The 57,671-nt window shown below is 74.8% G+C and carries 42 protein-coding genes and 1 other RNA gene (2 of these 43 only partly in view); 17 read left to right on the forward strand and 26 right to left on the reverse strand.

The features are described 5' to 3' along the window. A protein-coding gene (locus tag C892_RS0118885) for an MmpA family trehalose lipid delivery protein (protein WP_017558448.1) crosses the window boundary here: on the reverse strand, window positions 1-637 show its 5' portion. 1,250 nt of this gene lie to the left of the window's left edge; only the first 637 of its 1,887 coding nucleotides appear in the window; the start codon lies at window positions 635-637; its stop codon lies off the left edge, out of view. A 155-nt stretch (window positions 638-792) separates the two neighbouring features. Between C892_RS0118885 and C892_RS0118890 the strand changes: the two genes are divergently transcribed. The 3 genes from C892_RS0118890 to C892_RS0118900 all read left to right on the forward strand — a co-directional run bounded on the left by C892_RS0118890 (window position 793) and on the right by C892_RS0118900 (window position 2,609). Continuing rightward, window positions 793-1,401 carry a Uma2 family endonuclease gene (locus tag C892_RS0118890; RefSeq protein ID WP_051060569.1) on the forward strand — a complete coding sequence of 203 codons (609 nt, stop codon included), beginning with the start codon at window positions 793-795 and terminating at the stop codon, window positions 1,399-1,401. 45 nt (window positions 1,402-1,446) lie between these two features. After that, on the forward strand, window positions 1,447-1,902 hold the full coding sequence (locus C892_RS0118895; RefSeq protein WP_017558450.1) for a hypothetical protein: 456 nt from the start codon (window positions 1,447-1,449) through the stop codon (window positions 1,900-1,902). Window positions 1,903-1,967: 65 nt separating this feature from the next. Further along, window positions 1,968-2,609, forward strand: a complete 642-nt coding sequence (locus C892_RS0118900) for a DUF1275 family protein (protein ID WP_017558451.1) — start codon at window positions 1,968-1,970, stop codon at window positions 2,607-2,609. Between the two features lie 284 nt (window positions 2,610-2,893). On the opposite strand, the gene C892_RS0118905 is transcribed toward C892_RS0118900, so the two are convergent. The 9 genes from C892_RS0118905 to C892_RS0118935 all read right to left on the reverse strand — a co-directional run bounded on the left by C892_RS0118905 (window position 2,894) and on the right by C892_RS0118935 (window position 10,219). Continuing rightward, complete coding sequence (locus C892_RS0118905; protein ID WP_017558452.1) at window positions 2,894-4,396, reverse strand: tyrosine-type recombinase/integrase; 1,503 nt, start codon at window positions 4,394-4,396, stop codon at window positions 2,894-2,896. Continuing rightward, entirely contained in the window at window positions 4,393-4,587 is a 195-nt protein-coding gene (locus tag C892_RS32810; protein ID WP_083934416.1) for a helix-turn-helix domain-containing protein, read from the reverse strand. The genes C892_RS0118905 and C892_RS32810 overlap by 4 nt, the downstream gene beginning before the upstream one ends. A 331-nt stretch (window positions 4,588-4,918) precedes the next feature. Then, entirely contained in the window at window positions 4,919-6,337 is a 1,419-nt protein-coding gene (locus C892_RS0118910) for a replication initiator (RefSeq protein WP_239647438.1), read from the reverse strand. A gap of 220 nt (window positions 6,338-6,557) precedes the next feature. After that, complete coding sequence (locus tag C892_RS29200) at window positions 6,558-6,824, reverse strand: hypothetical protein (RefSeq protein WP_152513426.1); 267 nt, start codon at window positions 6,822-6,824, stop codon at window positions 6,558-6,560. 18 nt (window positions 6,825-6,842) lie between these two features. After that, complete coding sequence (locus C892_RS0118920) at window positions 6,843-7,691, reverse strand: CPBP family intramembrane glutamic endopeptidase (RefSeq protein ID WP_239647439.1); 849 nt, start codon at window positions 7,689-7,691, stop codon at window positions 6,843-6,845. A 154-nt stretch (window positions 7,692-7,845) separates the two neighbouring features. After that, a complete protein-coding gene (locus tag C892_RS0118925) occupies window positions 7,846-8,223 on the reverse strand; it encodes a hypothetical protein (protein WP_040685504.1) in 378 nt (125 codons plus the stop codon). Next, complete coding sequence (locus tag C892_RS0118930; protein WP_017558457.1) at window positions 8,223-8,606, reverse strand: hypothetical protein; 384 nt, start codon at window positions 8,604-8,606, stop codon at window positions 8,223-8,225. The genes C892_RS0118925 and C892_RS0118930 overlap by 1 nt, the downstream gene beginning before the upstream one ends. A 68-nt stretch (window positions 8,607-8,674) precedes the next feature. Beyond that, window positions 8,675-8,884 carry a hypothetical protein gene (locus tag C892_RS31415; protein WP_152513427.1) on the reverse strand — a complete coding sequence of 70 codons (210 nt, stop codon included), beginning with the start codon at window positions 8,882-8,884 and terminating at the stop codon, window positions 8,675-8,677. 117 nt (window positions 8,885-9,001) lie between these two features. Next, window positions 9,002-10,219: a type II toxin-antitoxin system RelB family anti-toxin gene (locus tag C892_RS0118935; RefSeq protein WP_017558458.1), complete on the reverse strand. Its 1,218-nt coding sequence runs from the start codon at window positions 10,217-10,219 to the stop codon at window positions 9,002-9,004. An 869-nt stretch (window positions 10,220-11,088) separates the two neighbouring features. On the opposite strand from C892_RS0118935, the gene C892_RS0118940 reads away from it, so the two are divergent. Continuing rightward, the gene (locus C892_RS0118940) at window positions 11,089-11,487 is read left to right on the forward strand and encodes a hypothetical protein (protein WP_017558459.1); all 399 of its coding nucleotides are present in this window, start codon (window positions 11,089-11,091) and stop codon (window positions 11,485-11,487) included. Between the two features lie 391 nt (window positions 11,488-11,878). On the opposite strand, the gene C892_RS0118945 is transcribed toward C892_RS0118940, so the two are convergent. From C892_RS0118945 to C892_RS0118955, 3 genes are all read right to left on the reverse strand, one after another. Continuing rightward, entirely contained in the window at window positions 11,879-12,892 is a 1,014-nt protein-coding gene (locus C892_RS0118945; protein WP_017558460.1) for a GNAT family N-acetyltransferase, read from the reverse strand. A gap of 317 nt (window positions 12,893-13,209) precedes the next feature. Further along, window positions 13,210-14,853 carry a GDSL-type esterase/lipase family protein gene (locus tag C892_RS0118950; protein ID WP_017558461.1) on the reverse strand — a complete coding sequence of 548 codons (1,644 nt, stop codon included), beginning with the start codon at window positions 14,851-14,853 and terminating at the stop codon, window positions 13,210-13,212. A gap of 6 nt (window positions 14,854-14,859) precedes the next feature. Then, window positions 14,860-17,109, reverse strand: coding sequence for an acyl-CoA dehydrogenase family protein (locus tag C892_RS0118955; RefSeq protein WP_017558462.1), 2,250 nt, complete (start codon window positions 17,107-17,109; stop codon window positions 14,860-14,862). Between the two features lie 141 nt (window positions 17,110-17,250). Between C892_RS0118955 and C892_RS0118960 the strand changes: the two genes are divergently transcribed. Then, a complete protein-coding gene (locus tag C892_RS0118960) occupies window positions 17,251-18,153 on the forward strand; it encodes a hypothetical protein (RefSeq protein ID WP_017558463.1) in 903 nt (300 codons plus the stop codon). A 49-nt stretch (window positions 18,154-18,202) separates the two neighbouring features. Here the strand turns inward: C892_RS0118960 and C892_RS0118965 are convergent, their stop codons facing one another. Further along, window positions 18,203-18,721 carry an NADPH-dependent FMN reductase gene (locus C892_RS0118965; protein ID WP_017538462.1) on the reverse strand — a complete coding sequence of 173 codons (519 nt, stop codon included), beginning with the start codon at window positions 18,719-18,721 and terminating at the stop codon, window positions 18,203-18,205. A 288-nt stretch (window positions 18,722-19,009) separates the two neighbouring features. Next, the gene (locus tag C892_RS29205; RefSeq protein WP_239647440.1) at window positions 19,010-19,123 is read right to left on the reverse strand and encodes an ADP-ribose pyrophosphatase; all 114 of its coding nucleotides are present in this window, start codon (window positions 19,121-19,123) and stop codon (window positions 19,010-19,012) included. 73 nt (window positions 19,124-19,196) lie between these two features. On the opposite strand from C892_RS29205, the gene nagA reads away from it, so the two are divergent. The 6 genes from nagA (at window position 19,197) to C892_RS29210 (ending at window position 29,256) form a co-directional block, all read left to right on the forward strand. After that, window positions 19,197-20,345 carry an N-acetylglucosamine-6-phosphate deacetylase gene (nagA, locus tag C892_RS0118975; RefSeq protein ID WP_017558464.1) on the forward strand — a complete coding sequence of 383 codons (1,149 nt, stop codon included), beginning with the start codon at window positions 19,197-19,199 and terminating at the stop codon, window positions 20,343-20,345. A gap of 836 nt (window positions 20,346-21,181) precedes the next feature. Further along, window positions 21,182-22,981 (forward strand): stealth family protein, encoded by a 1,800-nt coding sequence (locus tag C892_RS0118980; RefSeq protein WP_239647441.1) that lies wholly within the window; start codon window positions 21,182-21,184, stop codon window positions 22,979-22,981. Beyond that, complete coding sequence (locus C892_RS0118985) at window positions 22,978-23,868, forward strand: hypothetical protein (protein ID WP_239647442.1); 891 nt, start codon at window positions 22,978-22,980, stop codon at window positions 23,866-23,868. The genes C892_RS0118980 and C892_RS0118985 overlap by 4 nt, the downstream gene beginning before the upstream one ends. Then, window positions 23,865-26,684: a stealth family protein gene (locus tag C892_RS0118990; protein ID WP_017558467.1), complete on the forward strand. Its 2,820-nt coding sequence runs from the start codon at window positions 23,865-23,867 to the stop codon at window positions 26,682-26,684. Before C892_RS0118985 ends, C892_RS0118990 begins: the two co-directional genes overlap by 4 nt. Window positions 26,685-26,739: 55 nt before the next feature. Further along, window positions 26,740-26,904: a hypothetical protein gene (locus C892_RS32330; protein ID WP_017558468.1), complete on the forward strand. Its 165-nt coding sequence runs from the start codon at window positions 26,740-26,742 to the stop codon at window positions 26,902-26,904. Continuing rightward, on the forward strand, window positions 26,905-29,256 hold the full coding sequence (locus tag C892_RS29210) for a glycosyltransferase (RefSeq protein WP_017558469.1): 2,352 nt from the start codon (window positions 26,905-26,907) through the stop codon (window positions 29,254-29,256). A 1,262-nt stretch (window positions 29,257-30,518) separates the two neighbouring features. Here C892_RS29210 and C892_RS0119000 read toward each other — a convergent pair. Next, the gene (locus C892_RS0119000; protein WP_017558470.1) at window positions 30,519-34,205 is read right to left on the reverse strand and encodes a bifunctional glycosyltransferase/CDP-glycerol:glycerophosphate glycerophosphotransferase; all 3,687 of its coding nucleotides are present in this window, start codon (window positions 34,203-34,205) and stop codon (window positions 30,519-30,521) included. 196 nt (window positions 34,206-34,401) lie between these two features. Further along, the gene (locus C892_RS0119005; RefSeq protein ID WP_017558471.1) at window positions 34,402-36,393 is read right to left on the reverse strand and encodes a glycosyltransferase; all 1,992 of its coding nucleotides are present in this window, start codon (window positions 36,391-36,393) and stop codon (window positions 34,402-34,404) included. Window positions 36,394-36,552: 159 nt separating this feature from the next. Between C892_RS0119005 and C892_RS0119010 the strand changes: the two genes are divergently transcribed. The 4 genes from C892_RS0119010 to C892_RS0119025 all read left to right on the forward strand — a co-directional run bounded on the left by C892_RS0119010 (window position 36,553) and on the right by C892_RS0119025 (window position 40,389). Then, entirely contained in the window at window positions 36,553-36,864 is a 312-nt protein-coding gene (locus C892_RS0119010; RefSeq protein ID WP_017538470.1) for a hypothetical protein, read from the forward strand. A gap of 106 nt (window positions 36,865-36,970) precedes the next feature. Beyond that, window positions 36,971-37,960 (forward strand): metallophosphoesterase family protein, encoded by a 990-nt coding sequence (locus C892_RS0119015; RefSeq protein WP_017558472.1) that lies wholly within the window; start codon window positions 36,971-36,973, stop codon window positions 37,958-37,960. A 70-nt stretch (window positions 37,961-38,030) separates the two neighbouring features. Continuing rightward, on the forward strand, window positions 38,031-38,333 hold the full coding sequence (locus C892_RS0119020) for a hypothetical protein (protein ID WP_026124483.1): 303 nt from the start codon (window positions 38,031-38,033) through the stop codon (window positions 38,331-38,333). A 583-nt stretch (window positions 38,334-38,916) separates the two neighbouring features. Continuing rightward, entirely contained in the window at window positions 38,917-40,389 is a 1,473-nt protein-coding gene (locus tag C892_RS0119025; RefSeq protein WP_017558474.1) for an SDR family oxidoreductase, read from the forward strand. A 17-nt stretch (window positions 40,390-40,406) separates the two neighbouring features. On the opposite strand, the gene C892_RS0119030 is transcribed toward C892_RS0119025, so the two are convergent. Next, complete coding sequence (locus C892_RS0119030; protein WP_017558475.1) at window positions 40,407-40,940, reverse strand: MarR family winged helix-turn-helix transcriptional regulator; 534 nt, start codon at window positions 40,938-40,940, stop codon at window positions 40,407-40,409. 198 nt (window positions 40,941-41,138) lie between these two features. On the opposite strand from C892_RS0119030, the gene C892_RS29215 reads away from it, so the two are divergent. After that, window positions 41,139-43,394 (forward strand): MMPL family transporter, encoded by a 2,256-nt coding sequence (locus C892_RS29215; RefSeq protein ID WP_017558476.1) that lies wholly within the window; start codon window positions 41,139-41,141, stop codon window positions 43,392-43,394. A gap of 158 nt (window positions 43,395-43,552) precedes the next feature. Here the strand turns inward: C892_RS29215 and ssrA are convergent. From ssrA to C892_RS0119070, 8 genes are all read right to left on the reverse strand, one after another. Next, window positions 43,553-43,925, reverse strand: a transfer-messenger RNA (tmRNA) gene (gene ssrA, locus C892_RS30740). A gap of 400 nt (window positions 43,926-44,325) precedes the next feature. Then, window positions 44,326-46,440 carry a penicillin-binding transpeptidase domain-containing protein gene (locus C892_RS0119040; RefSeq protein ID WP_017558477.1) on the reverse strand — a complete coding sequence of 705 codons (2,115 nt, stop codon included), beginning with the start codon at window positions 46,438-46,440 and terminating at the stop codon, window positions 44,326-44,328. A 23-nt stretch (window positions 46,441-46,463) separates the two neighbouring features. Beyond that, window positions 46,464-46,928: an SsrA-binding protein SmpB gene (gene smpB, locus C892_RS0119045; RefSeq protein ID WP_017538477.1), complete on the reverse strand. Its 465-nt coding sequence runs from the start codon at window positions 46,926-46,928 to the stop codon at window positions 46,464-46,466. A 45-nt stretch (window positions 46,929-46,973) separates the two neighbouring features. After that, window positions 46,974-47,882, reverse strand: coding sequence for a permease-like cell division protein FtsX (ftsX, locus tag C892_RS0119050; protein ID WP_193374791.1), 909 nt, complete (start codon window positions 47,880-47,882; stop codon window positions 46,974-46,976). Between the two features lie 63 nt (window positions 47,883-47,945). Further along, the gene (gene ftsE, locus C892_RS0119055; protein ID WP_017538479.1) at window positions 47,946-48,635 is read right to left on the reverse strand and encodes a cell division ATP-binding protein FtsE; all 690 of its coding nucleotides are present in this window, start codon (window positions 48,633-48,635) and stop codon (window positions 47,946-47,948) included. Between the two features lie 330 nt (window positions 48,636-48,965). Beyond that, window positions 48,966-50,084 carry a peptide chain release factor 2 gene (gene prfB / locus C892_RS0119060; protein ID WP_026124484.1) on the reverse strand — a complete coding sequence of 373 codons (1,119 nt, stop codon included), beginning with the start codon at window positions 50,082-50,084 and terminating at the stop codon, window positions 48,966-48,968. A 113-nt stretch (window positions 50,085-50,197) separates the two neighbouring features. After that, complete coding sequence (locus C892_RS0119065) at window positions 50,198-55,063, reverse strand: NAD-glutamate dehydrogenase (RefSeq protein WP_017558480.1); 4,866 nt, start codon at window positions 55,061-55,063, stop codon at window positions 50,198-50,200. Window positions 55,064-55,507: 444 nt separating this feature from the next. Beyond that, the gene (locus C892_RS0119070) at window positions 55,508-56,278 is read right to left on the reverse strand and encodes an HAD family hydrolase (protein WP_017558481.1); all 771 of its coding nucleotides are present in this window, start codon (window positions 56,276-56,278) and stop codon (window positions 55,508-55,510) included. A 137-nt stretch (window positions 56,279-56,415) separates the two neighbouring features. Here C892_RS0119070 and C892_RS0119075 point away from each other — a divergent pair, with 137 nt between their 5' ends. Further along, window positions 56,416-57,671: the 5' portion of an amino acid adenylation domain-containing protein gene (locus tag C892_RS0119075; protein WP_017558482.1), read on the forward strand. The gene runs 370 nt beyond the window's last position; the window shows 1,256 of its 1,626 coding nt (coding positions 1-1,256); the start codon lies at window positions 56,416-56,418; its stop codon lies off the right edge, out of view.

The following is a 57,671-nucleotide window of genomic DNA, read 5'->3' on the forward strand; positions in this document are numbered from 1 at the left end:
CCGCCGCGACGGCGGCGGCCGCGAGCAGCGCCGAGCGCAGGCGGGCCGCGGCCGGACCGGGGCGCGCGGCGGCCGCCGGGACCGCCACCAGCGCGGAGAGCACGGCCGAGGAGAACCCGCCGACCGCCGCCGGGAGGAGCGCGGTGACCAGCCGGGGCAGGTCCCTCGGCGCGGCCAGGCGCACCGCCGCCGACAGCACCCAGGGCAGGCCGGCGTAGCCGAGGAGCAGCGCCCACTGCCCGAGGAGGAGGCGTTCGGCGATGTAGGGGGTCCAGGCGTAGAAGACCCCGGCGGCGAGCCGGGCGACGAGCGGGCCCGGGACGAGCCGCGCCGCCCCGGCACAGGAGAGGACGAAGACCGCGAGGAGCAGGCCCGCCTGCACGAGGTCGGCGGGGAGCGCCTTGGCCAGGAGGGCGGCCGCCGCGTCGCTCGGCACCGCGCGGGGGAACCCCTCCCCCGCACCGAGCTGCACCGGGCCCAGCGGCGGGTCCGGGACGAAGACCATGTCGTAGCGCAGGACGAACCCGCGCCCCAGGCCGGGCCCGACGGCGAGCACCCCCAGCAGCAGGCCGACGCCCCAAGGGGCGGCCCCTCTGAGGAGCCCCTTCCAACGGCGGGTCGCCTCGTCGCCAGTCATGGTCAGGCGAATCTAGCAATGCGGTTCGCCGCAACGGAGCGCGCCCTTCGGGGAAGAGCAGATGATGGTGGGAGAATCCAAGAAACACCCGTCAAGGGAGGATGGCGATGGCCAGCGTTGGCGACGACCGCGATCCGACCCCCGGAGGCGACGACATGAGTGCCCTTCCCGTGGAAGAGGAACCGATCGAGACCGCGCCTTCCTCCCGTGTGTGGCCGGTTCCTCCGCCCGACGGCTGGACCGCCGAAGACCTCGACCGGATCCCGGATCTCCCCCCGCACACCGAGCTCATCGACGGGAGCCTGGTCTTCGTGGGCCCTCAGCTCGAACTCCATGAACTGCTCATGTCCGTCCTGCAAGCGGGACTGCGCGTCCGTTGTCCGAGCGATCTCCGGGTCCGGCGGGAAATGGGCATCACGATCGGCGAGAAGAACCGGCCGGAGCCCGACGTCGTCGTGGTCGACGCCGGGGTGGTCGGTGAGGAGAAGTCGTCCTACCCGCATGACGCGGTGCGCCTGGCGGTCGAGGTCGTCTCGGCGGAATCCAGGGAACGCGATCGCAAGCGCAAACCGCTCCTGTACGCGGAGGCGGGCATCCCGCATTTCTGGAGGGTCGAAAAGGCCGACGGGGAACCGGTGGTCTACGTCTACGAGCTCGATCCTGCCACGGAGCAGTACGCGTTGACCGGGATCCACCGTGAGCGTTTGAAGCTCGCCGTCCCCTACGACATCGACATCGACCTCACCGAAGTCCACCGCATGTGACCCTGCGTGCGGCCAGGTCACCGGCGGTATGGCACCATACGTCCCATGACCGAACGCTGGCCGACCAAGGACGACCTCGCCTCCGCCCGCAAGCGCTTCGAGGCGGCGATCCCGGGCTGGGAGGCCCCGGCCGCGTTCGGGGTCGGGCTGCCCGGCACGTCCGACACGGCCGACGCGGACAGCACGTCCTTCCCCGTGGTCAACCGGCGGTCGGGGTACCTGTCGGCGGTCGTCCTGGCCACCGTGTGCGGCCACGCGTCCGGGACACGGACCTACCGCTTGTCGGCCGACGAGCTGGCCGAGGCCGTCCGGCTCATGTCCCCCGCCGAGGCCTGCACGGACGTGAGCCACCCCAACATGACCGCTTGGCGCGGCATCCTCGCCGAGATCGAGGGCACCGGCCGCCGGGCCGTGGCGGTGTTCGTCGGCGACCCCGGCGACCCCGCGGCCGACGCCCACGACGCCCGGTTCCGCCGCCTGCTGGACGGGCAGGGCGCCTGAGGCCGATGCACGGATTCGGGGCGGGCGCGGGGCGGCCGCGGCGTCCGGGCGGGCGCGGCGGACGGATGACCGCGGCCGTCACCACGGTCTCGGCGCACCGCATGGGCGCGTCCCTGCTCGCGCTCGCCTTCGTCACCGGGGTCGTCGACACGCTGAGCTTCCTGGGCTTCGGCGACGTGTTCACCTCGAACATGACCGGCAACGTCGTCCTGCTCGGCGTGTCCTTCGCCGAGGGCACCGGGCCGACGACGCTGCGCTCGCTGCTGGCCTTCGCCGCCTTCCTCGCCGGGCTCGCGGCGGGGTTCGCCCTCGCCGACCACGTGTTCCGGCGCCGCCGCCGGTGGATCCTGCTGATCGAGTCGGTGCTGATCGCGGCGCTGTCCGTCGCGTGGATGCTGGGCGCCCCCGTCGACGCGATGACGGCGGTCGCCGCCGTGGCGATGGGCATGCAGAGCGCCGTCGTGGAGCGCTCGGGGGCGGGCGTCTCGGTGAACTATGTGACCAGCGTGCTGGCGGGGATGCTGGGCCACCTGACCCTGCTGAACCGCCCGGACGCGGCGCTCGCGCTGAAGGCGGGCATCATCCTGTCCCTGGCGGCCGGCGCGGCGTGCACGACGGCCGTGCTCCAGGCCGCCCCCATGTGGGCCGCGGACCTGGCGTTCCCCGCGATCCTCCTGGCCCTCATCGTCTTCCCGAACGCCGAGTGAGACGGCCCCGAGCGCAGCCGGCACCTGGGCCCTCCCCCACCGCGGAAGCGCACCGGGACGGCGGGGCGGCCTGCATGGAGATCGGCGTGGATGCGAGGCGGCTCCGGTGGCGGGGCCGGCCCGGTGCCCCGCCCTCCCGGGCGGCAGCGGTGGAACGGCCGCGGACGCACGCCGCCGTACCCGCACGGGAACCGGTGCGGGGACCCCCGCAAGGCCGTCGACTCAGCAGCGCGAATCGATAGTGGGGTTGTGGCCTGTTGAGGCCCGCACCCCGCCCACCTGGGCTAACGGTCGGATTGCCCGTCGTGGGGGCCACTCTGGCCCGTGAAGGGCCCGGCCTCTTCAAGCGCGGCCGCTACCAGCGCGTTCGCCGAGTGCACCCCGCCGTTGAACCAGTGCGCGTACGTCCGCATCAGCACGTCCAGCGTGTGGCCCAGGCGCTGGGCCACCTCCAGCGCGGGCACCCCCGCGTACAGCAGCCACGAGGCGTTGCCGTGCCGCAGATCGTAGGGCCGCACCGCCACCCCCAGCGACAGCTCCGAGGTCGTAAGCGCCGACGTGCGCGCCCGTGTCCAGGCCGCCCGGTACACCTTGCCCGGAAGCACGTCGTGTTCGCCGTGGTGCGAGCGGTGCCACCACAGCCGCCCGTCCGGGGCGGTGCCGTGCCGGGCCAGGTGGCGCCGCAGCAGCGCCACGGCCGCAGGGTTCAGCGGAACCGGCCGCACGTCGTCGGCCGCACGGTGCTTCAGCTCGCGGTCTTCGCCGTGGGTGCCCGTGTCGGTGAAGCGCGCGGCCACCTCCGTGCGCGACCCGCTGACCATCAGCACCCCGAACCCCGGCACCGCATCGGGGTCGGTGACCTGTTCGGGCCAGACGATGTCCTGTACGCGCACCCCGCGCGTCTCGCCCGGGCGCGTGCCCGCCAGGTAGGCCAGGCCGAAGAAGCCCGCCAAGAAGGCATCCCGCTCGCGCCCGGTGGCCATCAGGGCCGCCACCAGCCGGGAGGCCTGTTCGTAGCTGGGCACGGTACGGGGGTTGACCGCATCAGCCGAGCGCGACCGGGCCAGCCGGGTCCCCGCGATCGGGTTGGAGGCGATCAGCCCCCGCACCACCGCGTAGTCCAGGGCCAGACTCCACACCCCGCGGCGGCGCCGCAGCGAGGCCGCCGCCATCGGGCCCCTGCCATCGGCGCGCATGGAGCAGCGCTCCAGCACAGAGCGCGCCGCCAACTCGCCCCCCACCTCGCAGACCGGGAGGGAGACCTTCTCCAGCCAGGCCAGGCACGCCCGGTCCAGCTCCGAGAACGCGCCCTCATCCGGAGGCAGCACCCGGTCCTCAGGCCGCGAGGCGCCCGGGCGGACACGGAAGGTCAGCGCCGAGTTCACGGCCTTGCGCACCCGCTCCGGAGGGGCCGGGGCCCGGTGGCGCCGGACGCGCGCATCGTCGGTGGCGGCCAAGGCCAGGTGGGCGGCGTTGTTGGAAATGGTGGCCCGGGAGTTGCCCGAGGAGGTCTGTGCCCAGGCACGGCGCACATAGCAGCGCAGCAGCGACCACACCGACTCCCGGGAGGCGGCCCAGGACTCCGGCTCACCGGTCACCGTCGAGAACCGCTCACCGCCGCGCGCCGCCCGGTGCAGCGCCGTCTTGTGGTTGTTCGCCAGCTCCTTCGTCAAGAACGAACGCGACTTCTCCGTAGCGTCGATACGCCACCGCAGCTCCCACGGCTTTTTCCGGTTGGCCCGCTTGCGGATCTCCCAGAACTGAATGTCCTGCGCAGCGCCGCTCATTCACTTCCCCTTTCGTTGAGCCGGTTCGACTGTGCCCATTCTATGAAATCCGTGCGCCTTATGCGGATGCGCCCACCAGGGGAGATGAACGTTCGCGGCCCCTTTCCCGCAGACATCCACCGGTACACCGTCCGGCGGCTGAAACCCAGCTCACGCGCCATGTCCGCCACCGTCAGAACCCCATCACGCATCGAAGGAACACCTCCACAGGATTCGTCTCAACGCCGTATGCCACGGGCCACCCACGGGCCAGGAAAAGCGACCGCAAACGGCCAAAGGAATACCCGGAATTCCGTTCCGAAAGGTTGACGGCCGCGCGGCGGGCGGCCCGCTGACCGGACCCCCGACCACCCGCCCCAACGCCCGGCGGGCGCCGAGGCGCAAAGGACGCGCTGCGCGCGGCAGTGTCCTTTGCTCTGTGGCCCGGGGCCGCCGGGCGGGCGCGGGGCCGCGCGGGTGGGGGTTGGACGCGCTTCGCGCGCAGCCCCCTTTGCCCAAGCGCCGCCGGGGTCCGGGTGGTGCTCACAGCTCACCGGCCGCAAGGGCCCGTTCTGCCGATAGTCGCCGCAGTTCCTCGCGGGCGTGCGCCGCGTCGTCGGTGATGCCCGCCGCCAGGTCCGCATCCGCGACGCCGGTGAACCCCGAGCCCGCGTAAGCCCACTCGCCGAGGAGGAAGGCCCCGCCGGTCGCGGCGTGCGCCCACGGGTCCGCCGACCCGTCGGCCGCCCTCTGCCGGGCGCGCCAGGTCCGCCGCACCGCCCGAAGCGCGCCCATCGTGGTCGAGAACCGGCGGGACTTGGTGGCCAGGTGGCCCCGGTAGCCCAGCGTGTGAGCCCACCGCCGCAACCGCAGGTGCGCCAGCTCCCGGCGCGAGCCCAGCTCCCAGGCGGTGGCCGCCATCCGCGCCAGGTGCGGCCCCACCTTGGCCACCAGCCCCGCAAGGTCCAGGCGGCGCAGCCGGTGCGCGAGCGCCACCGGGGCGCTGTCGCTGGCGGTCTTGGTCGCGTACTTGGCCAGGTAGGCCGCCAGCCGCGCCGGGTCCTGCTCACCCGAGGCGGTCACGTCCCGGATGTCCATCTGGGGGCCCCAGGAGGCGGTGCGCATCCGCCCGTCCGGCGAGGGAAGAGCCAACGACACCGAGCCCACCGCCGCGCGGATCGCACCGGCCAGCAGCTCCGGGGTGGCCCAGGCCGGGGGCGCCACCACCGCGCCCCTGTCGTCGGCATCGACCCCGTCCAGGCGCACCAGGGCGTGCAGGTGCACCAGCCCCCGCCGCTGGTACTCAGCGACCTTCACATAGGAAACCCGCACCAGGCGCTCCACTTCGCGGACCCCGACGCGGCGGCCCAGCGCGGCCGAGGCGGCCGGGGCCAGCGCCCGCCCGATCGCGATCCGGGTCCTCCTCCAGAGTTCACCGGCGTGGGCGTTCCACAGCACCGCCCCGGTGTAGTCCCAGCACCCCGGACAGATCGGGGTGCCTATCGCCTGGTGAGAGGCCTCGTGGACCAGGTCGCAGCCCGCCGGCCGACCGTGGGGACACCTGCGTTCCCCACGGCGCGGACGGCAGGCCGCTCCCCGTGCGCTGTGCACCGGACCGAACGAGGGAGCCGTCAGCGTGACGAACAAGCGCGGGTGGTGCCCGACCGTGCCGGGGACCGAGTCGTCACCGGTGGCCCCCTCGCGGCCGCGCATGCCCGAGGCCACCAGGTGCCACAGGTCCCGGCGGTAGCGCTCCGAGCAGGCCGGGCACACCGAGGCCCGCCGGTCCCCGCAGGCCACCAGCACCACACCGTCCGGCGCCCGAGCAGAGCTGAAGGAGGCCAGCACCTCACCCGAAGCGCTGTCGGCCGCAGCCGCCCCGCCCGCAATGCGCACCGGCCGCACACACCCGCCCACCCGCTCGACCTGGGATCGCCAGGCCGGGTAGTCATCGCGCAGCATCCGCCGCGCCACCGCATCCACCCACCGGGCCTTGTTTCCGCCGCCAGAAGACACAGCACCCCCGCACAGAAATCCGCGTTCCCCGCCTTGCTTCAATCCTCAGGCGAAACCGGCCCGACAGCTCGGGAGATTGCGTCCATGCAGGCAGGAGCCGCCGCAAAAGGCGAGGGCCCCCTTCCCCGAGCAACAAGGGAAGGGGGCCGCGAAGCCGGGGCCGGGGTCAGCAGAGCAGACGGGGACCGGCCAGCAGAGCGCGCGCCGAGGCCGACTGTGTCGAGACCGCCCGCCACCACGCCCCCGGGCGGGACCGCTCACCCACCCGCACCGCTTCAGAGGCTCCGGCCCGCACCAGGGCATCGAGCACCGGGACCGCATCCAGCGACGGGGGAAGCACCAGCGCGGCCCCCGACCGGTCCAGCCGCAGAGCCAAACCGCCCCCCGGTCTGGTCACCGCCCGCACCGACCCGGCATCCAGACGAGACAGCATCACAGACAAGACGACTCCTCACAGGGCCGAAGGGGCCAGCGCGGCCAGGGCCAGCACGTACACGCTGTTCAACAGGTTGTAGGCGGCGTGTGCGGCGATCAGCGGCCACAGGCGGCCCGTGCGCGCGTACAGCCACACCATGACCAGCGCCGCCGGGGCCAGCGCCAGCACCGGCCACCCGAAGTAGGCGTGGTAGGCCAGCTTGGCCACCACGGCCACGGCGCCGACCTCCCAGGCGGGGCGGCGGGCCGCGCCCAGCAGCACCACCAGGCACCCCACCGCCACCGTCTCCTCCACGAAACCGGTGGTGACCTGGGCCGGGCCCAGCATGACCACCATGCGCACCGCCTCAGCCCCGCTTTCCATGGAGAACCCGCCCGGCGAGCCGGTGGCCGTGCGCAGCAGGGACGAGGCCTGAGCACACACCGTGTAGGCGACCAGCGCCACGGCGAAGGCCCGCCACCACTGGCCCCGAACCCGCCCGGAGGCCTCCGGGGCGAACACCTCGCGAACCCGGACCCCGGCCGCCCTAGAGCACAGCAGCACCGCCAGCAGCGCCAACAGGACCAGCGCCCCGCCCTGTGCCCAGGAGGCCAGCGCCACCGGCCACAACTCACCAGCCGAAGGCGGGGCCATCTCCAGCTCAGCCCCGCTCAGCACCACCACCGCCTGCCCGTAGACGGAGTAGCCGAACGCCAGCACGTAGGCCACCGCCAGCATCCCGTAGGCCGAAGCGGCCGACAGGCGCCGCGCCTCAGGGCGCCCCGAAACGGTCGGCGGCACGCGCACCAGCCGCCGCAGCGCCCCCGCCAGCCCGGAGCGCCGGGAGCAGGCAGGCGGGTCCGAAGGGGAAAGGGAAGTCGACAACAGCAGTCCTCACCAAGGGGGAAGAGGGATACAGGAATGAGGGCCCGGCGGTCCGCTCCCCCAGACACGGCGCAACCGCCGGGCCCCGATTTGGGCCCGCCCGCCTGCCGGGAGCCAGCTCGAACCGACAGGCGGGGGGAACAAGGGACGGGGGCTACTGCCCGTCGTCCGCAGCCACCCGGGGCAGCAACGCGGCCCCGCTCATGTGGTCAAGGACGGCTTGCCCCTGCCGGGCCACGGCCGCCCACCACGTCCGGGTGTCCTCATCCACCGCGCTGCGCGCGCCCGAGCAGGCCGCAGCCAGCAGGGTCTGCAACACGGCCTCGTGCTCCTCAGCACGCGGGCGCAGCCGCAGCACCCCGCGCGCATCATCGGTCAGCGTGAGCACCAGGTCCCCCGACACCCCGTCGAGGTAGGCCCACACCGCGCCCGCATCGGGCACCGGCTCCACCTCTGCGCACTCCCCGCCGCCGTCGTCGTCGGGACCCTCGCGGGGAAAGAGCCGCCGGGATGCGGCATCGCCGGAGGCCATCACGCCACCTCCCCGCCCACCGGGCCCGCCGCGCCGGGGCCCCAGGGCTGGCCGCCCACTGGGCGCGCCTTCCCGGCCAGGTAGGGCGACTGCCGCTCGACTTCACAGGCCACCACGTCCGAGAGCGCGTCCAGGTCGGGGGCGTACACCGTGGCCCGGTGCCCGCGCGCCCGCTCGAAGGGGTCCAGGCGCCGGATGCGGTCGGCCACCCACTGCCACTCCACCGGGGCCGAGGGCAGGAAGGTCGCTACCCACCCCGGGTGCCGGGCGTTCCACGACCGCGCGGCCGAGGCGATATCGGCCGGAACTTTGGGAGGGCCGTCGCCCCCGAGGCCGGGGCCGGGGTCGGGTGCGGTCGGGGGGTTCTTCGGGATATCGTTCATCTCGTCTCACCTCTCATCCAGGTGGGGCCACGCCCCGGGGCCGTTGCGACCGGCCGCCGGGGTCTAGGTCATTTCTGTTCTTCGGCCGCTTCCAGCAGCGCGCGAAGCTCCGGAACAGTGGGGGCAGACAGAACACAGTCGCCGCGTACCGCACGCCACTCGCCGGGGTCGTCAGCAAGGTCGCGGCTGATCTCCCAGTCCGGGAAGTCTGCGGCCAGTACTTCCGCGTCAGTCGGCCAGCCGTGAAGGTTCTCGCGCTCCCACGCCCGTGCCCTCATCGGTCCTCCAGCGATCGGGGATGAGGACGAAGCTACGGAGCACACGAGTTCAGAAACAGAAATGGGGCGCAGCCTTTCGACTACGCCCCAAGAGCAAAGGGATACGGTACGTATCCCCTAGAGAGGTACACCCAGGAAGTCAGCTATCTCGCGCTGCTCAGCGCTGGGCATACGCTTCGGCGCCGCAAGGATGTCTTCCGCGATTTCGCGGGCTGCCCGCTGGTACCGCAACCACTCAGGTGCATCCTGTCGAAGCCCTTGCAGTACTTCCAGGGCGGCACCAGGGTCACCGGTCTGAAGGTGGGCCTTGGCCTGATCGATGCGGTGCCGGTTCACGCCTGTCTTCAGCCGGTCACCCACGTCATTGGGAACATGCTCTGACTGTTCCAACACGCGGTCGGGGTGTCCGGTGACAAGCTCCGATTCGATCGTCTTCAGCTGCACTGTGGTCCTGCCGAACATCAGGTGCTCAGCAGTGTCCACCTCCTCATGGAGCCGGGCAGCGGCCGACGCCGCCATCGAGTGGAGTTCCCGGGACTCCTCCGCGCGGTTGTTGCGGGCCGCTGCGGCCCCCGCGCGCAGTAGCAGCCAGCCCCACGCGCTCAGCTGATCGGGGGTGGCGCGGGACATCCGGGGTTCGATCTCGTCAGCGGTGCGCACACACAGTGCCTCCACCTCCGAGAATCGGGCCTGTCGCATTAGCGCCCACGCCTGGGACGAGATCGCCGCAGCAGCGAGCGCCTGGTGACCGATCTCCAGCGCGTCACGGAGGCTGTCACGAAGTGCGGTCAGGGCAAGATCGTGTTGCCGGACCTGGATCAGGTAGCGGCCCGCAACGCCCAGGATGTCTGCCCGCAGCTGGCGGGCTTGGTCTTTGTCCCGGCCGTCGAGGTCGCGGACGTGGAGATGAGCGGAGCGGATCACGGCGGGGGCCAGCCGGGCGACATCGTCGTAGCGGTCGGCGTAGTAGGCCAACGACACGGATTTCGTTGCACGGCCGAGCATGGCGAGGTCGGGGTCGTCGCTGCCGAGGTCCAGTAGTGGATCCCCTGTGATCCCGGTCGGGGGGTTGATGGCAGCGCGGATTGCCGCCAAGGAAGCGTCCGGGGACTCATCGCCGGGCGTCGGAGCGGTCGGAGTGGCGAAGGCAAGTGTGGTCTTGCCGAGGGCGCGTGCGATGGCGTGGAAGCTCTCCATCCTCGCGCTGCCGCCTTGTTCGATCTTCTTGATCGTGGGGAGGGCCAGGTTGGCGGCTTCGGCGAGGCGTTCCTGAGTCATGCCACGGCGACGGCGCAGCTCTCGGATGCGATCGCCCGGGTTGATATCGTGGCTCATATTCAGGTCCCGTCCTCGTGGGGGTTCGCAGTCCCAGGGTAGGACGGGACCTTTTCGGTGTCTTCAGCGTCGGGCGTTCAGGCTCCTGCCGAGTCGGGTGCTCCGTCATGCAGGGCGTGCTTGTCGGCAGACGACGTCGTAGGCGTGTGAGGAGTTTCCCTACAGGATCAAGGCCCGCCCGCGCTACGCGCGGGCGGGCTTCGCTGCGTTCGCGGTAGGTCGGCCGCAGGTCGGGGACGCTCACCCGGGCACGGCCGCTGCGCGCGCTCCTCCGTCGCGTGCTCGCGTCCGACCCGGCCCGCGCCCCTCCCCGGCCTCCCGCCGCTCCCAGCGCCCACCGCCCGCGCACCACTTCGGGGGCGCGCCCGCCCGCGCAGGGAAGAAGAAGCCAGCGCACCACCTTCCACCAGCGCTCCGCAGGGAACCGCCGCAGCCGCCGCACCAGGACCGGTCGGCCGGATCCGTCCACGCTCCCGCGTCGGGGCGGGCCCCCAAGGCCGGGCGGCCCCGGACGGGACAGGCCGGTGGAGCCCTCCGGGCCCGACCGCGCGCCGAGCTTACGGCCGCCCGGCCCCCGCCCCAACGCTCCCGCCGCGACCGGATCCGTCCGCCCTCAGGCACACGGCCGGGAACACGGTGAATCCGGGGCGCGGCCACGCCGTGGCGGGGGCATCGAACCCCCGCCCCGCCGTCCGCCCAACGCCCCAGGCCACCAGGCCGCACCCGGGCGCAGCCGGGCCGGACGGGCCCGCCGGCTTTTCCCAGCACACACCCCTCACCCGCCCTGTTCCGGGGACGGCAGGCCCGCCCGCCCCTCCCGCAGCGCCGGGCCCGGGACCGCGCGGCACCGGGCCCGGTAGCGTCGGTGCATGGACGAGCCAGCCCCCGTCATCCGCATCGACGCCGCCCCCACCGCCCGCCGCGCCCAGGCCCAACAGCAGGCGCGGGAAGCCGAGCAGAGGGCCGAGCGCACCGCCTACGCCCACCGCATCGCCGAGGCCTTGAAGCGCACCGGAGCCGTGGTCATCGACTGCCAGGACGACGCCCAGCGCCAGGAGGCCCGCGCCGCCGGGCGACTCGCCGGACGCATCCGGGGCGTACGCGTGCGCACCCTTGTGGTCGAGGGGCGGGTCGCGGTGTTCGAGCCCGACCGCGCCCAGAACCCCCTACAGGCCCGCCTCGACCGACGCCGGGGGATGAGGGCTGAGGCGCAGGCGCTCCGGGCCCACGGGCCGTTCCTGCCCCCGAACATCGACGACCCCCACTGACCAGCGCCGACACTGCCCCGTTGGCCCGCATCTGGCCCGGAAAGCCCGACATAGGCTGTCTTCCGGTGTCACACGATGGCACACCGCCGAGATCCCAGCCGCAGCACCGCAGGTCAGACGCCCCCGCTCTGACATGCGAAAGGGCGACGCCCCCGAAGGAACGCCGCCCCATCCATAGTGGTGATCTCACCACTATCGATCGCAGGGCGACGGGCCCCACGGAACCGGCGGTGACCTCACCGGGCTTGTCGGAAGTCCGATGGGTGCGGCGAACGGACGCCGCGATTCGCGCCTGCTCTGCGCGAAGGCCTGGGCGATCGGCGCATCGCGCCGATCAGCGGCCCGGGACCGACGGCCGGGGCCCTCCTCCCCCACGCGGCTTCCGACGAGTTCAGGGGTGGGCCGCCTTCTGCAGGCGGTGGGCGACCTCTACTGGGGTGAAGCCGAACCTGCGGTTGATCTCCCACATGGCGGTGTTCACCGCGGCCGTCCAGGTGTGCACCCGCCTGCGGTCCGGGTGCTCGGACTGCAGGCGCAGCAGGTTCAGCGCCTTCAGGGCCTCCCCCAGGCCGCGGCCGCGGTGGGGCTCCAGGACCACCGTGTCGTCCTGGTAGACCTCGCCGGGGGTGTGCTCGGGGATGAAGAGCTGGCTGTACCCGGCGGGCTCCCCGTCCGGGCCGCGGGCCAGGGACGCGATCGAGGCGTAGCCCTGGCGCCGGGTGCGGGCCTCGACCGCGCGGACCCGGCCCTCGTCCCACACCCGCGGCTCCGCCTCCAGGTCGCCGCAGGGGACCGCCCGCTCCATGGCGGTGCGCATCGCGGCCACTGCTGCGACCTCCCCGGCCGGACAGCCGCCGCTCCAGGTGGACAGGCGGTAGCCGCCGCGCCGGGGCGCACCGCGCTCCACGCGTGCGCGCAGCCGCTCCGGCGGCACCGGCAGGGCCAGCACCAGGTGGTCCTCCCGGTGCACACTGCGGAACCCCCGCCGCAGCGCGAACCCGGCGCCGGGGTGCTCCTCCGGAGCGCACGCCGAGGGCACGAACGCCTCCGCCAGCAGCACCCGGTGCCCGCCCCGGCGGGCCAGCCGCTCGGCGTGGGCCAGCAGGGCGCCGCCGTAGCCCCGGCCCCGGTGCTCTTCGGGGACGTTGACGTCCACGTCGGCCAGGTCCGGGTTCTCCCGGCCGTGCAGGGCGAACAGCAGGCTGCCGACCACCGCGCCGCCGTCCACCGCCGCCCACGCCGAGCGCTCGGCCGCCGAGCCCGGCTCCCGCAGCGAGGCGCGCATCTCCTCGTAGGCCGCCACCAGCGGGCTGCGCCGACCCGCCGACGCCCCCGCCCGCAGGGCCCGGTACCAGGCCGACAGCGCGGCCTCGTCGTGCGGGTCGACGCGCTCGATCGCCGCCACCGGCGCCTCCCCCGTCCTCGGTCGATCCGATGGGCCCGTTATCCCGCACCGGGGGCGGGCGGGGCAAGGACGCGGGACCGGTACGGCCGGTCCCGGACGGGAGGGACGAACCCCCCTGTCCCGCCCCGCCGGGGCATCCGCGCACGGTCCGCACGGGACGGGACGCCGCCGACCGGCGTGTCCGCCGCCGACCGGGAGCGCCGTACCGTGTCCGCGGTCACCCCGTCGCCGCCCGTGACGGACCGCCCCGCCCCCTCCCGCCGACCGTCCGAAACCCCTCACCCCGGGAGACGGCCCTGCGCCCCCTGTCGGCGGCCTCAGCCGGTGTGCTCCACCGTTCCCGAATAGGCGCCCTCGACGTAGTCCCGGTGGGAGCGGACCGCGTACTCGTAGCCGGTTCCGCGTGTCGGCGGGAGGGGCCAGGCGGTGCCCTCGTCGACGATCGCCGCCGTGCTCCAGCCCCGGCCCTCCTCGGGGCCCTCGCCGTCGACCGGGGCGCACTCGGCCGGCGGGGACGGCTCGGGGGACTGCCCGGCGTCCGGGTCGCCGGTCGGGGACGGATCCGGCTCGGGGGACGGGTCCCTGCACGCCATCTCGCGCCGGACCACCTCGTAGTGCCCGGCCCCGTCGGCCCCCTCCCAGGCCAGTTCGGGGTCGCCGCCCCCGTCCTCCTCGACCCGGAGCCGCTCCGGCGCCCCCGGCGGCTCCGGGTCGACCTCGATCCGCTCCGGCTCGGAGCCCCGGCCCGCGTCCCCGCCCTTGTAGGGCCGCACGGTGAACTCGTACACCGCCCCGCTGAGCAGCCGGTCCACCGTCACCGACCGGGTCCCCCCGGCCTCGCCCTCCACCTGCGCGGGGAGCGCCACCTCCTCGTCCGGGTCCGGCCGCACCCGGCGCTGGAGGACCTGGTAGCGGGTGGCCCCCGGCACCGGATCCCAGCTCAGCCGCACGTCGCCGCCCTCGTCCTCCACGCCGACCTCCGGCGCCTGCCGGGGGCCGACCGCCACGTCCGGCAGCGGCCGCTCGTAGGCGCCGCCCAGGCCCAGGTCCCCGGCCAGCGCATCGGCGAACGCCGCCGCGATCTTCAGCTCGCCGCGGGCGTTGGGGTGGGTGGTGTCCCAGTTGTCGTCCTCGGCGGCGTACCCCTCGGCGGCGGGGGCCACCACCACCGGCCCGGGCCCGCTCAGCTGCGCCGCCAGCTCGGCCAGGCCCTCGTTGAACGCGCGGACCTTGCCGTTCAGTTCCTCGTCCCGCCCGGTCCCGGCCACGGGGGTGACCTCGCCGAGCACGATCTGCACCCCGCCGTCGGCCACCCGCGCCGCGGTCACCGCGTCGCGCACCGCCTCCAGCGCCCAGGCGGGCGAGGAGTCCTCGGCGAAGTCGTTGATCCCGGCCATGAACAGCAGGTAGTGCGGCTCGTACTCGGCCACGTGCTCACCGAGCGAGGCCGCGGTGTCCTCGGTCGTGGCCCCCCACACCCCGGCGTGGTCGGTGTCGAAGTCGGGGTCGGCGTAGGCGTCGCTGCCGGGCCTGCCGCTGTTCACGTCGAGCACGTCGTCGTAGGGGCCCACGAAGTCGGCGTCGACCCCCTCGTCCTCCAGGTGCCGCCAGAGCCGGTACCGCCAGGTGAAGTCGCCGCTGCTGCCCTGCACGACGGAGTCGCCCGCGACCAGGATGCGCGCGGTGCCCTCCGGCGGGGTCCCGCTCGCCGGAGGCGGCGACGGCTCCTCGTCCGGTGCGCCGGTGCGGAACGAGCCCAGCGCCGCCTGGATCACCAGCAGGGTCGCGAACATGGCCGCCAGGGCCACCCCGACCAGCCCGAGCGGGGTCGGCTCGAAGCGGGGCAGGCCGAGGCGGCGGGGCCGGGCCGTACCGCCGGTGCCGGCGCCGCCGCCGTCCCCGCCCCCGGCCCTGGCTTCGTCTTCGGCGCCCTCGCCGGGGCCGCCGTCCTCGTCCGCCACGCGTCCCTAGTCCTCGGTGTCCCTCGGCAGGCCGAGCAGCCGCTCGGCGATGATGTTGAGCTGCACCTCGGTGGTGCCGCCGTAGATCGTCATGGACCGGCCGAAGAGCATGTACCACGCCCAGATCCCGGTCGGCCCGCCCGGCTCCTCGCACACGGCCGCCCCGCCCTGGGCCTCCCACAGGTGGTCGGCCGCGCGCTGGGCGAACTCCACCCCCAGCAGCTTGCGCACGCTCGCCTCGGCACCGGGCTCGGTGCCGGAGAGCCGCTTGAGGGTGACCCGCAGCCCGAGCAGCTCCAGCACCTGCCCCTGGGCGATGAGCCGCCCCAGCCGGACCGCGACCTCCCGGTCGGCCGGGTCGGCGGGCGGCGCCGCGCCCCAGCCGTCCGGATCGGGCCCGGCCCGGTGGAAGCCGAGCAGCTCCTCCAGGCCCGCGCCGATCCCGTCGCCCGAGGACAGCGCCACCCGCTCGTTGCCCAGCGTCGTGCGGGCCACCCGCCAGCCGTCGCCGGGCGCGCCCACCACCCGGTCGTCGGGGACGAACACGTCGTCGAAGAAGACCTCGTTGAACAGGGCCTGGCCGGTGAGCTCGCGCAGCGGCCGCACCTGGACCCCGGGCGCGGCCATGTCCACCAGGAAGTAGGTGATGCCCTCGTGCTTGCCGGGCGCGGCCGGGTCGGTGCGGGCCAGGCAGATGCCCCACTGGGCGGACTGGGCCATCGACGTCCAGATCTTCTGCCCGGTGAGCCGGTACCCGCCCTCGACCCGCTCGGCGCGCATGGACAGCGCGGCCAGGTCCGACCCGGCGCCGGGCTCGCTGAACAGCTGGCACCACACGGTCTCGCCGCGCAGGGTGGGCCGCAGGAACCGCTCCTGCTGCTCCAGGGTGCCGTGCACGGCCAGCGACGGCAGCACCCAGGCGCCGATGGCGAGCCGCGGGCCCTTGACCCCCGCACGCCGCATCTCCTGCTCGATGAGCACCTGCTCCAGCGGGGAGGAGTCACGCCCCCACGGGCGGGGCAGGTGCGGCATCACCCAGCCCTCGTCGGCCAGGGCGGTGAAGCGCTCCCGCTCGTCGCCGATGGCGGCCAGCCGGTCGGCGTCGGCGCGGATCGCCGCACGCAGTTCCTCCCCGCCCAGGTCGGGGCCGATCTCGACGGTGCGGCGGCGCCCGGCCAGGGCCAGTTCGGCGACCGCGGCCGCCCGGTCGGCGGGCGTCCCGGCCAGGATCCGCAGGGCGCTGGCCCGGCGCAGGTGGCGGTGGGCGTCGTGCTCCCAGGTGAAGCCGATGCCGCCGTGCACCTGGATGCAGCCGCGGGCGCACTCCAGGGCGGTGTCGGGTGCGGTGAGCCCGGCGACGGCGGCGGCGAACCGGGCGGGGCCGGGGTCGGAGGGGCCGTCCGGGGTGCCGGGACGCTCGTCGTAGGCGCGCGCGGCGTCCCACACCGCGGCGCGGGCCTGCTCCAGCGCCACCGCCATGCGCGCGCACCGGTGCTTGACGCCCTGGAAGCCGCCGATGGGGCGGCCGAACTGGACGCGGACCTTGGCGTACTCGGCGGCGGCCTCCAGGCACCAGGCCGCCGTCCCGGCGGCCTCGGCGCCGAGCAGCACCGCGGCCACGCCTTCGGCGTCGCGGCGGTCCAGGCCGTCCAGGAGCGCGTCCGGTCCGACGGGGGCGCCGTCGGCGTGCAGCGCCGCGACGGCCCTTCCCCGGTCGAGCGGGGGCAGCGGCTCGGCGCGCACGGCGTCCGCGTCCAGCACCGCCCAGCCCTCGCTCCCGCCCCGGCGGTAGGGGGCGACCACGAACGCGGCCCCGGCACCGCCGGGAACCGGGCGCAGGGTGCCGGACAGGCGCAGCCCGCCGTCGGCCCCCTCCTCGGCCTCCAGCGGCGGACCGGGGGCGAACGCGGCGGTGTGCGCACCGCCGGCCAGGCCGGGCAGCAGCCGGGCGCGCAGGCCGGGGGCACCCCAGCGGTCGACCAGGGCCGAGGCGAGCACGGTGGGCGGGAACGGGCCGGGCACCAGGCCGCGGCCGAACTCCTCCAGGACCACGGCCAGCTCCAGCAGGCCGGCGCCCTGTCCTCCGTGCTCCTCGGGCAGGTGCAGGCCGAGGAGGCCCTGGTCGGCGAGCCCGGACCAGAACGGGGGCGGGCCCGGGTCGCCGGTGTCCTCCTCCCATCCGGCGTCCAGCCGTCCGATCCAGCCGCGGACCGACGCCGCCAGCTCCTCGTGGTCTCCGGTGAGTCCGATCGCCATGGCCAGCTCCCTGGGGGTCGGTCGCCAATGGAGCCAGACTAGAACTGGTTATATACACGCCGTCAACTACCATCGGACGACACGAGACGACACGGACCGGACGACTCCGGTGCGTGAACGCGTTCCAGAAAGGCGGGACCCGTGGTCGGACTGCTCGCGGCCCTGCTCTCGGCCGCGGTCTACTCGCTCGGACTGGCCGTCGAGCAGCGCGCGCTCCACGGCGCGCCCTCCATCGGGGTGCGGCGCCCCCTGCACCTGGCGAAGGTCCTGCTGACCAACCCGCGCTGGGTGGGGGGCTGCGCGATGGCGGCCCTTGGCAGCCTCGGCCTGGTGGTCGCCCTCGGCCTGGCCCCGGTATCGGTCGTCCAGCCCGCCTTCGCCGGCGGGATCGCCGTCATGCTCCTGCTGACCGCCCTGGTGCTGGGCGACCCCATCACGCGCGGGGAGAAGGCGGCGCTCGGGCTGATGCCCCTCGCCCTGCTGCTGCTGAGCCTGTCCCTGGGCGACGGCGGCGAGACCGGAACCGTGCCGGACATGCCGCTGCTGCTGGCGGTCAGCGTCGGCACGGTCGTGGCGTGCGTGGGGGCGGTGGCCCTGGCCTCCGGCGGGGGGCGGTACGTGTCGGCGGCGGCGATGGGCGCGGCCGCAGGGCTGGCCCAGGGCACGGCCGGGCTGCAGGGCAAGGGCCTGGGCGGACTCCTGGCGGACGAGGGCCTGCCCGCGGCGGTCCTCCCGGCGCTCGCCTCGCCCTTCCCCTACCTGTACGCGCTGGGGTGGGCGGTCGGGATCGTGCTGTTCCAGACGTCGATGCAGCGCGCGCGGGCGTCGATCACCGCGCCGGTCGCCAACGTGGCCGGGAACGTGTTCATGGTGGTCCTGGGCACGGTCATCTTCGACGAGGCCCTGCCGGACGACCCGCTGATGCTCGCCCTGCGGGCGGGCGGCTTCGCCCTCACGCTCGTCGTGGTGGTCCTGGTCCGCGGCAACGGCGCCCAGGCCGAGGCCGACACCACCCGCAAACGCGAGGCGGCCGGGGCGCTCTGAGACCGCGGCCGGGTGCGGCCGGGGCCGGATCCGGCCCCGGCCGGAGGGGTCAGGCCGAGACGGCGACCGCCTCGCCGAGGGCCGGGGCGGCGACCTCGGCCCAGGCGCCGATGACCTCGGCGGGCTCGGCGAGCTCGGGGTCGGCCAGCAGCAGGGCCGGCTCGACCACCCAGGCGCCCAGGTCGGACAGGAGCACCCGCAGGTCCTCCTCGATGTTGCGGCCGTTGCGCAGGTCCGGCACGGCCGCCATGGGCACCGCCACGCCCCGGCCCAGCCCCAGCTCCGGCAGCCGGTCCAGGAACACCTTGAGCAGGCCGGTGTAGGAGCCGTGGGTCTGGGGCGTGGCGACCAGCACCACGTCGGCGTCGCGCACCCGCTCGACGGCCTCGGCCACGTCCCGGCCCGCGTCGGCGGCCAGCAGCGCCGGGCCCAGTTCGGCCAGGTCGACGGTGTGGGGGGCGGTCTCCACCCCGGCCTGGGCGGCCAGGGCGCGGGCGGCGCGGTCGGCGGCCGCGGCCAGGGCGGACCGGGGTCGGGGATCGGCGACGAGCACGGTGAAACGGGTCATTGCGGTCTCCTGCTCCAAGTGGCGCGGCCCCCGGAAGGGCCGCGAAAGCGCATGTGGGGCGTCGGGCGCGTTGCGCGGGCGTCGTCGCCGGGCGGGAACGCGCCGGTCGGGCGGTGGAACGACGTCACCGGGAGGGACCGCGCCTCCCGCGGGGCCGGCGCCGTGCGCGGCCGGCGGCTCGGGCGCCGCCGAAACGGTTCGGCGGGGCGGGCGCAAGGGCGCCGGGAGCCGGGGAAGGAGAGAGGCGGGGACGCCACCGGTGGGCGGGGGCCGTGCCCCCGTAGGGCGCTAACTAAGACACAGGGCGCTGGCCTGCTGTCGGAGATCGACGTGCAGGCGCTGGACGAGCAGCTCACCGGCGGACATGCCCACCATCATGAGCGGACCCGGCGCTATGGTCAATGCATCATGGGCGGAAATGTCGCACCCCCCGGGTGTGGCATCGGGCACAGCACCGAGGAGAGGACCACCGAGCATGGGCGCGAGCCGGACGACCCTGACCAACGCACGGCTGCTCACCCCCGACGGCTTCGTCGACGGGTGGCTGAGCACCGAGGACGGGGCCATCGCCGACCTGGGCCCCGGGACACCGCCGAGCGGGCCGGGCGGGTCCGTCGACGCGGGCGGGCGCACCGTGATCCCCGGAACGGTGGACACCCACATCCACGGCGGAGCCGGGGCCGCGTTCACCGAGACCGACCCCGAGCGGCTCCGCTCGATCGTGGAGTTCAACCGCGGGAACGGGGTGACCACCCTGGTCGGCGGGCTGGTCGCGGCGACGCCGGAGGACACCCTGGAGCAGGTGCGGGCGCTGGCCGACCTGACCGAGGAAGGGCTGATCGCCGGCATGTTCCTGGAGGGGCCCTGGATCTCGGTGAACAAGCACGGTGCGCACGACCCCGCGCTGCTCCGCGACCCCGACACCGCCGAGTTCGACGCGCTACTCAAGGCCTCCCGCGGCCACCTGAAGATGATCACGGTCGCCCCGGAGCTGCCGGGCGCGCGGGAGCTGGTCGCCGCGGCCGCCTCGCAGGGCGTGACCGTGGCGGTGGGCCACACCGAGGCCACCTACGACCAGGCGCGGGCCGCATTCGACGCGGGGGCGACGGTGGCCACCCACCTGTACAACGCGATGCGGCCGTTCAACCACCGCGAGCCGGGGCCGATCGGGGCGGCGCTGACCGACGACCGGGTCACCGTCGAGCTGATCAACGACGGCGTGCACGTCCACCCGGCGGCGGCGGAGGTGGCCTTCGCCTCGGCCGGGGGCGACCGGATCACCCTGGTCACCGACGCGATGGCGGCGACCGGGCTGGGCGACGGCGAGTACACCCTGGGCAAGCTGCACGTGTGGGTGAGCGGGGGCGAGGCCCGCCTGGCGGACGGGACGATCGCCAGCAGCACCATCGTGCTCCCCGACGCGATCCGCCGCACGGTGGAGACCGTGGACGGCGTGGACCTGGAGACCGCGGCCCGCTCGGCCACCGCGGTCCCGGCCAGGGCCCTGGGGATCGAGGGCGTCGGCGAGCTGAGGCCGGGCTACCGCGCCGACCTGCTGGTGCTCGACGAGGACCTGTCCGTCGCCTCGGTGATGCACCGGGGGGCGTGGGTGGAGGAGCTGTAGGGCGGCGTCCGCCGGACGCCCACCCGGCCCGGCCGCACCTGGGCCGCACTCCCCCTGATCGCGCCTGTGCCGTCGGCCGACGGCACAGGCGTTGGTCGTCGAGTCCGCTCCGGTCCGCCGTCCTCAGCGCACTCGCCGCCGTGCGGCGCGCCTACCGGCTCCTGTGGCAGGGCGGCGGGGAGACAGGAACGGCGTGTTCGCCGGGGCACTCCGGCAGGCGGCGGCGCCGGTGCACCTCTCGGGCGCGGTGCGGAAGCGTTCGGCGGCCCCCTACACAAAGGCCGTCCGTCCTCGACGACGCAGCGGGGCGGAGCCAGGCACGCCCCTCGGGGGCCGATTCGGCGTTGGCGCGGGCCGTGTGGGCCACGGAGGGCCTCCTGACCTTCCTCAGGTGGTGATCCCGACAGTCCACACCTATGTCGGAGGCCCTCTCTCACTGTCGAATCGCAGCCGGGCCGTATCCGACCTCGGTGGTCAGTACAGGTAGGCGGACCCGCCCATCGGGGGCGACGTCCCCGCCCAGCGACCGCACAGCCCTGACCTGGGGTTGAACCGCCCTGGAGCGGCGTGTCACCGACAGATCACCTCCGCTTTACGCAAGACTGCCCGTGTCGACCCCGCTACGACGTGTTTCCACCGGGCTCGGCGGGGGTCCCCGGGGCGCGCCTCGGCCCGCACACCGGTGGAGGACCAAGGGCGGCCGCAGGCCGTCCTGCGCACAGGACAACCGCATACCGGATCTTTGCGCCCCTCACGCGAAGAAGACGAGCACCCATGTGCTGCGCCTTCCCTCCGCGCAGCCGTACCGGACCGATACGGCCAAGGGGGCGCCTGCCTTGCTGGAATCCATCACCACGCCGCTCGCACGGAGGCTGAGGCGGGGCACGACCGCCGCACTGCACCGGCTCCCCGCCGGTGCCCGCACCGGCCCTCTGGCCCTGCGCTGGAAGGCGCTGCTGGAGGCCGACGACCGCCTGGTCCCGGCGCTGCACCGCGGCCGCCCCGTGCTGGCGCACCGGTGGACCGGCCCGTTCAGCACCGGCGCGCTCGCCCTCCGGGCCCTGGAACGGTGCGCCGACCTCCTTGAGGGCGCCGGCATCGACTACTTCATGGTCAACGGGCGGGCCCCCGGCGAGTACACCGTCGGGGTGCACGAGGGCGACCGCGACCGCGTGCTGGACCTGCTCGCCGCCGCGGGCGCCGGCGAGGCCCTGTACGCCGCGGCCCTGCGCAAGGACCCGCGCGACTACCTGCGCCCCCTGGCCTCCCGCCGCTGTGCGCGCCGGCTGCGCGGCGCCGGGGCGGTACGCGTGGGGATGTTCGTCGCCGGGCCCGGCGCCCAGGTGGTGGCCGGCCCCGAGCACGGGTGCGTGATCGAGTTCTGGCGCGAGGCCCCCGCCGGGCCCCACGCCCCGGACGACGCCCGTGTGCGGTCCCGGCTGCGCGCCCCGCTGCCCGAGCACCCCGTCCCCGGCACCCTGGTCGCCCCGCGCCGCAACCGCGTCTCGGACGTGCTCCCGCCCGCCGAGCGCACACCCGCCCGGATCCGCGCCGGCCGGCGGGAGCACCCCACGTTCCCGGCGTTCGCCCGCCCCCTGCCCGACGACGTGGACTTCCCCGTCGACGCCGTCTTCACCTGGGTGGACGGCGCCGACCCGGCCTGGGCGGCGCGCCGGGACCGCCACCTTGCCGCGGCCGGAGCCGCCCCGCCGGACGGGACCGCGCGCTCCCGGTTCACCGACCGCGAGGAGCTGCGCTACGCGCTGCGCTCGCTGGAGATGTTCGCCGGCTTCGTGCGCACCGTGTACATCGTCACCGACGGCCAGCGCCCCGCCTGGCTGGACACCTCCTGCCCGCGGGTGCGCCTGGTGGACCACCGCGAGGTCTTCGGGCCCGGTGCGGACCTGCCGGTGTTCAACTCGCACGCCATCGAGACGCGGCTGCACCGGATCGAGGGCCTCAGCGAGCACTACCTCTACCTCAACGACGACGTCCTGTTCGCGCGGCCGGTCACCCCCGCCCTGTTCTTCCACCCCAACGGCATCGCCAAGGTGTTCCCCTCGCCCTTCCAGTTCGGGCTGGGCGAGGCGTCCCCGCAGGAGCGGGCGGTGGACGCGGCGGCCAAGAACAACCGGCGACTGCTGTGGGAGGAGTTCGGCCGCGCCGCCGCCCAGAAGTACAAGCACGCCCCCTTCGCCCACGTGAAGGAGGTGATGCGGGAGCTGGAGAAGCGCTTCCCGGACGCCGTCGCCCGCACCGCCGCCTCGCGCTTCCGCACGACCACGGACGTGTCGGTGGCCTCCTCCCTGCACCACACCTACGCCCTGCTGACCGGGCGCGCTGTGCAGGGCAGGATCCGCTCGGCCTACGTCGACCTGGCCGACACCGGCGGGGCCGCCGCCCGCCTGGAGCGGCTGCTGGCCGGGCGCTCGTACGACACCGTGTGCCTGAACGACACCGTGCCCGTGGACGAGGAGGACGAGCGGGCCGCCACGCGCGCGCTGCACCGGGTGCTGGAGGAGCGCTTCCCGTTCCCCTCCTCCATGGAGCGGCCCCTGCCCGCGGCGCCGGCCCCGGGAGAGGCGGCCTCCACCGGCCCGGAGGCGTCCGCGGTCCTCGAACCGGAGTCGGTGTGATCCCCGGATCAAGTGTGCTCCGCCCGGAGCTGCTCCTGCTCGCGGGATCCGCTCTCAACGCGGCCGCCGTGCCGCCCGGGTTCGATCCGCCCCGCGGGGCCGCCCTGGAGCTGCGCTCGCGGGGGACCACCGTGCGTCTGCCCGCCGACGTCTACCCGGCCTCCGAGGGGCGCTGGGGCGTGCGCGCGACGGCCGCCCTGGTCGCCCCGGACGCGCAGGGCGCCCCCGTCCCGTCGGACCTGGCCGCCGTGCGCCTGGAGCCGGGCGTGTGGACGGTGCGGTTCATCGTGTACGGACGCCTGGGGAGCCGTGCGTTCTGCCTCCAGGCGCCCGACGACGTCCGCCCGACCGAGGCCCCCGGGCTCGCTCTTGAGGCGGGCCCCGGGGGCCGGGCCACGGTGAGGATCGGCCCGCCCGCCCCCGCCGCACGGGTGGAGCAGGTGCACGTGCGCCCGCACGGCGTGCGGGTGGAAGGCCTCCTCCAGGGCCTGGAGGGCGAACCCGCGTGCCTGTTGCGCGCGCGGCGGCACCGGACCGAGCTGCCGGTGCACCCCGACCGCCGCCCCGACCCGCGCGGGACCGCGTTCGCCCTGGACCTGCCGCTGGAGCGGATGGCGCGCTCCTGCGGCGGCACCGACGAGGTCCGCTGGGTGGTGCGCTTCCGCCCCGCCTCGGGCGCCGACCTCACGGTCGGCCTGCCCCGCACCGACCTGGAGCGCCCCCGCGCCGCCCTTCCGGTGCCCGACGCGACGGTGCGCACCGGGCGCGGGGCGCCCCCGCTGCGCGTGCGCGTCTTCCACGACGGCCCGCTCCCCGGCGGCGGGACCGCGCTGGTGGCCGGGGTCCGACCGCTGCCCGCCCCCGCACCCCCGGGAGGAGACGCATGAAGATCACATACCTGGTGACCTGGGCCGACGCCATGGGCGGCACCGAGATGGCCGCCTTCTCCCAGGCCGCCGCCCTCGCCGGGCGGCACCGCACCGAGGTGCTCAGCGTGCTGCGCACCGCCGACGCCCCGTTCTTCGGCGTCGACCCGCGGGTGCGGGTGCGCCACCTGGTGGACGCCCGCGGCCCGGTCCGGCGGCCGGCCCGGCCCACGGGCCTGGACGAGGCGGCCTGCCGGGAGCTGGCCGGCCGGGACAGCGAGCTGGTCGACCCGCGCTGGGAGCCGGCCTACGACCGGCTGTGCGACATCGAGGCGGCCCGCGCGCTGCCGCACCTGGACACCGACGTGCTGGTGACCACCAGCCCGGCGCTGACGGCCCTGGCCGCCCCGCTGGCCCCGCCCGGCGCCGTGCTCGTCGCCCAGGAGCACCGGATCCCCGAGCTGCGCGGCCCGACCGGCGAGCCACTGCTGCCGTTCGCGCCCCGGGTGGACGCCCTGGTGGCGCTCACCGAACCGTCCCGGGCGTGGCTGGCCGAGACGCTGGGGCCGGCCGCCCCGCGCCTGGAGGCGATCCCCAACGCGGCCCCCGCCGGCCCGGTGCCGCGCTCGTCCCTGGACTCTGGAACGGTGCTGGTGGCGCGCCGCCTGGTCCCCGAGAAGGGGGTCGACGACGCGGTCCGGGCGTTCGCGCAGGTCGCCGACGACCACCCCGGCTGGCGGCTGCGGATCTGCGGCGAGGGCCCGGAGCTGCCCCGGCTGCGCGCCCTGGCCGCCGGGAACGACCTGCACGGCCGGGTGGAGTTCGCCGGGCCCACCGCCGACATGGCCGCCGAGTGGGCCCGGGCCGCGATCTGCCTGCTCCCCTCGCGGACCGAGGCGTTCGGGCTGGTCCTGACCGAGGCGCTGGCCGCGGGCGTCCCGGCCGTCGCCTACGACTGCCCCACCGGCCCGGCCGAGGTCGTGCGGCACGGTGTGGACGGGCTGCTGGCCGCCCCCGAGGACGTCGGCGGCCTGGCGACCTGCCTGGGCAAGCTGATGGAGGACGACGCGCTGCGCGCCGGGATGGGGCGGTCGGCCGTGCAGGGGGCGGAGCGGTTCGCCCCCGAGCGGATCGCGGCGCGCTGGGAGCGGCTCTACGGCGAGCTCCTGGAGGTCTCCCCCGAGGAGCGGGCCGCGGCCCGCGCGGAGCGCGCCGCCCGGTACGAGGCGGCGCGGGCGGTGCGGGGGCCGGCGCTGCGGGCGGTGCCCTGGGAGGGGACGCTTCCCCAGGCCGAGGGCGCCGACGCCTGCGAGGCCGAGTGGCGGCGCGACCGCCCGCACCTGGTGCGTTCGGGCGGCGGACTGGCCGAGGTGCGCGACGACCTGTTCCCCCGCCAGGCGGTGCGCGCCAACCTCGACCTGGTCGTCGACGCGCTGGAGCGCGTCGGCGTGCCGAACGCGCTCGTCCGCCACCGGGGCCGCAACCCGCGGGTGATGGTCCCCGGCGACCTGCGCGCCGACGCCCTGTCCGCGCTGGCGGGCGCGCTCGGCGCCCCGGGGGCCGAGCCCCCCGCGTACGCCCGGCCGATCCGGCCGCGCGGCCCGCTGCCGCAACCGGTGCCGCTGCCGATGTGCCCGTCCCTGGCCGCCTCGTCCGGGGTGCGGGTGTTCCGCCCGGTCCTCACCTCCGGGCGGACGCTGCGCTACGGCGAGGCCTACGGCGCCGACCTGGAGTTCTGGGACCCGGACCCGGCGTCCGGCGGCCGGGAGCTGGTGGCCCCGCACGGGTGCGCCGCCGGGGACCGGGTGGAGGCGGCCGCGCTGGGCGCGCGCGTGCGCACCCGCTTCGCCGGGCGGGAGTACCCGACGCTGGAGCCCTTCGCCCGGCCGCTGGTGGACGACGTGGACGTGCCCGTCGACGCCGTGGTCACCTGGGTGGACGGCACCGACCCGGCCTGGCGGCGCCGGTTCTCGGCGGCGCTGGCCGGGCACGGCGGGGGCGGCGGGGCCGACGGGGCCCTGGAGAACCGCTTCTCCGGCGCGGAGGAGCTGCGCTACACGCTGCGCTCGATCGCGATGTTCGCGCCGTGGGTGCGCCGGGTCCACGTGGTCACCGACGACCAGGTGCCGCCCTGGCTGGACGCCGCGCACCCGGACGTGCGGGTGGTCGACCACCGGGAGGTGTTCGCCCCGGCCGACCTGCCCACGTTCAACTCGCACGCCATCGAGTCCCGGCTGCACCGCATCCCCGGCCTCGCCGAGCACTTCCTGTACCTCAACGACGACATGTTCCTCGGGCGGCCGGTGGGTCCGGAGGCGTTCTTCGCCGGGAACGGGGCACCGCGGTTCTTCCCCTCCGCCACGGCGGTCCCGTTCGGCGCCCCGTCCGCGGAGGAGCCCGCGTTCTTCGCCGCGCAGAAGAACAACCGGGCCCTGCTGGAGCGGGCGTTCGGCCGGGCCCCGGTCTTCGCGATGCGCCACGCGCCCTACGCGCTGCGGCGGTCGGTGCTCCAAGAGCTGGAGGAGCGCTTCCCCGAGGAGTTCGCGGCCACCGCCGCCGCGCGCTTCCGGGGCCCCACCGACCTCTCGCCCGTGCCCCTGCACCACTACTACGCGCACCTGACGGGGCGCGCCTGGCCGGGATCGGTCGCCTACACCTATGTGGACCTGGGCGACCCGGGCCAGCACCGGAAGCTGGAATCCCTGCTCCAGCGCAAGCAAGAGGCGTTCTGCCTCACCGACGCGCCCCCCGACCATGTCCCCCGCGCCGAGCAGATCAGGCTCATGGGCGCGTTTCTGGAGAACTACTTCCCCCTCGCGCCGCCTTGGGAGCTCTAGCGGTCAGTCGTAGAGGAGAGGGGCTTCGCCGCCTCGATCCGAAAGGGGGAGACACGTGAAGATCGCCTACCTGCTGCACACGCTCTACGGGATCGGAGGGACCATCCGCACGGTGGTCAACCAGGCCGAGGCCATGGCCGCCCTGGGGCACCGCGTCGAGATCGTGTCACTGTTCCGGCACCGGGACGACCCGGTGCTGCCCGTGGGTCCCGGAGTCTAGGTGTCGTGGCTGGTCGACCTTCGCGAGCCGCCGGGGCCCGGGGCCGACCGGCCGTCGGCGCTCTACCCCGAGGAGGAGAAGCTCTACGGCAAGCACAGCGCGCGCACCGACGCACTGATCGCCGACCACCTCGGACAGTCCGCGCCCGACGTCGTGGTGGGCACGCGCGCGGGCATCAACGTCCTGTTGGCCCGCCTGAGACCCGAAGGCGCGGCCGTGGTGGGGCAGGAGCACCTGACGTACGGGATGTACGACCGCGCGCTGCTGCGCGTCATGGCCCGCGACTACCGGCGCCTGGACGCGGTCTGCCCGGTGACCGAGACCGACGCCCGGACCTACCGGTCCCGCATGCGCCTGCCGGGGGTGCGGGTGCAGGCGGTGCCCAACTGCGTGCCCGCCCCGGCGCTGCGCTCGGAGGGCGCCGGGCCGCCGAGCGTCGTCGCCGCGGGGCGGGTCACCGGCATGAAGGGCTTCGACCTGCTGCTGGAGGCCTTCGCCCGGGTGGCGCCCGACCACCCCGACTGGACGGTGCGGGTCTTCGGCCGGGGGCGGGGGCTGGAGGCGCGGCGCCGGCAGGTCCACGCGCTCGGGCTGGAGGACCGCGCGTTCATGATGGGGGCGCACCCGCGGATGGACGAGGTGTGGCCGATGGCCTCGCTGTGCGCGGTGCCCTCCCGGGACGAGCCGTTCGGGATGATCCTGGTGGAGGCGATGCGGACGGGGGTTCCGGTGCTGTCGTCGGACTGCCCGCACGGCCCGGCGGAGATCGTGCGGCAGGGCGAGGACGGGCTGCTCGTGGCCAATGAGGACCCCGACGCGCTCGCCCGGGGGCTGGACCGCCTGATGGGCGACGACGGGCTGCGGGCGCGGATGGGCGCGGCGGCGCTGCGCAATTCCGAGCGCTACTCCCCCGAGGCGGTGGCGCGCGTGCACGAGGCGCTGTTCCAGGACCTGACCGGCACGAAGAGTGAGGGCGGCGCGGCCACCCGGTCCGGGGGCGGGCGGCACCGGCGGCCGGTCCCGGTCCGGCGGGCCGCCCCGGACGACTGCACCGCCACCGTGGGCGGGGACGGGGTGGTGGAGCTGGGCTTCGCCACTCCCCCGGGCCTCGTGGTGCTGCGCCCGGTCGGGGCCGGGGCCGCCAAGCGCGCGGAGCGGCGGCTGTGCCCGGAGGGCGCGCGGACGGTCCACCTGGACCCCCGGGACTTCCCCGAGGGCACCACACGGTGGGACGTGCTCCGGTCGGACGCCCCGGACACGCCCGGCGAGGACGCCGAACCGCTCACCCCCGTCCCCGCGACCCTGGTCGACCTGCGTTCGGCACCCCACGACCCGCGCGCGGTGAAGCGGCTGGCGGTGGCGCTGCCCGAGCGCGGCCCGGACGGGCGGCTCCGGATCGCCGCTCGGCACGCGGACCGGTTCGCCGAGGCGGGTGAGGTGGCGGTGGCCGCCGACCGGATCACGGTGTCGGGGATCGTGCTGGGGGCGACCGCGCCCGACCTGGAGGCCGATCTGGTGCTGGGCGTGCGCGGCTCCCGCGGTGCCGGGGTCCGCCTGCCGTGCCCGGTGGACGCCGCGGGCCGTTTCCGCGCCCGGGTGCCCGTCGACGCCCTCGCCAAGGCGGGTCCGGCTCCCGTGGAAAGCAGGACGGCGGAAGGGGTGATCTGGGACGTCCGGCTGCGCACCGGGCGGGGTGAGCACCTGGTGGGCCGCTGCCTGCTCGGCACGGCCGACTGGAAGCGGGCCTGCCCCTACCCGTCGACCTCGGCCGTCGCCGCGGGCGGCACGGGCGGCACGGTCCGGGCGCGCCCGTACTACACCGACGGCGGCCACCTGGCGGTCCGGGTCGACCCCGCGGACGCGGCCGCGGACCCGCCGGTGGGAGAGGTGTCGCTGTGCTGGCTGCCGGGCCGCTCCCGGTTCGAGGTGACGGGGACCGTGCGCGCTCCGGAGGCCGCACCGGAGGAGGTGGCGGTCCGCCTGCTCCCGAAGGGCGGGGGCGACCCGGTGGAGCTCCCCGTGACCGCCGCCCGCACGGCGGCGGGGCTGCGATTCACCGCGGCGGTCCCCCTCGCGGGCCGCGACCGCCTGCCGTTCGGCCGCTGGCGGGTGGAGGTGGAGACCGGCGGAGAGGAAGCGGTCCGCACCCTGCCCGGGTGCCCCGGGCCGCTCCTCCGCCGCCGCTGGTGGAGGGGCGGGCTGCCGGTCTACGCCACGGCCGGCCCGGACAGCCGCGGCGGCACCGCGATCGAGCACGCCCCGGTGCGCGTCGTCCGGGCCCTGCGACGGCGGCTGCCCCCCGTCCCGGGGGCGGCCCGGTGGAAGGCCCGGAGGAAACGGAAGGGGCAGTGATCCGCCCCTCCGAAGGGCCCTCGGCCGGGCGGCACACGGGCGGACCGCGCACGCACGTCGAATAGCCGCGCAGGGGGCGGAGCACGGCTCCGCCCCCATTGCCGAGGTTTCCGTCGGGTCGGTGGGATGGACGCTGTCATGCGGTCGGCCCGTGTCCGCCGGCGTGGTGGAACTGTCGGCCGCGCCCTTCCGAGCGGTGCCACCGCTGCGGCGCGACCGGCAGCCCCGCCCCGGGTGCGCGCCCCTCTCCTCGCCGTTGATCTCGGGAGAGTCGGGGTAATACTCGCCGGTATTACCCCGACTCTCCCGAGATCAACGGGGGCGTCGATACGGGCGGCAGGCAGTGCCCCCGGGGGGGGCGGCCGGGGCCCGCAGAGCTCCACCACGCCAGCGGACACGACCGGCTGCCGACCGCCGCCCCTGAGGAACGGGCCCCTTCTCGTCGCTGCCCATCCCCCTGGCACCCCGGCGGCCCGCCGCCCGGCCGACCGGCGTGAGCGGGGCACCCGCCGTCCCCCGCACCACCGACCAACCGGCGGCCGACAGCCGACACCTGGGGAACCGCCCCACCTCGTCGTCGCCGCCATCCCCCCCCGGCACCCCGGCGGCCCGGCGCCCGGCAAGCAGCCCCGAGCGGGGCACCAGCCGGGGCCGTCGTCGCTGCCATCTCCCGGTACCGCGGAAGGCCCGGCGGCCGACCGGCGACACCGGGGAACCGCCCCGCCCTCTCGTCGCCGCCGTCACCCCTGGCACCGAAGGGCCCCGCCACCCGGCAAGCAGGCCGGAGCGGGGCACTGGCCGTCCGGTCGTCGCCGCTGTTCCGGTACCGCGAGAGGCCCGGCGGCCGACAGCCCAGGCCGGGGAACCGCCCCGCCCCGTCGTCGCCGCCCTCCGCCCGGCACCCCGGCGACCCGGCGCCCGGCAAGCAGCCCCGAGCGGGGTCCCGCTGTTCCCGTGTCGCCGCCTCTGCCCGGGCCCCGGCGGCCCTGCGGCCGACCGGGAGCCGGGGGACCGCCCCGCCTCTTCGCCTCCCGGGGCGTCGGCCCTCGGCGGAGGCGATGAAGCGCTCGCGGCCGACGGTGGCGCGTTCGACCGGGCCCATGGCGGCGGTGCGTCCGCCGGGCCACGGGGGCGCCCGGACGGCGACGCCCTCGGCACACCGTCCGGACACCGCCGGAGAACAGGAACCGGCGCCACCGGTCCGCCGCCCTGCCCTGCCCGCGAACACCCGGGGACCCCGGTCGCTCCGCTGCCGGACGGGGTCAGGTGCTTCCCGGTCCCGCTTCCTCCAGATCGGGGGCAGGGGTCTCCTGTCGGGGCGTCGGTGCCGGCACCGACGCCCCGGTACCGGCGGTGCCGACGGTGCCGCCGGTGCCGACGGTGCCGCCGGTGCCGCCGGTACCGGCGGTACCGGCGGTACCGTGGAGGTCGCCGAAGACGGCGTCCACGACCCGCGCGGCCGCCTTGCCGTCGTCGAGGGGGCAGAACCGGTCCACGAAGGCCGCGTACCGGTCGCTGTACTGCGACCGCACGGCGTCGGCGGCCCGCACCGCCTCCACCAGGCCGTCCTGGTCCTGGATCAGCGGACCTGGCGCGACCTCCTCGAAGTCGAAGTAGAAGCCGCGCAGCCGGTCCCGGTACTCCTCCAGGTCGTAGGTGTAGAAGAGCATCGGCCGCCCGGTGTTGGCGAAGTCGAACATCAGCGACGAGTAGTCGGTGACCAGAACGTCCGCCACCAGGAACAGCTCCTGCACCTCCGGATAGGCCGACACGTCCACGACGAACCCGTCGCCCGCGCCGGGCACCCGGTCGACGATGTTGGGGTGGCGGCGCACGAGCAGAACGTGCCCGTCCCCCAGCGCGTCGCGCATCCGCTCGATGTCCAGCCGCAGGTCCAGCTTGTACCGCCCCGGCGAGTAGAACCTGTCGTCCCGCCACGTGGGCGCGTACAGCACCGCCTTCTTGCCCTCGGGCAGCCCCAGCCGTGCGCGCACCGCGCGGGCCGTCTCCTCGCGCTCGGGCGAGTGGAAGATGTCGTTGCGCGGGTACCCGGTCTCCAGCACCGTCCCCTCGAACCGGAACGCCTGGCGCAGGATGGGCGTGGCCCAGGGGCTCGGCGAGACCAGGTAGTCCCACTGGGCCACCTCCCGGGCGAGCCGCTCGTGGTAGCCGCGGGCGGCGAAGCGCACCCGCTCGATGTCGAACCCGATCCGCTTGAGCATGGACCCGTGCCAGGTCTGCACCACGGTCTGGCCCTCGCGCTTGGCGAACCACGACGGCAGGTGGGCGTTGGTGACGACCACCTCCGAGGTCGCCAGCGCCTCGAAGTACTCCCGGCTCCCGTGCGGCACCGGCCGCACCGCCGGAGGCGTCCGCACCTGCCGGTCCCGGACCAGCCACAGCGACGGCGCCGAGGAGCGCCGGCGCCGCAGCTCCTCGAAGACCTCGCGCGGGCTGTCGGAGAACTGCTTGCCCGAGTAGCTGTCGAAGAGCACCTGCGAACGCACCCGCAGCTCCCGCATGGCCGGGTAGGCCTCCTCCCGCAGCCGCTTCTGCGCCCGCGAGCCCCGCTCCTCCGGGAGCAGGGCCGGGCCGACGGTGAGGACCGGCGTGGTGGCGTCGGCGGCGTCGAGCACCGCCGGGCACTCCGGGGAGTCGTCCGCGGCGGGCAGCCCGCCCAGCAGCACGCGCGAGGCCCGCACCGGCACCTGCGGAGCGGCCCCTGCGCCGGCGGCCGGCCCCTCGCCGGCCCCGGCGGTGCGCATGTGCAGCCGGTAGGAGCCCGAAGCCAGGGGAAGCGTGTCGCCGAAGCAGGAGACCGCGTCCACCGGAACGCGCGCTTGGAAGCGCGCCCCCTCGACCGCCAAGGGGAAGGCGTGCTCTTCGTTCCGCCCCTTCGCCTTGACCACCAGGCGGGGGCCGGGCGAGAGCGCCTCGCCCCCGGGGAGCACCCCCTCCAGGACCAGCACGCGCTCCTCCCAGCGGGCCGACCGCAGGACCGGCTGGGGGACGGAGACGCGCACGACGGCCGCGCCCGCATGGTCCTGCTCCACCGCCGCACAGCGCGTTCCGGACAGCAGCGGCTCGTCCGGCACCCCCTCGACGGAGAGCGCACGCGGTTCCACGCCTTCGCCGACCAGCCGGACCTCCCACCGCTCGCCGGCCACGGGCCCGCCCGGGGCGCGCCTGCGCTCCTCCAGCCCGTCGGCCAGGTCGCCGACCGGGAGGGCGCAGGTGAAGGCGCCGTCCTCGGTCAGGCGCAGCGCCACCTCCACCTCCCGGTCGCCCGGCAGGCGGCGCAGGCGCAGCGCCGCGCCGGGCGGCGGGGCGGCGACCGCGCCCTCCAGCACCAGGTGCCCGTCGGAGCAGGCGCGCCCGGTGACGGTGGCCCGGTCCGCGTTCACGAGCACCCGCAGGCCCCCGCCCCGCCACACCGGCCGGGCGGTGGTCCCCGGCGCCACCTGGGCGGACTCGGGGCGGCGCGGCGCGCCCGCGGCGGGGGAGGCGAGCGCGGCCGTGCGCGCGATGCCCCGGTTGACCACGGTCAGGTCGATCCGCCACTCCCCGGAGCGCCGCCCGTCCCGCCCGCCCAGCCGGAGCGGGTCGACCACCACCCGGTAGCCGCCCCAGTCGAGGCGGGCCCCGACGGCGTCGGGCGCGGCCGGGAACTCGGGGGCCTGGAAGACCTCCACCGGCAGCCGGAGGCGGCGCCCGCTGTCGGGGTCGACGGCGTGCGCGCGCACGAACTGCTGGTAGCGGCGGACCGGGCGCAGGTGCTTGAGGCACACCCTGCCCTCGACCACCAGCCTGCCGTCCTGCCAGGCGAGCCGCTCGGCCTTCTGGCGCAGCTTCAGCTCGGTGCCGAGCCGGTAGACGCGCCGCGGGACGCCGGCCGCGGGGTCGTCCTTGAACGGGTAGTCGCCGTAGTAGGCCAGGCCGTGCCGCACCGCGCCGGCCCGCCGCCTCTCGGCGCTCTTGTCGAAGGTGAGCACCTCCGCCAGGCGGTCCATGTCGCGGCGCCGCACCAGGTGCCATTTGAGCCGGTCGAGGGCGGGCAGCGAGGCGAGGGCGCGCGGGTGCGCCTGTGCCAGGTAGTCCTCGGCCAGGTCGCAGAAGAGCGTCCGGAAGCCGTCGTCGGCCTCGTCGAGCAGCTGCAGGAAGATGCGCAGGTCGCTGCCGAGGGCGGTGGCGTCCCACCGGCGGCGGTCCTCGGCGCCGCAGTGGCCGCCGACGAAGTCGGCGGTGGCGCGCACGGCCCGGAAGCGGTCCCGCAGCCCCTGCTCGTGCAGGCGGTCCTGGGTGATGGAGGCGTCGTCGCCCGGGCGCTCGCGCCACAGGTAGACGGGGCAGGAGTGCACGTCCACCCCCGAGGCCAGGAAGTGCGCCGGGATGACGGTGGCGATGTCCTCGTAGAGGACCCCTTCGGGGAAGGACAGCCGGTGGGCGTCCCAGAACGCGCGCCGCCACAGCTTGTTGGTGGCGAGCCGGTCGGTGAGCAGGGTGGTGCGGCGGGTCACGTGGGTGGCGCGGGCCGAGGCGCGGAAGATCCTGCGGTGCATCGGGGAGGGGCGGGTGCCCAGCTCGTCGAGGCGGTGCACGTTGCCGGTGGCGAAGTCCGACCCGGTCTCGCGCAGGCCGGCGAGCAGGGTGCCGAAGGCGTGCGGGGGGACGGCGTCGTCGCTGTCCACGAAGGCGAGGAAGTCGCCGCCCGCGTGCCGGACGCCGGTGTTGCGGGCCGCGCCGAGCCCGGCGTTGTCCTGCCGGACGAGCCGGACCCGGGGGTCGTCGCCGGCGTGCTCGGCGGCGATCCGGGCGCTGTCGTCGGGGGAGCCGTCGTCGACGACGACGATCTCCAGGTCGGTGAGGGTCTGGCCGCGGAGCGAGCGGAGGCAGGCGCCCAGGTACCTCTCCACGTTGTAGACGGGGACGATCACGCTGAGAGCGGGCATGCGCAGTCCAATCGGAGACCCGGCGGTGCCGGACACCATCCTTTCTGTAGTTATATAACTACTCTGCGTTGTCATCGCGGGTCCATGACACGCGATCACCGGACGATTCGCCCCCTGGGGCGGACCCCCGGCCTCCGGGGACGGCGCCGTTCCCCAGGCCGCGGCGCCGTGGTCGCGGCGTCCCCTCCGGCCCGCCTCAGGGGGCCGCGACGACCTTGACGGCCAGGCGGTCGGCGCTGGAGAAGTACACCCGCACCGTGCACCGGCGCGGGCGCAGCAGGCCCAGCGGGCCCAGGCGCGCCCCGGGGCGGCGCGGGCCCGGCACCGTCAGGTCCGGGTGGGTGAAGACCGGTGTGGTGCGCAGGACGTCGGTGTCCAGGCGGCACAGCCCGGTCCGGTCGGCCCCCTCGTCCGGGCGCAGCCACAGGTCCCAGATGGCCTCCTCGCCCCGGAAACGGGAGGCGAACACGCGCGCGGGCAGCTCCGCGCGGAAGCCGCCCCCGCCCGCCGCCCGGGCCGGCGCCTCCGCCTCGCACACACCGCTCCCCCGCCGCACCGCCTCCACCCGCGCCCCCGGACCCGGCTCGGCGCCCCACAGCTCTCCCACCACGGTGATGCGCCCCTCCTCCGTGCGCACCGAACGCACCTCGGCGTGCACGGTCCGCACGCGGCTGCGCACGGCCGGGGCGCCGTCCTCGCCCACGTACGGCAGGAGCGACCGCAGCCCCGGCGCCTCCCGGGACAGGCGCGGGGCCCCCAGGTAGCCCGACGTGTCGCAGGCGGCGCATCCGACCGCCGTCTCGGCGCCATCCGGGCGGCGGAGCGCGACCCGCCACTCCCCCTCGCCCGGTCCGCCCAGCCGGGGGACGACCGCCGTCCCCGCCTCCGCCGGGAACACGGCGGCCTCGGCCCCGCGCCCGCCGCCCGCACCCCCGGTTCGGCGGTGCAGGACCACCTCGGACCCCTCGGGCGCGCCGTGCAGGTCGATGCGGACGTCGCCGGAGCCGTCGACCGAGACCCGCCCCTGGACCTCCTGCGACCGGCGCTTGGCCGCCTCCTCCAGGACCGCCTCGAAGCGCTCCGCGCTGTGCGCCTCGTCGAACCGCTCGGCCCCGATCCGCGCCGCCTCGCCCATCTCCGAGCGCGCACGGGGGTCGCCCAGCACCACCCGCAGCGCGTCGGCCATGGCCTCCGCGTCCCCGGGCGGCACGAGCAGCCCCTCCTTGCCCGAGGTGATGATGTTGCGGGGCCCGTGGTCGCAGTCGGCGCTCACCACGGGCAGCCCGAGCGACATCGCCTCCACCAGGACGTTGCCGAACGGCTCGCGCTTGGACGGCAGGGCGAACACCGCCCCCTTGGCCAGTTCCCAGGGCAGGCGCTCGGTCGGGCCCATCAGGTGGGCCCGCTCGTACAGGCCGCGCTCCTCGATCACGCCCCGGATCCGCGCCTTCTCCGGGCCTCCCCCGTGGATGCGCAGGCCCCATTCGGGGAACTCCCCGCTCACCTTCGCGAACGCCTCCACCAGGACGTCGAAGCCCTTGTGCGGCTTGAGCACGCCCCCGGTCACGATGAACGGGGCGCCGGCCGCGCGCAGGCCGCCCCCGCCGGCCGGGGGCACGCAGTTGGGCACCGCGGGCATGGAGTGCCCGCCGCCGGTGTCGGCCTGGAGGCGCTCGGCGACCTCCGGGGTGAGCACGGTGACCGCGTCCATCGCCCGGTAGGCGGGGTACAGCTCCCGCTTCACCTCGCGGGCGTAGCCCCAGGGGTGCGAGTGCTCCTGGGCCAAGCGCAGGTAGCCGCCGCCGTCCGCGCGCGCGAGCACCACGGTGATCCTCGGGTTGGAGCTGACCACCGCGTCGGCGTCGGTCCCGGCGAGGTAGCGCAGCAGCCGGAGCTCGGCCAGGCGCCCCACCTTGGGGGGCTTCTGCGCGGGGTCGTCCGGGTAGACGCGGGGGCGCTGCACCGCCAGCGGGTCCTCGGCGTCGCCGGTGGGCGACTCGGGGCGCACGTCGGTCAGGTTCACCACCCGCACCCGCGGGTCGAGCGGGAACGGGGACCGGTCCCGGGCCCGCCGCAGCGCCACCACCTCCACCTCGTGCCGGCCGGCGAGCGCCCCGGCCAGGTTGTGCACGGCGCTGACCACACCCCCGATGTGGTCGCGGTCCACGATGAGAAACGCGATCTTCACGGTGCCCCTCCCCCTCGCTCCTGACCGCCACCTTCGCCGCCGCCGGGGGCGCCCGCCACGACCGGCCCGGCGTGTCGCGGCCGTTGCTACGGATGAGTAACGCTACTGAGGGTGACAATGGCAGTGCTGTGAAGGCATGTCCGAGCGTGAGGAGGCGCCATGGCCAAGAAGAAGAACGCGCGTTCCCGTACGGCGCCGCCGCCCGCCGAGACCGCCGAGAGCGAGCAGCTCTCGCGCCTGGCCGAGGCTCTGGCCAAGTACGGTGTCGGCACACGGGTGATCCGCAGAGAGCCGCCCGTGCTGCGGGTGAGCAACCCCGACTCCGAGTACGCGGTGGAGGACGTGGGCTGCGAGCGCCGCGAGCACGGCCACGCCTTCCTCGCCTCCTTCGGCGTCCACCTGGGCACCAGCGAGAGCATCCCGCTGACCGCCCGCAAGGTCGCCTGGCTGGTGGGCGCCACGGACCGGTGACCCGCCGGCCCGCGGACCGGGGCCGCACGCGGTGTTCGCCCGGTGTTCGCCGGGCGTCCCCCGCGGGTCCGGTCCCGCGGCCCGGCGGGCGGCTACCGTGGCCGCCGTGACGACCTTCGTGCACACCGCCGACCTGCACCTGGACGGCCCGCTGCGGGGCCTGTCGCCGCGCCGGCCCGAGGCCGGGCGCACCGCCCGCGACGCCGCCGCCGAGGTGCTCGAACCGCTCGCCGACCTGGTCCTGGCCCAGGGCGCCGCCGCCCTGGTGGTCGCCGGGGACCTGTGGGACCGCGACCACCACCGCGAGGAGACCGTCCGCCGCCTGCGCGAGCAGGCCGAGCGCCTGCACGCCGCGGACGCGGCCGTCGTCGTCGCCGACGGGCCCCACGACACCGCCTACCCGGGCCGCCTGGCCTGGCCCCTGCCGCCCAACGTGCACCGGTTCGGCCCCGGTGCGCCCCGCACGGTGGTCCTGGACGGCGCCGGGCTGGCCTTCCACGGGTCCGACACGGCCCCGCGCCCGGGCGCCGCCGCCGTCCACGGCCTGCCGGCACCGGTGCCGGGGGCGGCCAACGTGGGCGTCCTGCACGTCCCGTTCGCCCCGGCGGCCATGGACGCCCTGGAACGGATGGGCTACGACTACTGGGCGCTCGGCCACGAGCACCGCAGGACCGTGGTGTCGGCGGACCCGTGGATCGTCTACCCGGGCACCCCGCAGGGACGCCACTCCGGCGAGCCGGGCCCGAAGGGCGCCACGGTGGCGGCCGTCGGGGACGGGCGCGTCACCGGCGTCCGCCACCACGAGCTGGCCGGGGTCCGCTGGGAGCGCCTGGAGGTGGACTGCGCGGCCGGCGGGCTGTCCGCGGGGCTGTCCCGCGCCCGCGAGGCCCTGGGCCGGGCGGTCGCCGATCTGTCCCCGGGGCAGCGGCTGGCCGCCGAGCTGGCCCCCGTGGGCCCGGCCCCGTCCCCCGAGACGCTCTCCTCCCTGGTCTCCGCCCTCGACGCCGAGGCCCCGGCCCAAGTGCTGTCGGTGACCGGGCCCGCCCCGATGCAGGTGCCCCGGCCCCGCCGGAGGGCGCTGAGCCCGATCTCCTGACCCCTCTTCCGCTCCCTCTTCTGAGCGCCGCGGGCGCGTGGCCGCGCCGCTCCCCGGGCATCACCGGGGGGTGGCAGACGTGCAGCGGTCCGACGACGGGCACCACCTCCTGATCGGGGGGCGCCGGTGGCGCGCCTCCGATCCCGAGCTGCCCGAGGACGTGCGCCGCCGCCTGGTGGACCACCTGATGGATGCGCGGCGGGCGGTGGCCGCGGCGCGCCGCGCGGACGACCGGGAGGCCGAGCGCAGGGCCCGCGCGCGGGTGCACACGGCCAAGACCGGCCTCGGCGAACGCGGGACCCCGTGGTGGGAACAGCCCCTGCCGGACCGCCGCACCCGCTGGGAGGAGGCCCTGCGCGCCCTCGATCCGTGACCGGGTGCGCCGTCGGTGAACGAGGCGTGCCGGCCCTGTCTCGAACGACCGGCCGGACGGGGCGGCGGGCATCGGGAGTGGTGAGACCACCACTATGGGCGCCCAAGGCGGTGGTCTCACCGCTCCCGATGCCCCGAGCCCCCTCTGGCACCCGATATGCACCGCGATGCCGCGCCTGGCCGACCCTCCGACGGCCCGCCGCCCGATACGCGGGCACGGATGCGGCGCCCGCCGTTCCGCCACCGCCCTCTCGGGTGACCGCCCGCACGCCGAACGCTCGACAGCAGTGCCGCAAGGACCGCCGGCCTTCCCCGGCCGCCGCCCTCCACCTGGCACTCCGCCGACCCGGCGCCCGGCAGGCGACCATGAGCCGGGACCACTCGGCTCCTCTGCCGCCGGCGGACCGCAGGAACTCAAAAGGTTGGCCTTGGAAAAGCGTTGCGAACGCGTTTCGCCTTGCCGACGGGGCCCGACCGACACACCGTTGCCGTCAGGGGTACGACGGCCGAGGGAGCGGGGGAACCACCATGGGGCCAGAGCGGCGTCGCCGTACACGGCGGCCTTCGGGATCGGGGGCTGACCGGTGACCGTCCTCGTCACCGGGGCCACCGGCTACATCGGCGGACGGCTGGTCCCCGAGCTGCTCGCGGCCGGGCGCCGGGTGCGCTGCCTGGCACGCTCCCCCGAGAGGCTGCGCGACCACCCGTGGCGCGAGAGCGTCGAGGTGGTGCAGGGCGACGTCCTGGACGCCGCCTCGCTCAGGCCGGCCCTGCAGGGCGTGCGGACGGCCTACTACCTCGTGCACTCGATGGGCGGCGGGAGCGGTTTCGCCGAAGAGGACGCACGGGCGGCCCGCACCTTCGCCCACGCGGCCGCCGAGGCCGGCGTGGAGCGCATCGTCTACCTGGGAGGGCTCGCCCCCGAGCGCGGCCCGCTCTCCCCGCACCTGGCCTCCCGGCGCCGCGTGGGGCGCATCCTGCTCGACGGCCCGGTCCCCGCCGTCGTGCTCCAGGCCGCGGTCATCCTCGGCTCGGGGTCGGCCTCCTTCGAGATGCTGCGCTACCTGACCGAGCGCCTTCCCGTGATGGTCGCGCCGCGGTGGGTGCGCACCCGGGTGCAGCCGATCGCCGTCCGTGACGTGCTGCGCCTGCTGGTCAGAGCCGATGGGCTGCCCCCGGGCACCGATCGGGCCTATGACGTGGGCGGGCCCGACGTGCTCACCTACGCCGACATGATCCAGCGCTTCGCCCGCGCCGCGGGCATCGGACGCAGGCTGATCCTGCCGGTCCCGGTGCTCACCCCGCGGCTGTCCGGCCTGTGGGTCGGCCTGGTCACGCCCGTCCCCGCGGCGGTGGCCCGCCCGCTGGCGGAATCGCTGCGGCACGAGGTGGTCTGCCGCGAGGACGACCTGGCCGACGCCCTGCAGGACCACGAGCGCCTGGACACCGACGCGGCACTGCGCCTGGCGCTGCAGCGCATCGGCGAGGCCGACGTCGCCACCCGGTGGTCCTCGGCCTCCTGGCCCAAGGCGCCCTCGGACCCGCTGCCCACGGACCCCGGCTGGGCGGGCGGCTCGCTGTACACCGACACCAGGGAGCGGGCGACCCGCGCCTCCCCCGAGGCGCTGTGGCGCGTGGTGGAGGGCATCGGCGGGGAGAACGGCTGGTACTCCTGGCCCCTGGCCTGGGCCGCCCGCGGCTGGATCGACCGCGCGGTCGGGGGCGTGGGCCTGCGGCGGGGGCGGCGCGACCCCCGGCGGCTCCGGGTCGGCGACTCCCTGGACTTCTGGCGGGTGGAGGAGATCGAGCCGGGACGGCTGCTGCGGTTGCGCGCCGAGATGCGCCTGCCCGGACTCGCCTGGCTGGAGCTGGGCACCGAGGTCCGCGACGGGCGCACCCGGTACCGGCAGCGGGCGCTGTTCCACCCGCGCGGACTGGCCGGCCAGCTCTACTGGTGGTCGGTGCGCCCCTTCCACGGCATCGTGTTCGGCTCGATGGCCCGCAACATCGTCCGCGCCGCCGAGCGAGAGCCGCGGACGGGCGGGGAGCCCCGGTGACGGCGCCGGGCGGCCGGTCAGCCGCCCGGGCCCGGCTCCGGGGGGACGGACCGCCCGGCCAGGGCGTCGAGGGTGGCGCCGATCCGGGACAGCCAGTCCGCGATGACCTCCAGCTCCCCGACCGAGTAGCGGTCGTGCAGGGCGGTCATCGCCTCCCTGATCCCCGTCCCGCCGGGTACCGGGGGCCTTTCGGCGCCGACGGCGGGGCGGACGACCACCTTGCGGCGGTCCTCGGGGTGGCGGTCGCGGACCACCAGGCCGCGGGCCTCCAGCCGGTCGACCACCCCGGTCACCGACCCGGTGGTCAGGCGCAGGTCCCGGGCGATCTCGCCCGGGGTCATCGGGCCGCCGACCTTCAGCAGGGCGTAGCACTGGAAGTCGCTGGGGTTGAGCCCGGAGCCGTCGGACATCGCGTGCAGCAGGCGGATGAGCCCGGCGGCCAGGCGCTGTCCGTCGTTCTGGATGTCCAGGTACAGCTCTTCGCGCCCGCCGTGCGGCGGCTTCCCCTCCGCCCCGCCGGCGGGGTCCGCCGATCCGGCGGGATCCTCCATCGGGCACCTCCCCACTCCCCGACTGCGCCGGAGAGCCGGTGCGCCGCCGTGTCCGGGACTGGATTCTAGGCGCTCAGGGCCTTCGGGGGACAACGGCGCCCGGGCTTGACGCGGGACACCGCCGATGATTTATCTTGTTTTCCAAGATAAATGGAAAACAAGATATTGATGACGCACACCACACACGGAGGACGAGTGATGCGCGGCAGGACACGCGGCCGGAGGGCCTGGTACGGCGCGGCCGTACTGGTCGTCCTGGTCTGGCTGGCGGCGGCGGGGCCGCTCGGTTCGGCCATGGGCCGGCTCTCGGACGCGCAGACCAACGACGCCTCGGCGTTCCTGCCGGTGGGCGCCGAGTCCACGCAGGTCCAGCAGGAGCGCGAGGCGTTCGACGACTCGGCCGCGGTTCCGGCGATCGCCGTCTACTCGGCGGACGGCCCGATGGGGCCGCAGAGCCTGGCCGCGATCTCCGAGGACGCCGAGCGCGTCTCCGGTGAGCCCTGGGTCGACGGCGAGGTCGCCGGCCCGGTCCCCGGGACCGAGGACGAGAGCGTCGCCCAGATCGTGGTGCCGATCGCGGAGTCGGCCGACACCGGCGAGGCCGTGGAGGACCTGCGCGCCCTCCTGGCCGACAGCGCCCTGGAGGGGGCCGAGGTCCAGGTGACCGGCCCCGCGGGGATCAGCGCCGACCTGTCGGCCGCCTTCGGGGGCATCGACGGGACGCTGCTGGCCGTCGCCCTGGCCGCGGTGCTGGTCATCCTCATCGCCGTGTACCGCTCCCCGCTGCTGCCCCTGGTGGTGATCACCGCCTCGCTGCTCGCCCTGGTGCTGGCGGCCGCGGCGGTCGGGGCCGCGGCGGAGGCCGGCCTGGTCGACCTCAACGGCCAGAGCCAGGGCATCCTGTTCATCCTGGTCGTCGGCGCCTGCACCGACTACGCCCTGCTGCTGGTCGCCCGACAGCGCGAGGCCCTGCGCTCCGGCGCCGACCCCGTGCGGGCGGTGCGATCGGCCGTGCGCGGCACCGCCGCCCCGATCCTGGCCTCGGGCGGGACCGTCATCCTCGGCGTCCTGTGCCTGCTCGCCAGCGACCTGTCCTCCAACCGCGGCCTGGGACCGGTCGCCGCCCTGGGCATCGCCGCCGCCCTGGTCTCCGCGCTGACCTTCCTGCCCGCGGCGCTCCTCCTGCTGGGCCGGGGCGCCTTCTGGCCGTTCGCCCCGCGCCCGGACGGCGCGGCCTCCGACCCGGACGCCGACGCCCCGCTCCGGTCGGTCCTGCGCGCGCACCCCCTCTGGGGGCGCATCGCCCGGGTGGTCGAGCGCCGGCCGCGCGCCCTGTGGGTGGGCACCACGCTGCTGCTGGCGGCGGCCGCCGCCTTCGTCCCGCAGTTCGAGGCCGAGGGCACCTCGCAGCTCGACGTCTTCCGCACCGAGGTCGAGGCCGTCGAGGGGCAGCGCACCATCGACCGGGCCTTCGGCGCGGAGGCCGGGGCGGTACCGGCCGTCGTGACCGCCGAGGCCGGGCGGGCCGACGACGTCGCCGCCGCGGCCGAGGGGGTCGCGGGCGTCACCGGAGCGCAGGTCCTGACCGACGGCCCCGGGCCGAGCGCGGGCCAGGCCCCGGGGCAGGCGGCTGAACCGGCCGAGCCGCGGGTCGAGGACGGACGCGTGCTGCTGGAGGTCTCCCTGGCCGCGCCGGCCGAATCCTCCGAGGCGGTGGACACCGTCCGTGACCTGCGCGACGGGGTCCACGCGGTGCCCGGCGCCGACGCGCGCGTCGGCGGGACCGCGGCGGTCGCCCTGGACACCCTGGAGACTTCGGAGCGCGACCTGGCGGTCGTCATCCCGCTCGTGCTCGCGGTGGTCCTGGCGGTCCTGGTGGTGCTGCTCCGGTCGGTGGTCGCCCCCGTGCTGCTGATCGCCACCACCGTGCTGTCCTTCGGCTCCGCACTGGGCGCGGGGGCGCTGGTCTTCGACCACGTGCTCGACCTGCCCGGGGCCGACCCGGTGGTCCCGCTCTTCGCGTTCGTGTTCCTGGTGGCGCTGGGGATCGACTACAACATCTTCCTCATGACCCGGGCCCGGGAGGAGGCGGTGCGCCACGGCCACAGGGAAGGGGTGCTGCGCGCGCTCACGCTCACCGGAGGGGTGATCACCTCGGCCGGCGTGGTGCTCGCCGCGACCTTCGCGGCGCTGGCCGTGCTGCCCATCCTCTTCCTGCTCCAGCTGGCGTTCCTGGTCTCCTTCGGGGTCCTGCTCGACGCCCTGCTGGTCCGCTCGCTCCTCGTCCCCGCACTGAGCCTGGACGTCGGCCGGCGGATGTGGTGGCCCTCCCGCCTGTCCCGCCGCACCGAGGACGCCGAGCGGCAGGAGGGGCCGGAGGGGCCGGAACGGCCCGCCTCCGATTCCGCTGGGACGACCGAGGGCACGGGGGCCGACCGCGTGAACCCCGACTGACCCCGCCGGGAAACAGGAAAGGGGGCCCTGCCGATGGCAGGGCCCCCTTTCCCCGGGCACGCTCCCAGAGGCGCGCCCGGTGATGCGCGCGTGACGCGCAGAACATGAAAAAGCCCCTGACCGTGCGATCTCATCGCAGGTCAGGGGCTTCTTCTCAGGGGTGGAGGTGGCGGGAATCGAACCCGCGTCCTTCAGCACCGCACCAGAGCTTCTCCGGGCGCAGTCCGTGCTGTCGTTCTACTCGGCCCCAGCGCTACCACGGACAGTTCGCTGACAGGCCCAGCCACGAAGATGTCCCACCAGGCCCCGTGGCCTGATCCCGGTGGTGAGTCCTCTTAACGATGCCGGACACTGAGCCGAGGACAGGCCCAGGCCGACAGAGTTGCTATCGCTTAGGCAGCGAGAGCGAACTCAGTGCGCTTGGAATTGGCACTTGATATTTAATGCGAATGCAGGATTAACGAGGTCACAAACGCAACCCTCGGCCCGCTTCCCCTGAAACGATCACCGAAGTCGAAACCGATCACCCCCTGTGGAGTTGTCAACGGGCCCGGGGCCCGCGCGCGGGGAGCCGAAGCCCCCCGAGGGCGCCTCGGGCGGTCGCGGGTGCCTGAGCCCCCGCCCCGTCCAGGGCGTCCTGCGTTCCAACGCTACCGGTACAACGCACGGGACGCCAAGCTGATTCCCGCTCGGGCCCCCGAACACGCAGAAACCCTCGCGGGCGCGGACGGGATCCATCAACGCGGCCCGCGAGGGCGGCCGGCAGGGTCGGGCCGGCCTTCCTGCGGCAGAGCCACCCCCGAGATGAGGCCCTGCCTCCTGGACTGAGTGACGCGACCCCCCATCGCGTCGCCCGGTCACCAGGAAGGACGCCCCCGGAGGCGGACAAGGTTGCCCCGAATGCCGACTTTGCTGCGATTTTCCCGGCCGGTCAGCCGCCGATGGGCGGCTCGGCCCCGGTCTGCTCCCCGGTACCGGGGGTCTGGCCGGGGCTCTGTCCGGGGGTCTGGCCGGGGGTCTGGCCCGTGTCCTGGCCTCCGGCGCCCTCGCCGGTGTCCCCGCCCTCGGCTCCGTCCGCGCCCTCCTGCTCCTCGGAGGACCCGGGCTCCTCGGCCGTCTTCGGCTCGGCGTAGCCGGCCTCGACGTACCCGGCCGGCAGCCCCTGGAGGAAGGTGTTCCCGGCCACCAGCGCGTACTGGTCCCACACCTGCTCCGGGTCGACCTCGGCCACCGCGGCGAACGCGACGTTCCCCTGGTAGCCCACGAACCACTGCACGGTGGTCGCATCCCCGCCGATGGTCTGCTCCACCTGGCCGACCTGCCCGTGCACCGGGACCGTCCCCAGGTTGGCCGGGGTCGCCTGGCCGCGCTCCACCGTCGCGCGCATCATCTGCCGGAGCGCCTCGACCGTGGCGCCGTCCAGCTTCTCCCCGTCGGCCGCCTCGGCGGCCATCTGGTCGTCGGCGTCCACGGCCAGGCGCGGCGCGTGCCAGGTGCCGTCGGCCACCGCGCCGGCCGCCAGCGCCATCCCCAGCGGGCTGACGGTGACGCCCTCGGCACCGGTCATCGCCCCGGCGGTCTCGGCCGCTCCCCCGCCCGCGGAGACCTCGCCGCTGTAGGTGGGCAGCGACAGCCGCCAGTCCGCGCCGATCCCGAAGTCGGCCGCGGTCCGGCGCAGCTCCTCCTCGCCGACGTCGGTGGCCAGCCCGGCCAGCGCCGAAGTGCAGCCGTTGGCGAAGGCGCTCTCCAGCGTCTGCGGCTGCGCCCACACCCCGTTGGGGCCCTCATTGCCGAAGGTCTGCCCGCCGACCTCGGTGCTCTCCTGGCACGCGAGCGAGCCGTCGGCGGTGGCCGCCCCGCTGCGCAGCGCCGCGGCGGCCGAGACGATGGAGAACGCCCCGCCCGGCCGGTACTGCGCGTTCAGCGCACCGTCGTTGTCGAAGGAGGCCGGGTCGCCCGCGGCCGAGAGCACCTCTCCGGTGCGCACGTCGACCGCGACCAGGTGCGCACGCCCGGGCATCGCCTCCAGCGCGTCCTGCGCCGCCTGCTGGGCGGTCAGGTCCAGGGTGGTGGTCAGCGCGCCGCTGGCGGCCCCCGGCCACTCCTTGAGCACCCCGGTCTGCCCGCCGTCGGCGTCCAGGGTGACGACCTGGGTGGTGGCGGTCCCGGCCAGGCGGTGCTGGAAGACGTTCTGCAGACCGCTCAGGCCGACCGTGTCGCCGGCCTGGTAGGCGCTGGCCACCCGGGAGGAGATGTTGTGCTCGGCCGTCCCGGCGACCTCGCCCACCACCGACCGCGCGGCGCGCGGGCTCAGCGGCATGCGCTCCTCGCGGGTCTGCACCCCGGTGATCCCCTCGGCCTCGGAGAGCACCTCGGCGTCCACGTCCTTGGTGCGCATCAGCACCAGCGGCTGGAAGTCCTCCGGCGGGGCCGAGCGGACGCGGTCGGTCATCGGGGCGGGGTCCTCGCCCAGCAGCTCGGCCAGTTCGGTGATGCCGGCGCCGCCGTCCTCCAGCTCGGCGGGGACGACCCCGAACTCGGTCACCTCCGCCTCGCCCACCAGGGGCTCGCCGTTGCGGTCGAAGACGCGGCCGCGGTCGGGCACGTCGTAGTTGACCGCCAGCCGCTCCCCCGCGCCCAGGTCGGGGTGGATCACCGAGGGGTCCCAGGCGATGCGCCAGCCGTCGCCGCCGCGGTTCAGCTCCATCCGCCCGGTGTACTTCCACACCGGGTCGCCGATGCCCAGGTCGGCCTGGGCCTCGAACGCGGCGGTGGCGCCGTCGTCCTCCAGCTCCACCGGCCCCAGGCCGAACCGCACGCCGGCCAGGTCGAGCTGGTCGTGCGCGCTCTCCAGGGCCGCGGCGACCTCCTCGGGGTCGCCGTCGGTCTGGCGGGCGGCGGCCTCGAACTCCCCCGCCTGCCAGTCCAGCAGGAAGGTCCGGACCGCCACGTCCGGGTAGGGCTGGGGCGCGCACGCGGCGAGCGCCGCCGCGGCGGCCAGGCCCGTTCCTGCGCTGAGGTACCGGCGGATGTGACGGGGGGACACCCTGGCTGTTCCTTTCACCTCGCCTAGCGGCGGCGGCGCAGGGCGCGCTCGATGTCGCGCTGCGCCTCGCGCGCGGCGATGTCCTGGCGCTTGTCGTGGCTTCGCTTACCGCGGGCCAGGGCCAGTTCGACCTTGGCCTTGCCCTCGCTGAAGTACAGCGACAGCGGGACGAGCGTGCGCCCCGGCTCCTGGGTCTTGCCGATGAGCCGGGCGATCTCGGTGCGGTGCAGCAGAAGCTTACGCGGTCGCCGGGCCGCGTGGTTGGTCCAGGTCCCGTGCGCGTACTCGGGGATGTGCACGTTCTCCAGCCACACCTCGCCGTTCTTGACGTGCGCGAAGCCGTCGGTGAGCGAGGCGCGCCCGGCGCGCAGCGACTTCACCTCGGTGCCGGTGAGGACCAGCCCCGCCTCGTAGGTGTCGTCGATGTGGTAGTCGTACCGGGCACGGCGGTTCTGCGCGATGACCTTGCGGCCCTTCTCGCGAGGCACTCGACCTCTCCTCTTTCTCCGTCGGGCCCGCGGGGCGGGCCTGGCTCACACCCGAAGGTAGCGCCGCAGCGTCAGGAACGACGAGATGGTGCACAGCAGGATGCCCAGGACCATCGAGAGCCCGATGACGTAGGCCAGCGAACCGGCGCCCAGCGAGATGTTGAAGGCGAACCACTCCTGGATCCGGTCCAACAGGACGTACCGGGTCGCCACGATGAACCCGGAGGCGATCACGCCGCCGATGAGGCCCGAGATGGCCCCTTCCAGCAGGAAGGGCAGCTGGATGTAGAAGTTGGAGGCGCCCACCAGGCGCATGATCCCGGTCTCCCGGCGCCGGCTGTAGGCCGACAGGCGGATGGTGTTGCCGATCAGCAGCGCCGCGGCGGCCAACTGCACGAAGGAGACCACCAGCGCGGCCCACTTGAGCCCGTCCAGCAGCTCGAAGAACTGGTCGAGGACCTGCTGGTCGTTGTGGACCGAGTCGACGCCCGGCCTCCCCTGCACCGTCTCGACCACGGCGTCGAACTCGTTCGGGTTGCTCAGCTGCACCCGGAAGTTGTCCGGGATGTCGCCCTCCTGGGCGGCCTCGGTCAGCGCCCGGTTCTCCGAGAAGCGGTCCTGGAACTCCTTCCAGGCCTCGGCCGCGGTCACGTACTCCACGCCGGTGACCTCGTCCAGCGACTCCAGGTCGGACTGGATCGCCTCGCGGTCCTCCTTGGTGGCCGGGCCGTTCTCCTGGCAGACCTCCGAGGGGGAGACCTCGGTGCACATGTACACCGTGACCGAGACGCGCTCGTCCCAGAACTGGCGCATGTGCGAGATCTGCTGCTGCACCAGCAGGCCGCTGCCGAACAGGGCCAGGGAGATGGCCACCGTGATGATGACGGCGATGGTCATCGTGAGATTACGGCGAAGGCCGATCCACATCTCGGAAAGTACGAATTGTGCGCGCATGAGTGCTAAAGGTCCATCCTTGAGGGCTTCGGCGCTGCTGAGGCCGACGTCGGGTGCCGGGTGTCAGTAGGCCTGGCCGTAGACGCCGCGCGTCTGGTCCCGGACGACCACGCCTTCTTCGAGCTCGATGACGCGCTTGCGCATCGAGTCGACGATCGCGGCGTCGTGCGTCGCCATGACGACCGTCGTCCCGGTCCGGTTGATCCTGTCGAGCACCTTCATGATGCCGATGGAGGTGGCCGGGTCGATGTTTCCGGTCGGCTCGTCGGCCAGCAGGATCTGCGGCCGGTTGACGAACGCGCGCGCGATCGCCACGCGCTGCTGCTCACCGCCGGAGAGCTCCTCGGGCATCCGGTCGGCCTTGCCTTCCAGGCCGACGAGCTCGACGACCTCGGGCACCACCTTGCGGATGAACCGCCGCGGCTTGCCGATGACCTCGAGCGCGAACGCGACGTTCTCGAAGACGTTCTTGTTCGGCAGCAGGCGGAAGTCCTGGAACACGCAGCCGATCCGGCGCCGGAGGTGCGGGACCTTCCAGTTGGACAGGCGCGCCAGGTCCTTGCCGGCGACGTGGACCCTGCCCTTGGTCGGCTTCTCCTCCTTGAGGACCAGCCGGAGGAACGTCGACTTGCCCGACCCCGAGGGGCCGACGAGGAAGACGAACTCACTCTTGTCGACGTCGATCGACACGCTGTCGAGAGCGGGTCGCTTCTGGGTCGTATAGACCTTGGTGACGTTATCGAAGTGGATCACAGGAGCATCACAAGGTTCTCGGAGATCGGGGCACCCGGGCGGACATCGAGGTTCCGCTCAGGGAGGGTCCGGCCGCCCGGCCGGCACAAGCTACCGGCCTGCGGGGCCAAACGACAGTGTAGAGGCGAACGCAACCCGGAATGTCCTTGATCGACACGGCCCCGGGGAGCGCCGGGCGCCCCTTCGGGCGCTCCGGCCTCGGCCGCCCTCTACCAAAGCAGCAGAACCGAGCATATCGGAACTGTCAACCGATCATAACGGTCGCGTATCAGGCCGCGCGCCGCCCGGGACTCGGCGCCGACACCCCGCTAAGCGCTCCCGCCCCGCGGCTCAGGCCCTGCCGTCCTTCTCCTGGCTGCGCATCCACCGGATCTCGGAGTCCAGGAAGGGGTCGATGTCACCCTCCAGGACGCCGGAGGTGTTGCCGGTCTCCATCCCGGTACGGGTGTCCTTGACGCTCTGGTAGGGGTGCAGCACGTAGTTGCGGATCTGCGTGCCCCAGCTGCTGGTGCCCTCGCCGCGCAGCTCCTGCAGCTCGGCGGCCTCCTGGTTGCGCTTGCGCTCCAGCAGCTTGGCCTGGAGCATGCCCATCGCGGTCGCCTTGTTCTGCAGCTGCGAGCGCTCGTTCTGGCAGGCCACGACGATGCCGGTGGGCGTGTGGGTGATGCGCACCGCCGAGTCGGTGGTGTTCACGCCCTGGCCGCCCGGGCCCGAGGAGCGGTAGACGTCGATGCGCAGCTCGCTCTCGTCGATCTCCACGTGGTCGCTCTTCTCGACCACCGGCACCACGTCCACCCCGGCGAACGAGGTCTGGCGCCGGTTCTGGTTGTCGAAGGGCGAGATGCGCACCAGCCGGTGGGTGCCGTGCTCGCCGCGCAGCGTGCCGTAGGCGTAGGGGGCCTTGACCGCGAAGGTGGTCGACTTGACGCCGGCCTCCTCGGCGTAGGAGGTCTCGTAGATCTCGGTGGGGTAGCCGTGCTGCTCGGCCCAGCGCAGGTACATGCGCTGGAGCATCTGCGTCCAGTCGGCCGCGTCCACCCCGCCCGCCTGGGCGTTGATCGACACCAGCGCCTCGCGCTCGTCGTAGGGGCCGCTGAGCAGGGTGCGCACCTCCAGCTCGCCGATGTCGGCGCGCAGCGACTCCAGCTCGCGGTCGGCCTCGGCCCTGGCGTCGGCGTCCTCCTCGGAGGCGGCCAGCTCGAAGAGCACGCCGGCGTCCTCCAGCCGCTGGCGGATCGAGCCGACCTTGTTGACGATGGACTCCAGGTTCGCCAGCTTGCGGGTGACCGCCTGGGCGTGGTCCTGGTCGTTCCACAGCTCCGGGTCGGCAGACTGCTCGCGCAGCTCGGCGATCTCGGTGTTCTTGGCGTCCAGGTCGAGGACGGCTTCGACGCTCGCCATCGTGGACGCGAGTTCCTTGAGCTTTTCTGCGGGGTCTAGGTCTGCCACGCCCCCAAGTCTAGGGCGTGGTGCGAAGGCCCGCGCGCGGCGGAGCCGCGCGCGGGCCTCGTGCGATGCGGTGGGAGATCCGGTGTGCGCGCCGGTGCCCTAGGGGCCCGGGCTCACTCCCCGGCCAGGGAGCGGATGGAGCGCAGCGCCACCGACAGCGTCGCCAGGTCGAAGCGCTCGGTCTCCCAGATCTCCGACATGGTGCGCCCGGCCTGCCGCACCCGGTCGGCGTTCTGCTCGCTCCACTGCTCGGCCAGCCGGTCGGCCGACTCCCCGGCCGAACCGGAGAGCAGCACGTCCCGGGTCAGCTCGGCGTGCGTGGCGTACAGGTCGTCGCGGACCGCCGAGCGCGCCATGGTCGCCCACCGGTCGTCGCGCGGCAGGGCGATGATGCGCTCGCGCAGCCGGGAGATCTGCAGCCGGTCGGCCAGGTGGAAGTAGACCTCGGCCACCTCGCGCACCGGGCGCCCGGTCCGGTCGGCGACCGCCACCAGGTCGAAGGCGGAGTAGGCGGGGACCATCCCGGCGACCCGCTCGGCCAGCTCCACCGGCACCCCCCGGCCCTTGAGCGCGTCCCGGCGCTCGCGGAAGGCGACCAGGTCCCGGCCCTGCAGCAGCTCGGGCAGCTGCGGCACGATCACCGAGGCCCCCTCGGAGAAGAACGCCACCTCCGAGCCCAGGTCGAAGCGGCTGGGCCGGTTGCGCAGCAGCCAGCGCGCGCAGCGCTCGGTGAGCTTGCGGGCCTCCAGCATCATCTGCAACTGGGTGTCGACGTCGATGAGGTGGTCCAGCTCCTCGACCGCGCGCCAGAAGTCGCGCAGCCCGAAGACCTCCATCGCCACCAGGTAGGCGCGGACGATGTCGTCGGCCGACGCGCCCAGCTCCTCGTTCATCCGGAAGGCGAAGGTGGAGCCGGACCAGTTGACCATGTCGTTCACCACCTGGTTGGTGATGATCTGGCGGGCCAGCGGGTGGTCGGGCATCGCGTCGGCGTAGCGCTCCCGCAGCGGCGTGGGGAAGTAGTCCACCAGGGTCCGCCGCAGGTAGGGATCGCCCGGCAGGTCCGAGTCGATCACCTGGTCCTTCAGGTCGATCTTGGTGTAGGCGATGATCACCGCGAACTCGGGGGCGGTCAGCCCCTGGCCGGCCGAGCGCCGCGCCGCGATCGCCTTGTCGTCGGGCAGGAACTCCAGCTTGCGGTCGAGCCCGCCGTCGCGCTCCAGCCGGCGCAGGTAGCGCGCGTGGACGTGCAGCATGGAGGTGGTCTGCTTGCGGGCGGCCGCCAGCACGACGTTCTGCGCGTAGTTGTCGTCCAGGACCAGGTCGGCGACCTCGTCGGTCATCTCCATGAACAGGCGGTCGCGCTCGGCGGCGGGCAGCCGGCCGGCGCGCACCTCCCGGTCCAGCATGATCTTGATGTTCACCTCGTGGTCGGAGGTGTCCACGCCGCCGGAGTTGTCGATGAAGTCGGTGTTGACCCGGCCGCCGGCCAGGGCGTACTCGATCCGGCCCGCCTGGGTCAGGCCCAGGTTGCCGCCCTCGCCCACGACCTTGCAGCGCAGGTCGGCGCCGTCGACCCGGACCGGGTCGTTGGCCTTGTCGCCGACCTGGGCGTCGGTCTCGGTGGAGGCCTTGACGTAGGTGCCGATGCCGCCGTTCCACAGCAGGTCCACCGGCGCCTTGAGGATGCACCGGATCAACTCGAACGGGGTGAGGGCCTGCACCTGACCGTCGATGCCCAGGGCCGCCTTGACCTGCGGGGTGAGCGGGATCGACTTGGCGGTGCGCAGGTGCACGCCGCCGCCCTCGGAGATCAGCGAGGCGTCGTAGTCGGCCCAGGTGCTGCGGGGCAGGGCGAACATCCGCTCGCGCTCGGCGTAGGAGCGCTCGGGGTCGGGGTCGGGGTCGAGGAAGACGTGCCGGTGGTCGAAGGCGGCGATCAGGCGGGTGTGCCGGGACAGCAGCATGCCGTTGCCGAACACGTCGCCGGACATGTCGCCGACGCCGACCGCGGTGAAGTCCTCGCTCTGGACGTCCGTCCCCATCTCGCGGAAGTGGTACTTGACCGACTCCCAGGCGCCGCGGGCGGTGATGCCCATGGCCTTGTGGTCGTAGCCCACCGACCCGCCGGAGGCGAAGGCGTCCCCGAGCCAGAAACCGCGCTGCTTGGCGATGGCGTTGGCGGTGTCGGAGAAGGTCGCGGTGCCCTTGTCGGCGGCCACCACCAGGTAGGTGTCGTCGCCGTCGTGGCGCACCACCGAGGCCGGGTACTCCACCTTGCCGTCGACCAGGTTGTCGGTGACGTCCAGCAGGCCGCTGATGAACTGCTCGTAGCAGGCGACGACCTCGGCCATGACCGTGTCCCGGTCACCGGAGGGCAGGCGCTTGCACACGAAGCCGCCCTTGGCGCCGCTGGGCACGATCACCGAGTTCTTCACCATCTGCGCCTTGACCAGGCCCAGGATCTCGGTGCGGAAGTCCTCGGGCCGGTCCGACCAGCGCAGGCCGCCGCGGGCGACCGAGCCGAAGCGCAGGTGCACGCCCTCCATGCGCGGGGAGTAGACGAACATCTCGAAGCGCGGGCGCGGCTCGGGCAGGTCGGGGATGGCCTGCGGTTCCAGCTTGTAGACCAGGTAGGGCTTGGGCCGCCCGTCGGCGCCGGTCTGGAAGTAGTTGGTGCGCAGGGTGGCGTGCACGCAGGCGGCGAAGGCGCGCAGGATGCGGTCGTGGTCCAGGCTGGCGACCTGGTCCAGCTCGCCGCGGATCTCCTCGGCGATCGCCTCGGTGCGTTCGGAGCGCCCGGCCTCGTAGTGCGGGTCGAAGCGCGACTCGAACAGGCGCACCAGCAGCTCGGCCACGTGCGTGTTGGCGGCCAGCACCCCGGCCATGTAGTCGGCGGTGAAGGTGGTGCCGGTCTGGCGCAGGTACTTGGCGTAGGCGCGCAGGATGGTCAGCTGGCGCCAGTCCAGGCCCGCCTTGACCACCAGGGTGTTGAACCGGTCGGACTCCCCGCGCCCCTCCCACAGGGCGCTGAAGGCGTCCTCGAACAGGAACTTGAACCGGTTGTCGGGGACCGCGGCGCCGTCCATGGGGGCCAGGCCGAAGTCGTAGATCCAGGCGCGGCCCTCGCCGCCGCGGGAGGCGTCGTGGGCGGCGATGCCGTAGGGGCGCTCGTCGACCACCTCCACGCCCATGTTCTCCAGCAGCGGCAGCACCTTGGACAGCGACACCGGGGCGCCGCGGCGGTAGAGCTTGAGGTGCCAGGCCCCGGAGTCGGGGTCCCTGCGGTGCAGGTTGACCGCGAACCCGCCCTCGGGCAGGTCCCGCAGCCGGGACAGGTCGTCGACCGCGGTCCGCGGGTCGGTGTCGACCTTGTACCCCTCGGGCAGGGCCTCGCCGAGCCCGCGCACCGCCCGCATGCCCTCGTCGGCGCCGTAGCGGGCCTTGAGCTCGGCCTGCAGGTCGTCGTCCCAGGAGCGGGTGGCGGCCACCACGCGCCGCTCCAGGGCGGCGCGGTCGACGTCGGCCAGGGCGCGGCCGCGCGGGGCGCGCACCACCAGGTAGAGGCGGGCCAGCGAGGAGGAGCCGACCATGACGCTGTGGTCCATGGAGGCGCCCTGGAAGGCCTCGTCGAGCACGTCCTGGATGTCGAGGCGGACCTGGGTGTTGTAGCGGTCCCGCGGCATGTAGACCAGGCAGGACATGTACCGGCCGTAGGGGTCGCGGCGCAGGAAGAGCTTGGCGCCGGGGCGCTCGCGCAGCCGCAGCACGCCCATGACCACGTCGTACAGGTCGTCGACGGGGGTCTGGAAGAGCTCCTCTCGGGGGAAGCCCTCCAGGATCTCCGCCAGGTCCTTGCCGTCGTAGCTCTCGGGGTCGAACCCGGCGCGGTCCAGGACCTCGGCCTGCTTGCGGCGCAGCAGCGGGATCTGGCGGATGCCGGTGGTGGCGGCCTCGTGGGTGTAGAGCCCGAGGAAGCGGCGCTCGCCGACGATGCGGCCCTGGTCGTCGAAGCGCTTGACGCCGACGTAGTCCAGGTACTTGGGGCGGTGGACGGTGGCCCGGGAGTTGGCCTTGGTCAGCACCAGTGCGTGCGGCTCGCGGGCCTTGGCGCGCACGGGCGGGGGCAGCGCGGCGAAGCTGCTGGAGGCGGGGGCGTCCATCCGCAGGATGCCCAGCCCGGTGCCGGCCCGCGGCCCCAGGGCGTCGTTGCCCTCCTCATCGGCGGCCAGGTCGTACTCGCGGTAGCCCATGAAGTGGAAGTGGCCGTCGGCGACCCAGCGCAGGAAGGCCTCGCTCTCCGAGGCCTCGGCGGGATCGACGCCGCCGGCGCGCATCGCCTCGGCGGCCGCGGCGAGCTCGTCGGCGAGCTCGGTGGCGCGGGCGCGCATCTTGGCCTTGTCCTCGTCCACCGCGCGCACGTCGCCCAGCACCCGCTCCAGGTCGGAGGCGACCTCCTTGAGCACGGTGGGGTCGCTCTGCCGCTCGACCTCGATGTGCATCCAGGACTCGGGCAGCGGCAGCAGGCCGTCCTCACCGGCGGCCGGCTCGACCTCGCGCAGGTGCCCGGCCAGGTCGCGGGCGACGCTGAGCTGGGGGTGGACCACCAGGCGCACGGCCAGGCCCTGCCGGTCGAGCTCCATGGTGACCGAGTCGACGAGGAAGGGGGCGTCGTCGGTGACCACCTCGACCACGGTGCGGTCCAGGTCCCAGCCGTCGTCGGCGGCCGTGGGGTTGAACACCCGCACCTTGGCGCGGCCCTGCGGGCGCTCCGCGGCGAAGCGGTAGTGGGCCAGGGCCGGGGCGCACAGGCCGGCGGGCGAGCGCTCCTTCAGCTCCTCGGGGTCGACGTGGCGGTAGTACAGGCGCAGAAAGCGTTCGGTCCGGTCCGGATCGGCGGTGGTGCCGCCGTCGGCGGACCACTGTTCGGCCGCCTCGCGGACCAGCCGGTCCTGAACGGCGTCGGTCTGCCCGGGCATGTTCGATCTCACTCCCTTGTGAGCCGTCGGGGGTCGATCATCGGGTGATGCGACTTGTGAAGTTCTGTGAGGGTCGGTGCGCCGCCGTCGCCCCGCGGCCGGGCCGCGGGGCGGCGGCGTCCCGTTCGGGACCCTGTGCGCACAGGTGGGGGCTGCGGCGGCCGGACTCCGTTGTCCGGCCAGCGCCCGTGGAACAGGCTACTCCGTTTCACACGGCACAACCCTTACCAACGCCGACCAACGTCGTTAACAGTACGTTTCCGCCATCAAGGCCCCGAACGGCGATCGACGGACGATCCTCGACGGGGCACACCAGCGACGCTACGCGGGAGGACGCGGCGCGGCCAGCCTTGCAGGCGCGCTGTCCCAAGTCGGCCCCGGGGACGGCGGGACGGTCCGCATCCCCCTAGTACTACCCGATCCCGGCGCCGGGCGGGGGCGTGCTCAGCCGATTCCGGTGCCCGGCGGGTCGGTCGCCTTGAGCACCGCGCCGACCACCGCCCGGGGGTCGGTCAGGTCCTCCAGCACCTGCTCGGCGCCGGCGGCGCGCAGCTGGGACTCGGTGGCCGAGCCGCTGAGCACCCCGATCGGCGCGGCGCGGCCGATCACCGCGGCCTCCACGTCGCGCACCGAGTCGGTGATGTAGACGGTGGAGCGCTCGGGGAACTCCGCGCCGCGCGCCTCGGCGGCGCGCATCCGGGTGAACTGGATCAGGCTGGCCTTGGGGTAGCCCTCGGACCCGAATCCGCCCAGGGACAGGTCCAGGTACCCGTCGAGGCCGAAGGCCTGGAGCTTGGCCACGGCGTTGGGCTTGATGGTGCCGGTGACCACGGTCTGCACGGTGTCCTCCATCGCGGCCACGGCGGCCAGCGCCTCGGCGGCGCCGGCGGCGGCGCGCGCCCGCGCCGGGAGCTGGTCGCGGCGGCGGACGAAGCCGTCGGCCAGGGCCTGCACGAACTCGGCCAGCGGCTCCTCGCCCGGCTCGATGTCCACGTCGTTGCGGGCGAAGAACTCGAAGAACACCTCCGAGTCGGTGCGCCCGGCGGTGGCGGCCAGGTAGACCAGCGGCGTCCCGGTGGCCCGCTCGAACGCCTCCGCGTAGGCGGAGCGCGTGACCTGCGCTGCGTCGACGAGCGTGGGGTCGACGTTCCACAACACGAGGCGGCTGATGGCAGTCTCCTTGAAGGCGAAGGGGCGGCGACCGACGCCTTCCATAGTGCCGCAATCCCGGAACCGGCGGCCTCCCGCGGGCGTCCCATCGCCGGTGGTGCTCCCCCGGCGCCCCCGGCACGGCACGGGTGCGGGAGCATCACGGTGTCGCGGGCCACGGAGGACGGAGCGGACGGGCGGGCATGAGCGTATTCGGCGGGGACGGGCTGATCGAGCCGGGCTTCTTCTCGGGGGACGACAGCTGGGGCGGGCAGCAGACCGACCGGGCCCAGAACGCGGCGATCCGCACCCTGCGGGGCCAGGTCAACGACGAGCGCCGCCGACTCAAGTCCGAGCTGCGGAGCATCCGGGGGTCGATGGAGCAGCGCTTGGACCGCATGGCCGCCTCCTTCGACGCGTTCGTCGAGCTCAGCGACGTGCGCGAGCAGCTGGTGGCGTTCGCCGGGGCGGCGATGGTGCGGCGGCGGGTGCTCGCCGTGCTCGACGGGGCCGACCCGGCCCCGGACCTCCTGCGGCGACCCGGGGCCGGCACCGAGGGCTACTGGCTGGTCCCGGCGGCCCACGGCCTGGCCGACCTGCTCTCCGGCGACCTGGGCGGGGCGCAGCGGCACCTGTCCGAGGCCGCCGACCTCGATGCGGAGCGGGCGGGAACGTTCGCCCTGCTCGCGGCGGCCCTGCGGGCCCCGGAGGCGGCGCCGGCCCCGGCCGAGTGGATCCTTCCGGGGCTCATGCCCGAACCGCCGGAGCACCTGGCGGCCCACCAGTACGCCCTCCTCCTGCTCGCCGCCGAGGGGCGGCTGGGCGAGGGGCCGCGCGACCGGCTGCTCACCGGGGGGCGGCTCCTGCTCCGCGAGGCCACCGGAGGGTCCGCCGCCGACGCCCCGGAGGCGCTGCTGGCGCCCCTGCTCTCCGGATCGCAAGGGCCGCCCCGGGAGCCGACCGGGCTGAGCGGGACCGGACCGGTGCGCCAGGCCCTGGAGGCCGGATCCCGCCTCGCCCGATTGAGGACGGTGATCGAAGGGCACGCCGAGCGCACGGGAGACGACGGGGCCGCGCCCTCCTCCCCCGCCCTGGCCGCGGCGGCGCCCGTCCTGCGCCTGCTGGTCGAGGAGGGGAGCCCCGAGGAGGCACCGCTGCTGCACCGGGCGGGACAGCTGCGGTCGGTCGTGGAGAGCGGCGGCGGAACGGCGGACGACGTCGAGCCGCGGTCCTGGAACGACGCGGCGGGGGTGACTCTGGACCTGCTGATGGGGTCGGCGTTCTCCGCGCGCAGCGCCCTGGGGACCCGGCGGTTCGCGCTGGACCTGTTCGCACCGGTGGTCCGCGACGGGGCCCGGGCCCTGGAGGAGCGCGCGACCGTCCCGCTCCCGGAGCTGGTGACCGCCCGCGAGCGCGGGGTGGAGGTGGCGGTCGGCGCCTCCGGCCCCGACCCCTCGTC

Origin of the sequence: Nocardiopsis baichengensis YIM 90130, assembly GCF_000341205.1 — a bacterium.
Classification (GTDB): Bacteria; Actinomycetota; Actinomycetes; order Streptosporangiales; family Streptosporangiaceae; genus Nocardiopsis_A; species Nocardiopsis_A halophila.

Excerpts from the sequence above, each read along its gene's own strand:
- C892_RS0118965 (WP_017538462.1), bottom strand. The coding sequence starts at position 18,721 with ATGACCCGTTTCACCGTGCTCGTCGCCGATCCCCGACCCCGGTCCGCC.
- C892_RS29200 (WP_152513426.1), bottom strand. The coding sequence starts at position 6,824 with ATGCTGTCTCGTCTGGATGCCGGGTCGGTGCGGGCGGTGACCAGACCG.
- C892_RS0118900 (WP_017558451.1), top strand. The coding sequence starts at position 1,968 with ATGACCGCGGCCGTCACCACGGTCTCGGCGCACCGCATGGGCGCGTCC.
- C892_RS0118935 (WP_017558458.1), bottom strand. The coding sequence starts at position 10,219 with ATGAGCCACGATATCAACCCGGGCGATCGCATCCGAGAGCTGCGCCGT.
- C892_RS0119030 (WP_017558475.1), bottom strand. The coding sequence starts at position 40,940 with ATGGAGGATCCCGCCGGATCGGCGGACCCCGCCGGCGGGGCGGAGGGG.
- C892_RS0119070 (WP_017558481.1), bottom strand. The coding sequence starts at position 56,278 with ATGGAAGGCGTCGGTCGCCGCCCCTTCGCCTTCAAGGAGACTGCCATC.
- C892_RS29215 (WP_017558476.1), top strand. The coding sequence starts at position 41,139 with ATGCGCGGCAGGACACGCGGCCGGAGGGCCTGGTACGGCGCGGCCGTA.
- C892_RS0118930 (WP_017558457.1), bottom strand. The coding sequence starts at position 8,606 with ATGAACGATATCCCGAAGAACCCCCCGACCGCACCCGACCCCGGCCCC.
- nagA (WP_017558464.1), top strand. The coding sequence starts at position 19,197 with ATGGGCGCGAGCCGGACGACCCTGACCAACGCACGGCTGCTCACCCCC.
- C892_RS0119000 (WP_017558470.1), bottom strand. The coding sequence starts at position 34,205 with ATGCCCGCTCTCAGCGTGATCGTCCCCGTCTACAACGTGGAGAGGTAC.
- C892_RS0118940 (WP_017558459.1), top strand. The coding sequence starts at position 11,089 with ATGGACGAGCCAGCCCCCGTCATCCGCATCGACGCCGCCCCCACCGCC.
- C892_RS0119010 (WP_017538470.1), top strand. The coding sequence starts at position 36,553 with ATGGCCAAGAAGAAGAACGCGCGTTCCCGTACGGCGCCGCCGCCCGCC.
- C892_RS0118905 (WP_017558452.1), bottom strand. The coding sequence starts at position 4,396 with ATGAGCGGCGCTGCGCAGGACATTCAGTTCTGGGAGATCCGCAAGCGG.
- C892_RS0119065 (WP_017558480.1), bottom strand. The coding sequence starts at position 55,063 with ATGCCCGGGCAGACCGACGCCGTTCAGGACCGGCTGGTCCGCGAGGCG.
- C892_RS0118910 (WP_239647438.1), bottom strand. The coding sequence starts at position 6,337 with ATGCTGCGCGATGACTACCCGGCCTGGCGATCCCAGGTCGAGCGGGTG.
- C892_RS0118955 (WP_017558462.1), bottom strand. The coding sequence starts at position 17,109 with ATGGCGATCGGACTCACCGGAGACCACGAGGAGCTGGCGGCGTCGGTC.
- C892_RS31415 (WP_152513427.1), bottom strand. The coding sequence starts at position 8,884 with ATGAGGGCACGGGCGTGGGAGCGCGAGAACCTTCACGGCTGGCCGACT.
- C892_RS0118990 (WP_017558467.1), top strand. The coding sequence starts at position 23,865 with ATGAAGATCACATACCTGGTGACCTGGGCCGACGCCATGGGCGGCACC.
- C892_RS0118925 (WP_040685504.1), bottom strand. The coding sequence starts at position 8,223 with ATGGCCTCCGGCGATGCCGCATCCCGGCGGCTCTTTCCCCGCGAGGGT.
- C892_RS32810 (WP_083934416.1), bottom strand. The coding sequence starts at position 4,587 with ATGCGTGATGGGGTTCTGACGGTGGCGGACATGGCGCGTGAGCTGGGT.
- ftsX (WP_193374791.1), bottom strand. The coding sequence starts at position 47,882 with ATGCGCGCACAATTCGTACTTTCCGAGATGTGGATCGGCCTTCGCCGT.
- C892_RS0118895 (WP_017558450.1), top strand. The coding sequence starts at position 1,447 with ATGACCGAACGCTGGCCGACCAAGGACGACCTCGCCTCCGCCCGCAAG.
- C892_RS0118890 (WP_051060569.1), top strand. The coding sequence starts at position 793 with ATGAGTGCCCTTCCCGTGGAAGAGGAACCGATCGAGACCGCGCCTTCC.